Source organism: Reyranella massiliensis 521, from assembly GCF_000312425.1.
In the GTDB taxonomy this organism is placed as follows: Bacteria; Pseudomonadota; Alphaproteobacteria; order Reyranellales; family Reyranellaceae; genus Reyranella; species Reyranella massiliensis.
The window spans coordinates 5663152-5719738 of the sequence record NZ_HE997181.1 but is presented as its reverse complement, the minus strand read 5'-3'; the positions used below and the strand labels follow the sequence as shown (position 1 = coordinate 5719738).

The window sequence follows — 56587 nt, the reverse complement described above, 5'->3', positions numbered from 1 at the left end:
CCTGATCGACGGCTCGGGCTACCTGTTCCGCGCCTATCATGCGCTTCCTCCGATGACGCGGCCGGACGGCACGCCGATCAATGCCGTGTTCGGCTTCTGCCGCATGCTGGTGGCCGACCTGCTGGACAATCCCGAGATCGACCATATCGCCATGATCCTCGACGCCGGCAGCGTCACCTTCCGCAACAAGATCTACGACAAGTATAAGGCCAACCGACCGGAGCCGCCGGAAGACCTGATCCCGCAATTCCCGCTGATCCGTGAAGCGGCGCGCGCCTTCAACGTCACGGTGTGCGAGCTCGACGGCTATGAGGCCGACGACCTGATCGCCACCTACGCCCGCATGGCGCTCGAGGCTGGCGGCACCTGCACGATCGTGTCCTCCGACAAGGACCTGATGCAGCTCGTGCGGCCGGGCGTCGAGCTGATGGACCCGATCAAGAAGATCAAGCTGGGGCCTGAGGCAGTGTTCGAGAAGTTCGGTGTCACACCGGACAAGGTCGTCGACGTGCAGGCGCTGGCGGGCGACTCGACAGACAATGTGCCGGGCGCGCCGGGCATCGGCATCAAGACCGCAGCCCAGCTCATCAACGAGTATGGCACCCTCGAAGCGCTGCTGGAGCGCACCAAGGAGATCAAGCAGCCCAAGAGGCGCGAATCGCTGGAGAACAACGCCGAACTGATTCGCATCTCCAAGCAGCTGGTGACCTTGCGCGACGACGTGCCGGCGCCGGCGGATCCCGACTCGTTCGACAAGAGGACGCCTAACCCCAACGTGCTGCTGCCCTGGCTTGAGCAGCAAGGCTTCCGTACCCTTCTGCAGCGCTTCACCAGCGAGCTGGGCGAGGCGACGGCGCCGGTCGCACCGATCTCAACACCGACAATCGCGAAAAGGGCCGACCCCGCCCCGTCCAAGACGGCAGCCCCGCGCGCCAAGTCGAACCAGCCCTTCACGGCCGCCGACTACGAACTGATCCGCGACGAGAAGCTGCTCGACGAGTGGATAACCGAGGCGACCAAGGCCGGTACCGTTGCTTTCGATTGCGAGACTGATGGACTGGACTCCAACAATGCCGCGCTGGTCGGTGTCTCGCTCGCCCTGCTCGAAGGGCCATGGGGCGACGTCAATTCGACCAAGCGGCGCGCGGCCTACCTGCCGCTCGCCCATCGCGCGCCGGGCGGCGAAGCTCAAGGCGCGCTGGACCTCGGCGGCGCAGGCGATAGTGCAGGCGACGGCAAGCTCCTGCCAGACCAGATCCCACTCAAGACCGCACTCGCCAAGCTGAAGCCCCTGCTGGAAGACCCGGCAGTCCTGAAGGTCGGCCAGAACATCAAGTACGACATGGCTGTTTTTCGCCGCCATGGCATCGAGATCGGCCCGGTCGACGATACGATGCTGATTTCCTTCGCCCTCGATGCCGGAAAGAACAATCACGGCATGGACGAACTGGCCGAGCTGCATCTCGGCCAGAAGACCATCAAATTCTCAGACGTGGCGGGCAGCGGCGCCAAGCAGGTGACGTTCGACAAGGTGCCGCTCGACAAGGCCCGCGACTATGCCGCCGAGGATGCGGACGTCACCATGCAGCTTTGGGCGCGCTTGAAGCCGCGTCTGATACCCGAGCGCGTCACGACCCTGTACGAGACGATCGAGCGGCCACTGATTCCGGTGCTGCTTGGCATGGAGACAGCCGGCATCAAGGTCGATGCGCTGAAGCTCAAGAGATTGAGCGCGGACTTCGAGAAGCGCCTGGCCGAACTCGAAACCGAGATTCACAAGATTGCCGGCCGCGAGTTCAATGTCGGATCGCCCAAGCAGCTGGGCGAGATTTTGTTCGACGAGCAGAAGCTGCCGGGCGGCAAGCGCAACAAGAGCGGCACCTGGGCGACCGACGCTTCGGTACTCGACGATCTCGCGGCGCAAGGCCATGCGCTGCCGGTGAAGATCCTGGAGCATCGCCAGCTCGCCAAGCTCAAGAGCACCTACACCGATGCGCTGATGCGCGAAGTCGATGCCAAGACAGGCCGCGTCCACACCTCCTATCACATGACCGGCGCCGCGACGGGACGGCTCGCTTCGACCGATCCCAATCTGCAGAACATCCCCGTGCGTACCGAGGAAGGCCGCAAGATCCGCCAGGCCTTCATCGCCGAGACGGGATACAAGCTGTTGAGCGCCGACTATTCGCAGATCGAGCTGCGATTGCTCGCCCATGTCGCCGACATCGCCTCGCTGAAGCAGGCCTTCGAACGCGGCGACGACATCCACGCCATCACCGCTTCCGAGATGTTCGGCGTGCCGGTGAAGGGCATGGACCCTCTGATGCGCCGCCGCGCCAAGGCCATCAACTTCGGCATCATCTACGGCATCTCGGCCTTCGGCCTCGCCAACCAGCTCGGTATCGGCCAATCCGAGGCGCGCGACTACATCGCCAAGTACTTCCAGCGCTATCCCGGCATCCGCGACTACATGGAGAACACCAAGGACTACGCGCGCAAGCACGGCTATGTGCTGACGCCGTTCGGCCGCAAGATCCATCTGCGCTTCATTCATGACAAGAGCCAGGGCATGCGGGCCTTCGCCGAACGCGCGGCGATCAATGCCCCGCTGCAGGGAGGTGCCGCCGACATCATCAAGCGCGCGATGATCCGTCTGCCGAGCGCCCTGACTGGCGCCAAGCTCAAGGCCAGGATGCTCCTGCAGGTGCACGACGAATTGCTGTTCGAGGTTCCCGAGAAGGAGCTCGACAAGACCAAGGACGTGACGCGCAAGATCATGGAAGGTGCCGCCTCGCTCACCGTGCCGCTGATCGTCGAGACCGGCGTCGGCGACAACTGGGCGGCGGCGCACTGATACGCACGCGTAGAGAAACGGGAGTATGTCGAAATGAAAATCTGGGGCCGCGCCAATTCGATCAACGTGCAGAAGGTCTTGTGGGCCGCCGACGAATGCGGCGTTAAGTACGAGCGCGAGGATGTTGGCGGCCCCTTCGGCGGCAACGATCAGGCCTGGTACCTGAAGATGAACCCCAACGGGGTCGTGCCGACTATCGACGATGGTGGCCACATCATCTGGGAGAGCAATTCGGTCGTCCGCTACCTCTCGGCCAGGTATGCCGCCGGCACCCTGTGGCCGAGCGACCCTGGCCAGCGCAGCGACGCCGATCGCTGGATGGACTGGCAGCTCAGCACGATTTCGGAGCCTATGCGCATTGCGTTCTGGGGCCTGATCCGCACTCCGCCAGAGAAGCGCGACACCGCAGCGATCAAGAAGGCCGCCGAGGACGCCGGCAAGCTGTTCGGCCGCCTCGACCGCTGGCTAGACGGTCGCCGTTACGTGGTTGGCGATCACTTCACCATGGGCGACATTCCCGTCGGCTGCTTCGTCTATCGCTGGTATGCGCTCGACATCGAACGGCCCGACCTCAAGAACGTCCGCGCCTGGTACGACCGCCTCACGACGCGGCCCGCCTACGCCAAGAACGTCATGATCAAGATGACCTGAAGCCTCGCACTTCGTCCGCCAGGAGTCTCTGTGGCAGCAGCACCAGAGCCGGCGGTCATAACAAAAGGCCGGGGCGTGCCCCGGCCTTCTTCCCGCATCGTCGTGATGCCGGACTTACTTCCGCTTTGCCAGCCTCGGCAGTTCGGCCACGATCGCGCGGTCGATCACTGTGAAGAGGTAGGCGTCGGGTGCCAGGGTGCAACCGCCACGCACCAGATGGCCGAGCTGGGCGCCCATCTCGCCATCGGGGACGACGACACCGCGGTAGCGCGCGGCGTGCTCGGCCAGGAAGACTGCCAGCTGCTTGCGCGCCTCGGGCCGCATCGCATGGGCTTCCTTGCAAGTAACATAGGCCGCCTGGTCGAAGTTGAGCGGCGGCGATTGAGCCTGGGCGCTCGCTGCGACGAGGACGGTGGCAACAGCGGCAGCAATCGAAAGCTTGCGGATCATGGCTCGACCTCCCCGTTACTTGTCGCCGATTGCAGAGCCGGTGATGTAGCCGGCCGCGCCACCAATCAGGCCGGCGCCGACCACCGTGCCGAAGCTCCCGCCGGCGACCATGCCGATGCCCGTGCCCAGCGCTGCGCCGGTCACGGCGCCCTTCTGGCCGGTCGTCATGTTCTCACAGCCGCCAAGCATGCCGATGGCCGCCAGCAGCGCGAGGGCCTTCACTTTCATCATGGTTCTCTCCCTAACCACATGCCCCCTCACGGAGGCGTCATATCCGCCTTCACCCAGCCCTTGTCTGGATTGAAGGCCACCAGTGAACCAGCTCGCTGCGCCGTATCAGGACCGAGATCCTGCTGATAGACAACCCCTTCGTAGCTCACGATGAAGGTCATCACACCAGTTACGCCGTAGCGCACGGGCCATGCGACTGCCGCGAAGCCGCCGACCATGCGATTGTTCACGATGTAATCATGCGCTCCGCCCGGCGCCGCTGCACCTTGAGAATAGAGCAGTCGAAAGTAGTAGCCATAATGGCCATCCGGCGAGGCTCCATCGACCTGGGCCTTGGCGACGGCCGGGCCCAGGGGGCTCGGCGGCTCGCCGGGTTTGGTTTCCCAGAAAAGCCCGTCCTTCCGCCCCGGCAGGCTGAGCAGCCGGCGGGCATAGACGGGCGAGCCCGTTTTCATCGGATCGAGGTTCGCATAGTCCCGTTGGGCATCGACGATGGCCAGCAGGGTCTGCACGACGGCGCTTTCGTCATGGCCGATCTGGCGCAGCCGCATCTCACGCCAGCCCGCGACGGCATCGAAACGCCACTCCGCACCGTCCTTTACGATCGGGATCGGCAGGGTCCAGCCGGACTTGCCGGCCACAACGGTGGCCTTGTCGCCGGAGACCTTGATCTCGTGCGCCTCGTCCCACGCCTTGAGATAGTTGGCGCGACGGGCCTGCACTTGCGCTGCCGTAGTCGGCACGAACTCGCGCCACTCCGGCCCCAAGATGGAGGTGAGCGCCTTGTCGTTCATGCCGCGCACGGCATCCGTGAAAGCAGCAGCCGCGGCATCGGGCGTCGGGAAGCCCTGCGCCTTCGTCGGCTGCTGCGCCACCGCGCCGCCCGCCATACCGAGAGAAACAGCGAGCGCCAGAAGCCCCCGTCGGAACATCGACATGCTCATCGCCGGCCTCCCCCGCCGTGGAATCCACCGCCACCGAAGCGGTCGCCACCGCCGCCCCAGCCGCGATCCCCCCAGGAGGACCGACCGCGATCGTAATCGCGATCGACGGCCCCGCCGCGGTTGATGCCATCGAAAGCGTCGCTGCGACCGGCGCCGCCACGGTTTTCGAAGCTGCGATCCTGCGCCGCACGCTGTTCTGCACCGCGCGCGCCGGTGCCTTCGGGTCGCGTCGTGTAGTTGCCACGGCCCTCGAGCTGCCCGCGAAACTGCTGGCGCTGCGCCGTATCCGGCCGATGCTGGCCGTAGCGCTGCTGCTCGGCGGGTGTGCGATAGGGCACGCCGCCGCGATGCGCCGGATCGAAACTCCAACGGCCATCGTTGTAGTGATTGCGGTTGAAATTGTTGACGCTGATGTTCGTGGCCTTGTTGACGTTCACCGTCGTGTAGCTGTTGCCCCAGGCGCCGCCGCTCCAGCCCCAGTGCCAGCCGCCGAACATCGCCGAGCCGGCCGCCACGCCGAGGCCGAACATCATGCCGGTCATCAACGCCTGCCCGTAGTTGGGCGGCGGCGGATAATATGGCGGTGGATAGGCCGGATACGGCCACGGACCGTAGGCCCAGGCCGGATTATAGTAGGGCACGTAGACGACTTCGGGATTGGTCGGCTCGATGACGATGGCGCTGGCGCCTTCGCTGGTCTGCTTGGTCACCTTCTGCTGCGGAGTCGACTTCAGGTTGCCGGCTGCCTCGGCCTTGGCCCGCAGACGCTGAATCGATGCCGCAACTTCCTTCTGCTGACCGATCATCGCGTCGCCGACCTTCTGGGTCCAGTCGAGCTGGCTGTTCATCATCTGAAGCGTCTGCGGGAAGGCCGTCAGCGACTTCACGCTGACATCCCAGTCCTTGTCCTTCACCGCCGCGACCGCCGCATCACCTTTGAGGTTGGGATTGGTCTGCGACCAGCGCGCCGCCTCGACGACTTCCAACGGATAGGTTGCCGCCATCAGGACCTGCGCCAGGAGGGCGTCGGGGTAGAGAGCGACCGGCGCCAGAAGCTGGTCGAGCTGCTCGTTGGAGAAGGGTTTGTTGGAGTCCTGCGCAAGCAAGGGACGAAGCGGAACGAGAGCCAACATGGCCGTCGACAGTGCAAAAAGTTTGCGTCGTTCCATGAATTATTGATTCCTTCGAGGGCATCACAGGATGGTGCACCCTAGCGGCGAATGCCGCGCCGCGTCCAGCGCGTGGGCATTACAACCGTGTCATGCCCGCGTCAGCCCGATGTTAGATGAGGCGATAGACCTGCTCCGGCTCGTCGCGTCCCTTCACATGGCGCAGTTCCGGCGTCGGCAACGTCCCCAGTACCTCCGGGTGCTTCATGGCGGCAATGGTGTCGCCGCTGACCAGAACGATGACGTCATCGGCCTCGGTCATGAACTCCTTGCCGAGCTGTTCGAAGCGTTGCGCGACATTCACGGTGTCGCCGACGACCGTGTAGTTGACCCTGCCCGGCGCCCCGATATTGCCCACGACCACCGGGCCAGAATGAACGCCGACGCGCAGGCGGACAGGCAACTGGCCGGCGGCGATGCGCAGGGCATTGTCCTCGCGGATCACGCGGGCCATATCGAGCGCGGCTTTGACGGCGTGATCGGCGTGATCCTCCATCTTGAACAGGCCGCCCCACACCGCCATCACGCAGTCGCCGATATACTTGTCGATCACGCCATGCTCGCTCTCAATGCAGGCGCCGAGCAGCGCAAAATGGTGGTTGAGCATGTCGGCTGTTTCCTGCTCGGGCAGGTCTTCGGCTTGCGGCGTGAAGCCGACGATATCGGTGAACATCACCGTGACGTCGCGGCGGCGCGAAGCCACGGCGCTCTCGCCCAGCTCCATCAACCGGAAAACCAGTCGATGCGGCACGTAGGCGCCGAACCACTTCAACGCGCCGCGCGCCTTGTCGAGACTGTGACCGGCGTCGTCGATCTCGCGCAGCCGCGAGCGGCGATGGAAAGGCTCGTCGAACTTGAGGTGTTCGATCGATTCCGCCGCCGAGGTGATGGTGCGGATCGAGCGCGCCATGCTGAGCCCCATCACCAGCGCCAGCAGCGCGGCAACGGCCAGCGTGGCGGCACCGACGATGGCGCCGTTGGTCAGCCGGTCGAGGTCGCTCGTGGCATCCTCGATCGGAAAGTACTGTCCGACCAACCAGGGATCGGGGCCAAACCGGCGCAGTTCGCGATAGACGAAGACCCAGCGCCGCCCGTTCACTTCCACCACATGACCGAGATTACCGAGAGCACGGTCGATCTGCTGCGAACGCACCGGCGTGTCCCAGATCTTCGCCAGCACGGGATCGTCGACCTCCTTGATGGTCGGCAGCGAGCGTTCCTCGGAGAGACCCAGACCACGCGAATTGATCAGGCGACGATGCGCCAGCACCTTGTCGCGGCCGACCAGGATGAAATAGCGGCCGTCGCCGCCATGCGTCGGATCGCCGATCAGGTAGGAAAGATCACCGACGGCAACCGTGGCGATCAGCCCACCGATGAACGCATTGTCGATTCGCCGGACCGGCGTCCGCACATTGACGACGGGCTGCTGGGCGCTTTCGCTCCAGAATAGCGCCCCCCAGAACGTATGTTGCGAGGTCTGTAGTTCGCGGAAACGTTCCAGGCCGCGCGGCGTGTCGATCAGCGAGACGGTGTCGCGATGAATCTGCCCGTCGGGCTCTCGTACGGCGCGATGCAACTTGAGGTCCAGGGTCGCAAAGCCCGCGGCCGAAACCGCCGGCACCCGCGCCATCATCACGGCAAGCGCCTCGCGCATGTCGACAGGCGATTCGATGTCGATGCGCCCGGCGGCCGCAAGCGAGGCGATCAGCTCGAGCTGTTCGCTGACCGGGTCGAGGCGGCTGCGGACGAGGTCGACCTGGGCATCGACCACGCGCGCCGCACGATCGACCAGAAGCCGTTCGGCGGTCCCCGTCGCACCGGCCAGGACGACGATGTAGGCGGCACCGGAAATCAGGGCGAGCGATACGAAGGCAAGCGCCATCGCCGCGACAAGCGGTATGCGCCACGGCATTCGCGCGGTCTTCTCGCTCGGTATGTCGGAAAGCGGGCTCAAGCGGGGACATCATAAGATGTCCCCGGCAGAGATGCGATGCCTCGCGCTATCAGGCCGCGGCGCGGATTGCGGCCTTCTTCACCTTGCCGTCGACATGGCTTTCGAACTGCTGGAAGTTCGCCTCGAAGCGCTGGGCGACGTCGCGCGCGGCGCTGTCGTAGGCCTTCTTGTCCTTCCAGGTATTTTTCGGGTTGAGCACGTCGCCCGGCACGTCCGGGCAGGCGCTCGGAACCTGCATGCCGAAGTGCGGATCGGTCGCCGATCCGACCGACGCCAGCGTGCCGTCGAGCGCGGCCCGCACCATCGCACGGGTATGGCGGATCGACATGCGCTGTCCGACGCCGAAGCCGCCGCCCGACCAGCCGGTGTTGACCAGCCAGCACTTTACGTTCTGGCGGGCCATCTTTTCGCCCAGCATCTTGGCGTAGACGGTCGGATGGCGCGGCATGAACGGCGCGCCAAAGCAGGTCGAGAAGGTCGCCTGCGGCTCGGTCACGCCCTTTTCGGTGCCCGCCACGCGCGCGGTATAGCCCGAGAGGAAGTGATACATCGCCTGCTCCGGCGACAGCCGCGAGATCGGCGGCAGGACGCCGAACGCATCGGCCGTCAGCATCACGATGTTCTCGGGCGTGCCGGCGATGCCGGTCGGCGAAGTGTTCGGGATGAAGTCGAGCGGATAGCAGGCGCGGGTGTTCTCGGTGTACTGGCCATCGTCCAGATTGAGCCGGCCGGTCGCCGGATCGATCACGACATTCTCCAGGACCGTGCCAAAACGCCCCGTGGTGGCGTGGATTTCGGGCTCGGCTTCGCGACTGAGCTTGATCACCTTGGCGTAGCAGCCGCCCTCGAAGTTGAAGAGGCTGTTCTCGGCCCAGCCGTGCTCGTCGTCGCCGATCAGGGTGCGGGTCGGATCGGCCGACAGCGTCGTCTTTCCGGTGCCGGAAAGGCCGAAGAAGACGGCCACGTCGTTCTTGGGGCCGACATTGGCCGAAGCGTGCATGGGCAGCACGTTCTTGTCGGGCAGCAGGTAGTTCAGGATGGTGAACACCGACTTCTTGATCTCGCCGGCATACCAGGTGCCGCAGATCGCCACGACGCGATCGGTGAAGTTCACCAGGATGGCGCAGTCGGACGCCGTGCCATCGAGCTTCGGATCGGCCTGGAAGCCCGGCAGGTTCAGGATGGTGAATTCCGGCTTGAAGCCCTCGAGTTCCTCGGGCCTGGGGCGCAGGAACATGTTACGCGCAAAGAGATTGTGCCAGGCGGTCTCGTTGATCACGCGCACGCCGATGCGATGGGCGGGATCGGCGCCGGCCCAGCAATCACGCACGAACAGGTCTCGGCGCTGTGCGTAGGCGATCATGCGATTGTAGAGCGCACGATAGCGATCGGGCGTGATGGCCTTGTTGGTCTTGCCCCAGTCGATCCGGCCCTTGCTCTCGGCATCCTCGACGATGAACTTGTCGTTGGGCGAACGGCCGGTATGGATGCCGGTGCGCACCACCAGCGCGCCTCCCTCGGCTACGACGCCTTCGCGGCGGCGAACTGCCTCTTCGTAAAGAGCCGGAACCTGCAGGTTCCAGTAGACGTTGCTCAGGTTCTTCAATCCGAGCGTCTCAAGTCCTGATTTGGGTACGACGAAGCCCGCCTGATGCACGGCGTTTCTCCTGCTTTTGGGCTGATCCGATGATTGAACGTATACGGGGATTACCAACCCCCGAAAAACGTCGCGGTGACCTTTTCGTTGCCTTTCTCAGCGCTAAAGGGGTGGCCGTTCAGTGGCAAGAGGCTGCGACAGTTAGTGTCGAGGATGATGTGGATCGGCCTTCGCACCCGCGAAGAATATCCCGCGGCGCGGAATCGCATTCCGACAGCAGGCTGTCATGTACACTGGCCGCCGTCAGACGACGGCGCGAGCTTTCGCGACAAGTGCAACCAGGACCTTTCGGGCTTCCCCGCCCGTTGCCAGCGGTTGGTCGAAGGAAAGCCGGGCCACCTGCCCACGTTGGCGCAGATCGATACCTTCCGGATCAATCCCGGTCATGCGCCACCCCTGCCCGTCCAGGCCAAGGAGCTTGCCGGCATAGAGCTGAACGGCGTCCGAATGGTCCTCGTTCATGTGCATCACGATGCCCGTCTCGGCTTCGGCCAGGCCGGGCGCTTCAGGAGAGGCCAATTCGGCGCGGGCGATCCAGCGAATCTTGCCGAACCCACCTACCAGATGGGTCCGCTCCACGGTAACGCGATAGAAATGGAAATCCTTGAAGCCCGCATAAATCGCAGCGTCCGGATGCCGCGACAGGAAGCGCGCCTTCGATCGCTCGTCGGTCGTGCGTTCGGCGCGCCCCAGCACCGTGACGCGGGGCCCGGTCAGTGGCTGCTCAAGGCCGGCCGTTCCGTCAAACAGCAGAGAGACCCGGCCATCGGCCTGAATCGCCTTGGTATGCTCGGCAAGATCGCTCAACAGCAAGATGGGCGACAGGTCGTGATCGACCGCCACCAGGACCAGTGAAGCGTAAGGCCAGGTCCCGGTTTCGCCCGGCAGGGCGCTGGCCAGGGCGGCGCGGTCGAGACCGCGAAGCAGATCGCGCACGGAGCGCGGCAAGTCGTCTTGGGTCATTTTCGGTTCAAAAAAGCCGCAATTGTTCGCTTGAGGATTACGGGCCGGGGAAGCGGCGGCGGCGGCCCGGTCTGTGATAGCATGGTCTACTGTCCGTTGTCCGCTGTGCCCCTGCAGGAGAAGCCAAGCCGTGCGCAAGAACATCGCCCTCGTCGACGACGACCGCAACATCCTTACCTCCGTGTCGATGCTGCTCGAAGCCGAAGGGTTCCAGATCAAGACCTACAACGATGGCGCTTCGGCGCTGGAGGGGCTGAACCAGTCGCCACCCGACCTCGCGATCTTCGACATCAAGATGCCGAGGATGGACGGAATGGAGCTCCTGAACCGCATCCGCAAGACGCAGCAGTTTCCGGTCATCTTCCTCACCTCCAAGGACGAAGAGATCGACGAAGTGCTGGGTCTGCGCATGGGCGCTGACGATTTCATCCGCAAGCCCTTCTCGCAGCGGCTGCTGCTGGAACGCATCCGGGCCGTGCTGCGCCGCGGCGACGCCGGCGGTGGCAAGGGCGAAGCGGCGGCAGAGCGCATCGTCCGTGGCGACCTCGTGCTCGACCCCAGCCGTCACCAGTGCACCTGGAAGGGCAAGGAAGTGCATCTCACGGTCACCGAATTCCTGTTGCTCAAGTCGCTCGCCGAGCGGCCCGGCCACGTGAAGAACCGCGACCAGCTGATGGACGCGGCCTATGGCGAAACGATCTACGTCGACGACCGCACGATCGACAGCCATATCAAGCGCGTCCGCCGCAAGTTCCGCGAAGTCGATGGCGAGTTCGAGCAGATCGAAACGCTTTATGGCATCGGATATCGATACCGCGACGCCTGAGCCGGAGGCGCGTCCGCTGGGACGCCAGGGCTTCGGCGCGAAGGTCGTGGCAGCGCTGCGCCGGCTGCTCCCCGGCGCGCGCCGCCATGCGCACGCGCCTGCGGCGACAGCCGACTCTCCGTCGCTGCTGCGGCGCCGGCGCAGCACCGATCGCAGCCACTCGCCGCTCACCCGCCGCATTCTGCTGCTGAACCTGATTCCGGTCGCGCTGCTGACGCTGGGCGCCGTCTATCTCAGCGACTATGAAGAAGAATTGATCGATGCCGAGCTCGCTTCGCTGCTGGTCCAGGGCGAAATGGTCGCCGCCGGCATCGGCGAGGTGGCGGTGGTCGGTGGCGAGACCACGGTCAATCGCATGGATGCCGATGCCGCGCGCCAGTTGCTTACGCGCCTGGTCCGACCGACCGGCGTTCGGGCGCGCCTGTTCAGCGAGACCGGCGAGCTGCTGGGCGATTCCGCCGTGCTGAGCGAGGTCGGTCGCATCCACGTCGTGCCCCTGCCGCCGCCCGAGACCCCCGATACCGCCAAGCCCGAGGTAGAGCTGCAGTGGAGCGACAGGCTGGGAGACTGGGTCGGCCGGCAGCTTTCGCGCGTCGACCGCTTTCCAGAGTATGTCGACCGGCCGGCACCGACCCTGCGTGACTTTCCCGAGGCGGCCAGCGCCCTGCGCGGCTTCAACGCGTCGGCCGTGCGCAGTGCCGGCAACGGCCGGCTGATCCTGAGCGCGGCCGTGCCGGTGCAGCGCTACAAGCAGGTGCTGGGCGCCCTCTTGCTGACGCGCGACAACCGGGCCATTGCCGCCTCGTTGCGCGAAGTGCGTTACGACATGCTGACCATCGCTGCTGCAGCCCTCGGCATCACGGTCATGTTGTCCCTCTATCTTGCCGGCACCATCACCCAGCCGATCGTGCGGCTGGCGCGCGCGGCCGACGAGGTGCGCTTGGCGCGTGAAAGCCGGCCCGCGATTCCCGACCTCGGCAAGCGCGGCGACGAGATCGGCGACCTGAACGACGCCTTGCGCTCGATGACCGAAGCGCTATGGCTGCGCATCAACACCATCGAGAGCTTCGCCGCCGACGTGGCGCACGAGCTCAAGAATCCTCTGACCTCGCTGCGATCGGCCATCGAAATGGCAGCCCGACCCGATCTCGACCACGAGCGTCGCGCCAAGCTGATGGCCATCGTGATGGACGACATCAATCGGTTGAACCGGCTGATCTCCGACATTTCCGACGCTTCGCGCCTCGATGCCGAACTGATGCGCGGCGAAGTGAAGCCCGTGGATCTCGAAGCGCTGCTGCGCGACATGGTCCGCCATCAGGCGGCGACGGCCAGCCAGAAGTCCGACGTCGAGATCGAATTTCGTGTCGCCACCAATCCCCCCTTTGCGGCACACGGCCACGATGGCCGGTACGGTCAGGTGTTCCGCAACGTCATCGACAACGCCCTGTCGTTCAGTCCGCCGGGCACGCGCATCCTGGTCGAGCTCGGCCGCGAACCGCGCAACGGGCCGTTTGTCGTCACCATCGACGATGAAGGCCAGGGCATCCCCGAGGACAACCTCGAATCGATCTTCCAGCGGTTCTATTCGGAACGTCCGACCGAACATTTCGGCCAGCACTCCGGTCTCGGCCTCTCGATCTGCCGCCAGATCATGGAAACCTATGGCGGCTCGATCACGGCTTCCAACCGGCATGCGCCCGACGGCAAGGTGCTGGGTGCGCGCTTCACCATTCGCGTGCCGGCCGCGACCGGCCGCAAATGACGACCCTCGTCCACGCGACCTGCGTTGCGCTGAAGACAAGCGGACGGACCTGGAAGGCCGTGCTGCTGCGAGGGCCCTCCGGTGCCGGCAAGTCCGATCTCGCGGCACGCCTGATCGAGACCGGAGCGCGTCTGGTGGCGGACGACCAGACCAGACTCGCACGGCAGGGACGCCGGCTGATCGCGACCTGTCCCGGGACCTTGGCAGGCCTCCTCGAAGTGCGCGGCGTCGGCATCGTGAAACTCGGCCGCACCCAGCTCCTTCCCCGCGCCACGGTCGCCCTGCTCGTCGACCTCGTGCCGCAGCAGCACATAGAGCGCCTGCCCGAACCGGCGCGCGAAGAGACGCTGGGCATCGACCTGCCTGTGCTGGCGCTGACGCCTTTCGAGGCGTCGGCCAGCGCCAAGTTGCGCCTTGCCCTGGCGCGAATCGCGACGGCATGATCGCCGCCGCGTGCCATGCCCGATACCAGCCCCTCGCCAGCATCGCCTACGACGCAAACCATGCGCCGACCGTTCGTCGTCGTCTCCGGCCTGTCCGGCGCCGGACGCGTGACGGCGCTGAGCGCACTAGCCGACATGGGCTATGTCGCCATCGACAATATTCCGCTTACGCTGCTCGACGATCTCGTGCAGTCGACGACAGGAAAGCCGGGCGAGCAGGCGCCTCCGCTGGCCTTCGGTATCGACACGCGCACCTTCGGTTTCGATCCGCGCGCCCTGCTTCGCCGAGTGCGCGAATTCAAGGGGCATCAGGGCCTCGCCGTTCAGCTTCTCTTCCTCGAAGCCGATACCGAGACCCTGCAGCGCCGCTATACCGAGTCGCGCAGGCCACATCCTCTCGCGCCGGACCGCCCGGTGGTCGACGGCATTGTCGAGGAGCGGCGACAGATCGGCTTCCTGCGCGACCATGCCGATGTCAGGATCGACACGTCGGGCCTCTCGCCGCATCGCCTCAAGCAGATTCTCGCCGGCCATTTCGCACTGGGCGTTGCCGCCGGCGTGCGCATATCTGTGATGTCGTTTTCGTACCGCCGCGGATTGCCGCGCGAGGCCGACCTGGTGTTCGACGCACGTTTCCTGAAGAATCCACATTACGAGCCGACGCTCAAGCCGCTGACCGGCCGCGATCCAGCGGTCGCCGCGTTCGTGGCCACCGATCCCGACTACCGGCCGTTCGTGGATCGGCTCCAGGGATTGATCGGGCCGCTGCTGCCCCGTTTCGACGCCGAGGGCAAGAGCTATTTGACCATCGCGGTAGGGTGCACAGGGGGGAGGCATCGCTCTGTTGCGCTCGCCGAGGAGCTTGCAGAGTGGTTGCGAAGGTCAGGCCGCTCGGTCACTCTCTTACACCGGGATGCCGAAAGAGCCGAAGAGGCCGGCGGCGCAGGGTGAGCGGATAGAATGATCGGTATCGTACTGGTGACCCACGGCAATCTGGCGCAGGAATTTCTTGCCGCGCTGGAACATGTCGTTGGTCCGCAGCAATGCGTCGCCACCGTTTGCATCGGTGCCGACGACGACATGGAAAAACGCCGCAGCGAGATTCTCGAACGGGCGAAGGCCTGCGACACCGGCGATGGCGTGATCGTGCTCACCGACATGTTCGGCGGTACGCCCTCGAACCTCGCCATCTCGATCATGGAGCAGGCGCACATCGAGGTGCTGGCCGGCGTCAATCTGCCGATGCTGGTCAAGCTCGCCAGCGTGCGCACCCGGCCGATTGCCGAAGCCGTGCGTATGGCGCAGGAAGCTGGCCGCAAGTACATCACTGTAGCTTCTCGCATTTTGGCCAAGGAAGCTTCGTGAGCGATATTTCGGATTCGAGTACGGGCGCCGCCGTCGGTGCCCTGAGACGACACCTGGCAATTGCCAACAAGCGTGGTCTGCACGCCCGCGCCGCGGCCAAGTTCGTGCGCACGGCTGGCCAGTTCGATGCCGTCGTGCGCGTTTCCTTCAAAGGCCAGGAAGTTTCCGGCCTTTCGATCATGGGGCTGATGATGCTGGCCGCCGGCATCGGCAGCCAGATCGAGCTGGCCTGTTCCGGCCGTCAGGCCAGCGACGCCATGGCCGCCCTGTCCACGCTCGTCGAAAGCAAGTTCGGCGAAGAGTAGACAGATTGCCGGCCCCCTGCATAAAGGGCCGGGTATATCGACATAAATTCTTGCTTATATGTTGATGGCGCGCGTTGAGGGGCTGTCGGGCCGCTGATATGACACGCTCGCTTTTCGCATCGCCCCCCTCCCCATTTCCCTACCAGGAGCGCCAAATGGCCCAGGATTACATCGTCAAGGATATCGGGCTCGCCGATTGGGGCCGCAAGGAACTCGACATGGCCGAGACCGAAATGCCGGGCCTCATGGCCATCCGCAAGGAATTCGGCCCCAAGAAGCCGCTGAAGGGCGCGCGCATCGCCGGCTCGCTGCACATGACCATCCAGACGGGCGTGCTGATCGAGACGCTGAAGGCGCTGGGCGCCGACGTGCGCTGGGCCTCGTGCAACATCTACTCGACGCAGGACCATGCCGCGGCTGCCATCGCCAAGGCCGGCACGCCGGTCTTCGCGATCAAGGGCGAGAGCCTCGAGGAGTATTGGGATTACACCCACAAGATCTTCGAGTGGGGCGACGGCGGCGAGCCGAACATGATTCTGGACGATGGCGGCGACGCCACCCTGCTGGTCCATCTCGGCGCCCGCGCGGAGAAGGACCCGTCCCTGATCGCCAAGCCGACCAACGAGGAAGAGGAAGTCCTCTACAAGGCGATCGCCAAGACCAACAAGGAAAAGCCCGGCTGGTACGCCAAGCTCGGCGCCTCGATCAAAGGCGTCACCGAGGAGACGACCACGGGTGTGCACCGCCTCTACCAGATGGCGAAGGAAGGCAAGCTCCTGTGGCCGGCCATCAACGTCAACGACTCGGTCACCAAGTCGAAGTTCGACAACCTCTACGGCTGCCGTGAGTCGCTGGTCGACGGCATCCGCCGTGGCACCGACGTCATGATGTCGGGCAAGGTGGCGATGGTCGCGGGCTTCGGCGACGTCGGCAAGGGCTCGGCCGCTTCGCTGCGCCAGGCCGGCTGCCGCGTCATGGTCTCCGAAGTCGATCCGATCTGCGCGCTGCAGGCGGCGATGGAAGGCTACGAGGTCGTCACGATGGAAGAGGCGGCCCCGAAGGCCGACATCTTCGTCACCGCGACCGGTAATGTCGACGTGCTGACGCTCGAGCACATGAAGGCGATGAAGCACCGCGCCATCATCTGCAACATCGGTCACTTCGACAGCGAAATCCAGATCGCAGCCTTGCGTAACTTCAAGTGGCACAACGTGAAGCCGCAGGTCGACGAGGTCGAGTTCCCCGACGGCAAGCGCATCATCGTCCTGTCGGAAGGCCGCCTGGTGAACCTGGGCAACGCCACGGGTCATCCGAGCTTCGTGATGTCGGCCTCGTTCTCCAACCAGACGCTGGCCCAGATCGAGATCTGGACCAATCCGGGCAAGTACGAGAAGAAGGTCTACACCCTGCCGAAGGTGCTGGACGAGAAGGTCGCGGCTCTCCACCTCGAGAAGGTCGGCGCCAAGCTCACCAAGCTCCGTCCGGACCAGGCCAAGTACATCGGCGTGCCCGAGGCCGGCCCGTTCAAGGGCGACCTCTACCGCTACTAGGAACGCCTTCAGGCGCCTAGCTGCCCACAGGGGCGTACATGCTAAAAGTCGGCATCGAAAGATGCCGACTTTCTCTTTGCCCCTTGCCGATGAAGCCGCGACCGAGCGGCTGGGCGCCGCCCTGGCCGCCCGCCTCAGGCCCCGCGACGTCGTGGCCCTCGAGGGCGGCCTCGGCGCCGGCAAGACGACCCTGGCCCGCGCCATCCTGCGCGCCGCCGCCGGTGATCCCGAATTGATCGTGCCCAGCCCGACTTTCACGCTAGTCGAGATCTACGAGACGCCCGGCGTCTCGTGGTGGCATTTCGACCTCTATCGCCTGGAGCAACCCGAGCAGGTGTTCGAGCTGGGCTGGGAGGAAGCGCGCGCCGAGGGCGTGGCGCTGGTCGAATGGCCGGAGCGGCTGGGCCCGCTGCTGCCGCGCGATCGGCTTACCGTCCGGCTCGCCATCGAGGGCGAGGGACGGCGCGCCACACTTGAGGGAGAGGCCCGTTTTGGCGACATCTGAACGCACTCGACTGCGTGCCGAGTTCGTGCGCGCTGCCGGTTGGGGCAATGCCGGCGAACGCCTGCTGGCCGGCGACGCCTCGTTCCGCAAATACTACCGGCTGATCCGGCCGCGCGAATCCGCGGTCGTCATGGATGCCCCGCCGCCGCAAGAGGATGTCCGGCCCTTCGTGCGCGTCGCCCGACACCTGATCCGCCTCGGCCTCAGCGCACCGCAGATCCTGGCCGAGGATCCCGAACACGGCTTCCTGCTGCTGGAGGATTTCGGCGACGATACCTACGCCCGCGTGCTGGCCGCCGGTGGCGACGAGAGCGAACTCTATCGGCGCGCCACGGATGTGCTGGTCGAACTCTACCGGGCCGGCGCCCCTGCGGCCCTCTCGGACATCGGCGCCTATGCCGGCGAGGCCCTGATCGAAGCGGCAATGCTGCTGCCGGAATGGTACCTGCCGGCCGCAACCGGCAAGCCGACGCCGCCGGAAGAGACGGCACGCTACATCGCGGCCTGGCGGGAATGCCTGGCGGCCGTGCCCCCTGCCGACGATGCACTGCTGCTGCGCGACTACCACAAGGACAATCTGCTCTGGCTGCCGTCACGGCCTGGTGTGAAGGCCTGCGGCCTGCTCGACTTCCAGGATGCCCAGCGCGGCCATCCCTCCTACGACCTCGTCTCGCTGATCGAGGATGCCCGCCGCGACGTGACGCCCGCGGTCCAGGCGGCCTGCCTCGACCGCTACATCGGCGGCGCGGGCATCGCCGACGCCGTGGGCTTTCGCACCGGCTTCGCCGTCATGGCGGCGCAGCGTCATGCCCGCATCATCGGCGTGTTCGTGCGGTTGCTGAAACGCGACGGCAAATCGGACTATCTGCAATATCTGCCGCGCGTGTGGCGCATGTTCGAGCACGCGCTGCAACACGAGGCCCTGACACCCCTGCGAAGCTGGGTCGACAGGATGCTGCCTCCTCCCCTGCGCCATTTCGGTGCGCCATGATCCGGACGGCGATGATCCTGGCAGCGGGCCGCGGCGAACGCATGCGACCGCTGACCGACTCGACGCCCAAGCCGCTGATCCCGGTGGCGGGTCGCTCGATGCTCGAACGATCGATGGATCGTCTGCAGCGCCACGGCGTTCAGAACATCGTGATCAACGTCCATCATCTCGGCGGCCAGATCGCCGACCGCCTGCGCGGCCGCGCCCGCATCCTCCATGAGGATCGGCTGCTGGACACCGGCGGCAGCGTTCGCAATGCGCTGCCGTTGCTGGGCAACGCACCGTTTTTCGTGCTGAACGGCGACGGGCTATGGCGCGACGGCGAAAGCTCGATGTTGGGCCGCCTCGAAGCTGCGTGGGATCCGCGCCGTATGGACGCCCTGCTGCTGCTCCATCCGCTGGCGACCGCCATCGGTCACGAAGAGAGCGGCCGCGGCGACTACTATCTCGAACCTGATGGCCGCGCCCGGCATCGCGGTACGGCCGAGACCGCGCCGTATCTTTTCGCCAGCGTCTCGATTTGCGATTCGCGGCTGTTCCAGGGCTCACCGGAGGGCCCCTTTTCGCTGGTGAAACTGTGGACGCGGGCCGAGCAGGCCGGCCGGCTTCACGCACTGGTGCATGACGGCCAATGGTTCCATATCGGCACGCCGCAGGCGCTGGCCGAGGCGGAACGCGTGCTGGGATGAAAGGCGTCTTCTCGATCGGCATAGATCGGCGCTTTGCCGACGAGCTGGCGCGCGGCGTGCTGGCCGAACAAGGCGGCGATCCCTTGGCTCTGGCCGACATGCTGATCCTCGTACCGACCCGCCGTTCGGTGCGGGCCCTGCGCGAGGCCTTCCTGCGCGCCGCCAATGGCAAGCCCACGCTCCTGCCACGCATGGCGCCGCTGGGCGACGTCGACGATGGCGAGTGGGAAATCGCCTCCGGCGACAGCACGGCGCTCGCCCTGCCACCTGCCATCACGCCAGCGGAACGCGAAGCGCTGCTTGCCCGGCTCGTCGCCCGCTTCAAGGACGAGCTGGATCAGCCCATTGCCCCGTCGGCCGCACAAGCGCTCAAGCTTGCCCGCGAACTCGCCAGCCTGCTCGACGAGCTGGCCATCGATGGCGTGCCGTTTGAGAAACTGGAAACCCTGGTCGAGGGCAACTTCGCCAGCCACTGGCAGCGCACGCTGCGCTTCCTGGCCATCGTCGGCGAGCATTGGCCGGCCATCCTGGCCGACCGTGGACAGATCGACGCCCTCGACCGCCGCACACGCTCGATCCGACTGCAAGCGGAGCGGTGGCGCGAAAAGCCGCCCACGATGCAAGTGATCGCCGCGGGCTCGACCGGCTCGCAGCCCGCGACCCGCGAACTTCTGTCGGTCATCGCCGGCCTGCCACATGGTGCCGTCGTGCTGCCGGGTCTCGATCGAGAGATGGACGACGGGAGTTGGGCCAAGCTCGAACCCAGCCATCCCCAATTCGGCCTCCGCGAGCTGCTGGCTGCCCTGAAGCTCGAACGGCGTGCGGTCCCCGATTGGCCAGGCGGGCCGGGCGATGCCGCACGTCGCCAATTGATCAGCGAACTGATGCGGCCGGCGGAGACCAGCGAGGTCTGGACCCGTCCAAGCGCCGCCGCCCTCGACCATGTGACGCGCGCCGATTGCGCGACGCCCCATCACGAAGCCGTCGTGATCGCCCTGGCGATGCGCGAGACGCTCGAAACCAAGGCCCGCACGGCGGCCCTCGTGACCCCCGACCGCGACCTCGCCCGCCGCGTCGCCGCCGAGCTGCGGCGCTGGAACATCGAAGTCGACGACTCCGCCGGCCAGTCTCTTGCCGACACGCCGCCCGCGACCCTGCTGCGCGCGCTGGTGACTTCCGTCGATTCAGGCTTCGCGCCGGTCGATCTGCTGGCGCTGCTGAAGCATCCGCTCTGTTCGCTCGGTCTGCCGCGTCCTGCCTTGCTCGATGCCGCGCGCCGCCTCGACCGCAAGGTCCTGCGCGGGCTGAAGCCGGCGCCGGGATTGAAAGAGCTGCAGGAGCTGATCGCGGCGAAGAAATTCGGCGACGATGCGGACCGACGGCAGGTCATGGACCTGATCGACCGCCTCGATGCCGCCGTGGCCGACCTGGTTGCGGCCATGGCCAACGAGGCCACACCACATGCGCTGATCGAGGCGACTCTTGCCACGGCCGAAAAGCTCGCGTCTGCCGAAACGCTTTGGGCCGGCGACGCCGGGGAAGCGCTGGCCGATGCACTCGCCCGCCTGCGCGACGCCTGGATCGACCAGCCGCCGATCTCCGGTGGCGAATGGCCGGCCTTGCTCGCGACCATGCTGGCCACGGAAACCATCCGCCCGCGCTTCGGCCGGCATCCGCGGCTTGCGATCTGGGGGCCACTGGAAGCGCGTTTGCAGCGCGCCGACCTGCTGATCCTGGGCGGACTGAACGAAGGCACCTGGCCGCCCTCGGTCGAAACCGGCCCCTGGATCAACCGGCCGATGCGCGCCGCACTCGGCCTGCCTCAGCCCGAGCGCCGCATCGGCCTGTCGGCACACGATTTTGCCTCGGCCCTCGCAGCCGAAGCGGTCCTGCTGACGCGCGCCGAGCGCGAAGGCGGCGCGCCCACCGTACCGTCGCGCTGGCTGGCGCGGCTCGATGCCTTGTTCGGCTACGATCCCGAGAGCGGCGGGCCGGCACCGGAATATATCCAGCGTGGCCGCCACGAGCTTCTCGCCTGGGCCGAGAAACTCGATTCGTCGGACTACTACGAGCCGCGGTCGCGACCGCGACCGACACCACCAATCGACTCGCGGCCGACACGGCTCACCGTATCGGACATCGAACAATGGCGGCGCGACCCCTACGGGCTCTATGCGCGGCGCATCCTCAACCTCGAAGCGCTCGACCCGCTGGAACAGGAGTTGGGCGCAGCCGAGCGTGGCTCCAGCCTGCATGCGGCGCTCGACGAGTTCCTCAAGACCTATCCGTCGGGCCTGCTGCCATCCGATGCGTTGCGGCTCTTCGAGCAGATGGGCGAAAGGCATCTCGAAGCCGTTCTCACCGCACCGGCGGAAAGGGCGTTCTGGTGGCCGCGCTTCCAGCGATTGGCTCGCTGGTTCATCGCCACCGAGAATGCGCGCCGTGCTGCCGGCACCAGGTTGCTGGAGGGCGAGACCGATGGCGCCATCGGGGTCGGCGGACTCACGATCAGGGGACGCGCCGACCGCATCGACGAGATCGAGCCCGGCGGCTGGGAGATCATCGACTACAAGACCGGCCGCGTGCCTTCGCCCAAGGAACTGGAGGGCTTGTTCGCGCCACAGCTCCTGCTCGAAGCGGCAATGGCCACAGATGGCGGCTTCGAGAAGATCAAGGGCAAGGCCCGCACCGTGCATCTCTCCTACTGGCAGGCCAACGGTCTCGGCGACGGCGGTGCGGTGAAGGAGATCAAGGCGAGCGACGAGCTGGTGCCGAAGATGATGGCTCTCGTCGCCAAGATGGTGGCCCACTTCGGCAATCCCGCGACGCCTTACGAAGCCCTGCCCTGGCCCGAGTTCATCCCGCATTTCAACGACTACGCCCATCTCGAGCGCGCCGCCGAATGGTCGTCGTCGGGCGGAGGCGAGGAATGAGCGACGCGTTCGATCCCATCGCCTTTGCCAGCGGCGAGCAGCGCAAGGCGACGACACCCGGCCATTCCGCCTGGGTCGAGGCCAATGCCGGCACCGGCAAGACCAAGGTGCTGACGGATCGCGTGACGCGGCTGCTGCTGGCAGGCGTCCGGCCCGAGCGCATCCTCTGCCTCACCTTTACCAAGGCGGCCGCCGCCGAGATGCGCAATCGCCTCGCCAGCCAGCTCGGCCGCTGGGCGATGGCCGACGACGCGGTACTGGCGGAACAGGTCACCAAACTGATCAATGAGCCGCCACAAGCAGAGCAGAAGGTATTGGCGCGTCGGCTGTTCGCACGCGTGCTCGATGCGCCGGGCGGCATCAACATCCTGACCATCCATGCGTTCTGTCAGGCGCTGCTGAAGCGCTTTCCGCTGGAAGCCGGCGTGGCGCCGGGCTTCGAGGTGATGGACGAGGCCGAAGCGGCCAGCCTGCTGCGTCAGGCGCAGGACGACCAGATCGAGGCTCTCGCCCAGCCGGACGCGCCAGAGGAACTGAGTGCGGCGCTGACAACGGTCGCCGGGCGAATCTCGATCGCCGAGTATGCCGAGCTGATGGGCAAGCTCCTGACCGAGCGGGCCTGGCTGCTGGCGCGCCTTGCCGGCAACGATGGGCTGGACCGGCTGCGCCGGCGTCTGGCGAAGCAACTGGGATGCGATCAGCCGTTTGAAACGACGCCGGACGAAGGATCCCTGCGGGCGGCTGTGACGGCGCTCGCCGGCGGCGGCAAGCAGGACGCGGAACGGGCCCGTCGGATTGCCGCCTGGCTCGATGCGCCGGATCGGAATGCGGCCCTCGACGATTACGCGCCGGCCTACTTCACTGAAAAGGGAGACGTGCGCAAGACGCTGGCCACCAAGGCGGCAGTCAAGCTGATGTCGGATATCGACGCCGTGTTGCGCGATGAAGCGGAGCGGCTCGGCCTCGCCATGAACCATGCTCGCGGCTCGACTCTGGTCGAGCTCACGGTAGCCCTGCTGCGGCTCGGCCTCGACATCACGCAGCGCTACGGCAAAGCCAAGCAACGGCGGGCCGTCCTCGACTATGACGATCTGATCGTCGCCACCCGCCGGCTGCTCGACGGCGCCGGCCGCGCCTCCTGGGTGCTCTACAAGCTCGACGGTGGCATCGATCATGTACTGGTCGACGAGGCGCAAGATACCAACCCGGACCAGTGGGAGGTGATCCGCCAGCTCACCGAGGAGTTCTTCGTCGGCGAAGGCGCCGTCGACCGGCAACGCACCATCTTCGCCGTCGGCGACACCAAGCAGTCGATCTTCGGCTTCCAGCGCGCCGACCCGCGCAAGCTCGCCGAGATGCGGCACCAGTTCGCCGACAAGAGCGACGTCGCACAGAAGCCTTTCGTGCCGATCCAGCTCACCGTTTCGTTCCGCTCGACCCCGGCCGTGCTCGACGCCGTCGATTGGGTGTTCAGCCTCGACGAGGCAGCCGAGGGTGTCGCCCAGCCCGACCTCGACGTGCAGCATTTCTCCAGCCGCAAGACCGAACCCGGAAGGGTCGAACTCTGGCCGCTGGTTGCCGCCGAAAAAGTGGAAGCCGATACGACCGACTTGGAGGCTCCGCGCGATTCGATGCTGGCACCGCACGACAGGCTCGCCCGCCTCATCGCCGCCCACGCCGGCAGCCTGATCGGCAAGGAGCGGCGAGCGCGTGGCGGCGAGCTGCTGCATGCCGGGCATTTCATGGTGCTGGTCCGCCGCCGCAATGCCTTCGTCAACGCCCTGGTACGTGCGCTGAAGCAGGCCAATATCGCCGTTGCAGGCGTCGACCGGCTGAACCTCGGCGAAGAACTCGCCATCCAGGACCTGCTGGCGATGGCCCGCTTCGTGCTGCTGCCGCAGGACGATCTCAACCTCGCCTGCCTCCTCAAATCGCCGCTGGTTGGGTTGGACGAAGAACAGCTCTTCACCTTGGCCTACAAACGTCCGGGCCATCTCTGGCGGTCGTTGCGCGCGCACGCGATGGAGCCTGCCTTTGCATCAGCCTATGAACTTCTGTCGAAATGGCTGGCACGCGCCGATCTCACGACGCCCTTCGACTTCTTTGCCCAGGCGCTCGGCCCCGAGGGCGGTCGACGGCGCCTGCTCGAACGGCTGGGCCACGAGGCCTCCGATCCGATCGACGAATTGCTGGCACGCGCGCTCCAGTACCAGCGCATAGAGGCGAGCTCGCTGCAGGGCTTCCTGCGCTGGTTCGAGGCGGGTGGCGGCGAGATCAAGCGCGACCTCGACGCCAACCGCCGGCGCGAGGTGCGCATCCTCACCGTGCATGCCTCGAAGGGCCTGCAGGCGCCAATCGTCTATCTACCCGACACGACGAGGGTGCCGCGCGATTCGGAGAGGCTGCTGGCCGCCGAGGACGGCAACACGCGGCTCTGGCTGCCGCGTACCGACGACGCCAACGAGGCCGCGCGCGAATGGCGTGCCGAGGTGCGCAAGCGCTCGCTGCAGGAGCAGAACCGTCTGCTTTACGTCGCCATGACCCGGGCCGAGGATCGCCTCTACGTCGGCGGCTGGATCGGCACGCGCCGGCAGGATCCCGGTTGCTGGTACGATCGCATTGCCGCCGGCCTGCAGGCGAGCAGCGCCTCCTCAGATGGCGGGCGCTTGCGCGCTACACCACGCGACTTCGACTTCACGGCTCTGCTGCCAGAGATCGGTTGGACCGGCGACGGCTACGAGCTTGCCAACGAGGGGCGCATCGCCGAGCCCGCTCAGCGCGAGTTGCCGCTCCCGCAAGTCGCCGCGCTGCAGGACTGGATCCACCGCCCCGCGCCGGCCGAACCCGATCCGCCGACACCGCTAGCCCCGTCGCAGCCGCTGCCCGACGAGGCGGTGTCCGAGCCGCGCGCCTTCAGCCCGCTGGCGACCGACGATCCGCGGCGCTGGCAGCGCGGCCTGTTGCTCCATGAGCTGCTGCGCCACCTGCCCGCGCTGCCGCCTGCGGAACGTGCTGCGGCTGCGCGTCATTTCCTGGCACAACCCGCGCACGGCCTCGCGACAGAAGATGTCGAGCGCTGGGCCGCAGAGGTGTTGGCGGTCACCGAGGCACCGGAACATGCGGCCCTGTTTGCCGAAGGATCGCGTGCCGAGGTGCCGTTGATCGGCACCGTTAAGACGCCGCGCGGCACCTTCACGGTCAGCGGCCAGGTCGACCGGCTTGCGGTTTCAGCGCGCGACGTGCTGATCGTCGATTTCAAGACCAACCGGCCGCCGCCTCAGTCGGCCGACGACGTGACTCTGGCCTATCGACGCCAGCTCGCGCTTTATCGCGCCCTGCTGCAGCAGATCTATCCCGGCCGCACGGTGCGTGCATTCCTGCTCTGGACAGCGACGCCGCGGCTCATGGAAATTTCTGCAGAAACTCTAAGCAATTCAATGCCTTACGCCTCGGCATCTTGACTTGAAGCCCCCCGGTTCCTAGCTTGGGAACCAAGGGCGGCGCCGGTCCATCGATCGGCCGGCAGTGTTTTCGGGAGAAACCTACATGAGTGTCAAAGCAACCGATGCTTCCTTCGAACAGGAAGTGCTGAAATCCGACACGCCCGTCCTCGTCGACTTCTGGGCGGAGTGGTGCGGCCCCTGCCGCATGATCGGCCCCTCTCTGGAAGACATCGCCAAGGAGATGGACGGCAAGCTCAAGGTCGTGAAGGTCAACATCGACGAGAACCCGATGGCGCCGACGCGCTACGGCGTGCGCTCGATCCCGACCCTGCTGCTGTTCAAGAACGGCCAGGTCGCCGCGACCAAGATCGGCGCCGAGCCGAAGCAGAAGCTGGTGAGCTGGATCAACACCGTCGTCTGATCGGCAGGTTCTAGCCGTTGCGGACCAGGACTTCGCCCGCAAGGTAGAGCGAACCACAGATGAGAATGCGCATCGGCGCGGGCTGGGTGGCCAATAGGTCTTCCAGTGCCGCGCCGATGTCGTTTGCGGGGACGCAATCGAGACCGACATCGGCGGCCTTCGCGCAGGCTTCCTGGGGCGTGTAGGCAGCGTGGCCTTCCGGGAACGGCACGGCGCGCGCCGCCGTGGCGTAGCGCGCGAGCGGCCGCAGGAAGCCCGAGGCGTCCTTGGTCGTCTGCATGGCGAAGATGAGATAGAGCGGCAGCGCCGCCGGCTCCTTTGCCCACTCCGCAGCCATGCGGCCAAGCACGATGCCGCAATCCTCATTGTGGCCACCATCGAGCCAGAGTTCGCTGCCGGGCGGCAGCGCGCCCGGCAGCGGCCCCTTGGTGAGACGTTGCAGGCGTGCAGGCCATTCGACGGACGCGAGTCCCTTGCGGATTGCAGCGTCGCCAATGTCGAAGCGCGCGGCCCGCAGACGCTCGATGCAGGCGACAGCGGTCGCAGCGTTGTCGATCTGATGCACGCCCACCAATGCAGGCGCAGGCAGATCGAGCGTGAGAAGGTCGCTTTCGTAGCGGAAACCCGACTCCTGCGGCGTCACCTGCCACTCGCGGCCCATGCGAAACAGGGGCGCCGCGAGCTTGTCCGCCTCGGCCTCGATGACCTGTGCACTCACCTCGCGCTGACGACCGATCACGGCGGGGGTCGCGCGCTTGATGATGCCGGCCTTCTCCCAGGCGATACCTTCGAGCTTGTCGCCCAGAAAGCCGGTGTGGTCATAGCCGACCGGCGTGATGGCGGACAAAGCGGGCTCGATCACGTTGGTGCTGTCGAAACGGCCGCCCATGCCGACCTCGATGATGCCGAGTTCGGCCGGCACGCGCGAGAACGCCAGCAACGCGAGCGCCGTCGTGATGTCGAAGAAGGAAATCGGCGTGTCGCCGTTGGCCTCTTCGCATTCCGTCAGCAGCTCGTCGAGGTCGTCGTCCTCGATCAGCTGGCCGGCAATCCTGATCCGCTCGTTGAAACGAACCAGATGGGGCGAGGTGTAGACATGCACGCGATAGCCGGCGGCCTCGGCCATCGCCCGCAGATAGGCGACGAGAGAACCCTTCCCATTGGTGCCGGCGACATGGACAAGCGGCGGCAGCTTCTTTTCGGGTGAACCCAGTGCGTTCAGCAGACGCTCGATGCGCTCCAGCCCGAGGGTGATCACCCTCGGATGATGGCTCATCAGACGCTGGACAATGGCGTCGCTCACAGCCGGCTCAGCGGCCGGCGACGGCCAGCCCGCGGCCTTCGGCGATCAGGGGATCCATGAACAGCGAGACCATACGGATCAAGGTCTCGCGCAGCTTGTGGCGGTGGACGACGGCATCGACCATGCCGTGCTCGTACAGATACTCGGACCGCTGGAAACCTTCCGGCAGTTCCTGACGGATCGTGTCCTGAATGACACGCGGGCCGGCGAAGCCGATCAGCGCGCCGGGCTCGGCAAGATGGACGTCGCCCAGCATGGCGAACGAGGCCGAGACGCCGCCGGTCGTCGGATCGGTCAGCACCACGATGTAAGGAAGCCCCGCGCCCTTGACCTTGCGCACGGCGATGGTGGTGCGCGTGAGCTGCATCAGCGAGAGGATGCCCTCCTGCATGCGCGCGCCGCCCGACGAGGAGAAGACGATCAGCGGCGCCTTGCGGGCGACAGCGAGTTCGGCGGCCATGACCAGCCCCTCGCCCACGGCCGTGCCCATCGAGCCGCCCATGAAGCCGAAATCGAGCAGCGCCACGATGGTGAGCCGGCTGCCCATCAGGCCGCTCGACACGACCAGCGCATCGGTCGAGCCCTCGGCAGTGGCCTGCGCTTCCTTGAGCTTGGCGTCGTAGCGCTTGGTGTCGCGAAACTTGAGCGGATCGACCGGCACCCGCGGCAGCGGATGCAGCTCGTACTTGCCGTCGTCGAACAGATGCGGCAGGCGCTTCAGCGGCCGCAGCCGCATGTGATGGCCGCAATGATTGCAGACTTCCTGGTTGGCTTCCCAGTCGCGCGTGAACAGCATCTGCTCGCACTTGGGGCACTTTACCCAGAGATTATCCGGCGTCTCCTTGCGGGCGACCAGCGCGCGCAGCTTCGGACGGACGAAATTGGTCAGCCAATTCATGCCGGCGGTATCGCACGAATGCCCATTGCGGCCAAGCTCAGCGCCAGAAGCCCGAGAAGGGCGCCACGAAGTCCCGAGGTTTCTTCACTTCGCAGAAAGATTTCCGCGCATGGTAGTCGGCACAGAGCTTCTGGGCCGCGGCGGGCTCCAAATCGGCGATGATGGCGGCCTGTCGGGTCACCTTGTTCGACGTGACCGGCAGAATGTACTCCTTGCCGAGCGTGGTGGTGCCCATCGTGCCCAGTCGCGCTTGAGCGGCATCGAACACATTCTTTGCGGCCCTCCAGTCTCCGTAGGTGCCGAGCCACACCGCATCGCCCGGCATGTCGTAGCGGATGGTGCCGCATTCGCCATACGGCAACACCATCGCCGGTCCGTTGCCGCCATTGCGCAACTGCCAGACCTTCGGGCGGTTGCCGCCGGTCTTGAGCGCGAAGGCTTCGTCGAACAGGCGCACCAGGAATTCGTCACGCAGGTCGGCGCGCCGGAAGCCGAAAGCCACGGCGACGAGCCGGCGGCCGTCGCGCACGGCACTACCCACGATGTTGAAGCCGGAGGCGCATACGAAGCCGGTCTTCAGGCCGTCGGCGTAGGGCGCATAGAGATCGAGGAATTTGACGCCGGGGCCGACCTTGGTCTTGCCGAGGAAGAATTCCTGCGTCCGAAAGTAGCTGTAGTACTGCGGAAAGTCCTTGAGCAGGGCGAACGCCAGGATCGCCATGTCGCGTGCCGTCGTCTGCTGCGCATCGTCCGGCAAGCCGTTGGCATTGCGGAACTGCGTCGCCGTCATGCCGAGCCGCACGGCGGTTTCCGTCATGCGCTGCGCGAAGACGGGCTCAGATCCCGACAGGCGTTCGGCGAAGGCCGTGGCGACATCGTTGGCCGAACGCGCGACCAGCGCCTGCACCCCCTGCTCGACCGTGATCGACTGGCCGGCCGCCAGCACCAGCTTGGAAGCAGGCTTGGCGCGGGCATTCTCCGTGAAGGCAAGCGTCGACCCGAGTTGCAGGCGACCTGCCTTCAACTCCTCGAAGACGAGGTAGATCGTCATCATTTTGGTGAGCGAAGCGGGCTGCCAGGAGATCCCGGCATTGCGTTCCACCAGGACCTCTCCGGTCGCGACATCGACGGCGAGGTAGGGACCAGCCGGCACGGGCCCCGACGGCGAGGCCACCGTCGCGATCTGGGCTCGCGCGGGCGCTGCAAGGAAACCGATTAACCCCAAAAGGCACAGGAGAAGACGCGCGCTCATTGTCACCGATACTCGAGGGGATGGCAGCATACGCCCTTCCACGCGCCGGCGGGAGGCATTAGATCGAAGGCATGCTCAAGGTCATGATCGCCCCCGTCACCCCGTTTCAGCAGAACTGCTCCATCGTCTGGTGCGATGAAACCATGGAAGGCACCGCCGTCGATCCCGGCGGCGACTTCGACATGCTGCAACAAGCCATTGCCGAACAGGGCATCAAGATCACCAAGGTGCTGCTGACCCACGGCCATGTCGACCATGCCTCGGCTGCCGGCACCATGGCCGAGCATTACGGGGTCAAGATCGAGGGGCCGCACGAGGACGACCTGTTCCTGATCGAGGGCCTGCCGGACTCCGGCCGCAAGTACAACTTCCCGGCCTACAAGCCGTTCGTGCCCGACCGCTGGCTGACCAACGGCGAGACCGTGCAGCTCGGCAAGATGACGCTGGATGTCGTCCATTGCCCCGGCCACACACCGGGCCATGTCGTCTTCGTGCACAAGCCCTCGAAGGTGGCCTTCGTCGGCGACGTGCTGTTCCGCGGCTCGATCGGTCGCACGGATTTCCCGCGCGGCAACCACGACCAGCTTCTGACCTCGATCCGCAAGCGCCTGTGGCCGCTCGGCGACGACATCACCTTCGTGCCCGGCCACGGCCAGACCTCGACCTTCGGCTGGGAACGCAAGACCAACCCGTTCGTCGCCGATCTCAACTTCGACGACGAGTGAACGTCAGATGCTGGCCGCTCAGGCCTTCCGCACGCCGCGCACACCGTCCGCCAGGGCCTTGATGTAGGCGAAAACACCCGGCACCAGGTCGGGCTTGGCCTTGCCATTGTCGTCGAGGCCCGCCTTCACACGGTCGACGATGGCGGAGCCCACCACCGCGGCATCGGCATGGCGGGCAATGGCAGCGGCCTGATCCGGCGTCTTGATGCCGAAGCCCACGCCCACCGGCAGCTTGGTGTGGCGCTTGATGCGCTCGACATGCGTGCGCACGGCCTCTTCGGACGCCGACTTGGTGCCGGTGATGCCGAGCACCGAGACGAAATAGACGAAGCCGGAAGAATATTTCAGCACGGCCGGCAGGCGCTTGTCGTCGGTCGTCGGTGCCGTCAGCAGTACGGTGTCGAGGCCGTTGGCGACCGCATGGGGCTTCAGCTCGTCGGCTTCCTCCGGCGGCAGATCGACCAGGATGAAGCCGTCGATGCCGGCGGCAGCGGCCTCCTTGCAGAAGCGTTCGGCACCGCGCTGGTAGACCAGGTTGTAGTAGCCCATCAGCAGGATCGGCGTGTCGTTGTCGCCGGTCTCCTTGCGGAAGCGGCGCACCATATCGAAGGTCGCATCGACCGTGATGCCGGCCTTCAGCGCCCGCTGACCGGCAAGCTGGATCGACGGGCCATCGGCCATCGGATCGGTGAACGGCATGCCGAGTTCGATCAGGTCGGCACCTGCCGCCGGCAGGCCCTTCAGGATCTGGTAGCCGACGTCGATATTGGGGTCGCCGGCGGTGACATAGGTCACGAGGCCGGCGCGCTTGTCGGCCTTGAGCTGGGCGAAGCGCTTCTCGATGCGGCTCATCAGATCTTCACTCCCAGACGCTCGGCGATCTGCGGCACGTCCTTGTCGCCGCGCCCCGAGAGGTTCATCACCAGGAGATTGTCCTTGGGCAGGCTCGGCGCGAGTTTGAGCGTGTGCGCCAGCGCGTGCGACGATTCGAGGGCAGGGATGATGCCTTCGAGCTTGCAGAGAAGCTGGAACGCCTCGACCGCCTCGTCGTCGGTCGCCGAGACGTACTCGACGCGCCCCTGCTCCTTGAGCCACGAATGCTCGGGTCCGATTCCCGGATAGTCGAGACCGGCCGAGATCGAATGCGCCTCGGTGATCTGGCCTTCCTTGTCCTGCAAAAGATAGGTGCGATTGCCGTGCAGCACGCCGGGACGTCCGCCGGTCAGCGACGCGGCATGCTCGCCACTGTCGATGCCGCGCCCGGCCGCTTCGACGCCGATGATACGCACGCCCGAATCGTCGAGGAAGGGATGGAACAGGCCCATCGCATTCGAGCCGCCGCCGATGCAGGCTACCAGCGTGTCGGGCAACCGGCCCTCGGCTTCCATCATCTGCTTGCGCACTTCGTCGCCGATCACGCACTGGAAGTCGCGGACCATCGCCGGATAAGGATGCGGCCCGGCCACCGTGCCGATGCAGTAGAAAGTCGTCTCGCAGGTCGCGACCCAGTCGCGCAGCGCCTCGTTCATCGCATCCTTGAGCGTGGCGGCGCCCGCCTTCACCGGACGCACTTCCGCGCCCAGCATCTTCATACGGAACACGTTGGGCGCCTGACGGTCGACGTCAACGGAGCCCATGAACACGACACAGGGGATGTCGAACAGCGCGCAGGCGGTCGCCGTGGCGACACCGTGCTGGCCCGCGCCCGTCTCGGCGATCACGCGGGTCTTGCCCATGCGCTTGGCCAGCAGCACCTGGCCCAGCACGTTGTTGATCTTGTGGCTGCCCGTGTGGTTCAGCTCGTCGCGCTTCAGGTAGATCTTGGCGCCGCCCAGCTTCTTGGTCAGCCGCTCGGCGTAGTAGAGCGGGCTCGGCCGGCCGGCATACTGCGTCAGGAGATACTTCAGCTCGCCCTGGAACTGCGGGTCGACCTTGGCCTCATTGTAGGCCTTCTCCAGCTCGAGAATCAGCGGCATCAGCGTTTCGGCGACGTAGCGGCCGCCAAAAAGGCCGAAATGCCCGCGTTCATCAGGGCCGGTGCGGAAACTGTTAGGCGAAGGGGACATGGCTCTTCCTGTCGGGGACCGGCGGACTTAGCAGCCCCGACAGGGGTGGTCAAAAGCCCTAGTTCTTCTTTTTCTTGGCAGCTTTCTTCTTGGCCTTGGGCGCAGCCTTGCGCTTGGCCGCCGGCTTGGTGGCGGCGCGGCGGGCGGGGACATCCTCGACCTCGAGGATCACCTCGATCTCCACCGGAATACCGCGCGGTAGCGAGGCCATACCGACCGCCGACCGCGCGTGGCGGCCGCGCTCGCCGAACACCGAGACGAAGAGATCGGAACAGCCGTTGATCACCTCGGGCTGATGACCGAAATCCGGGACGGCGTTGACCATACCCAACACCTTGACGATGCGCTTCACGCGGTCGAGGTCGCCCAGCTCGGCCTTCATGGCCGCGATGAGGCTGAGACCGACGGAGCGGGCATGCTCATAGGCCTCCTCGACAGTGAAATCGCTGCCGACCTTGCCGACCGGCAGCGGGTGGCCCGGCTGGCCCGGCCCCTTGCCCGCCATGTAGAGCAGGTTGCCGGTACGCACGGCGTTCACGTAGCTGCCCATCGGCGTCGTGGGCTTGGCGAGCTCGATGCCGAGCTCCTTCAATCGCTTCTCGACCTTCATGTCTCTCCCCTCAGAGCGCCTTGACCCTGTCGAGGAAGGCGCGAATCAACTCGATTGATTTCACACCTCGACTGGCTTCGACGCCAGAAGAAACGTCGACGGCCGGCGCTCCCGTAACGCGCGCCGCGTCGGCGACATTGTCGGGCGTGAGACCACCGGCGAGAAGCCACGGCAGAGGCACCTTGCGGCCCGACAGGATCGTCCAGTCGAAGGATTTGGCATTGCCGCCGGGCAAGGTGCCGTCGGCGGCATCGAACATCAGCCGATCGGCCACGCCGGCATAGGCCGCAATGCCCCGCTCGACATCCTCGGGGCGTGCGACCTTGATGGCCTTCATCACCTGCTTGCCGGTGCGTGCCCTGAGCGCCGCCACGCGCTCCGGCGTCTCCGATCCGTGGAGCTGGAGCATGTCGATGGCGCCGGTCGCCAGGCGCTCGTCGATCAGCACATCGTCGGGATCGACGAACAGGCCGACGCGCCCGACGCTCGCGGGCACCCTCGCCCCCAACGCCTTCAGGAGATCGAGCGAGCCAATGTGGCGGGGCGACTTGGGGAACGTGACGAAGCCCACCCAGCGGGCACCGGCCTGGACCGCGGCATCGAGCGTTTCCGGCGTCGAGAGCCCGCAGATCTTGGCCTCGACGGTCATAGGTCGTTGACGCCGGCTTCGCGCGCGATGGCTTCCGCCGCGGCGCGCGGATCGGCCGCCTGATAGATCGGCCGGCCTACCACGAGATGGCTGGCGCCGAGATCGACCGCCTGACGCGGCGTCATCGCCCGCTTCTGGTCGTCGGCGGCACTCCCGACAGGCCGAATGCCGGGCACCATCAGCACGAACGCCGGGCCGCATTTCTTGCGCAGGGCCACGATCTCGTGCGGCGAGCAGATCGCGCCGTCGAGTCCGCTCTCCTGTGCCAAGGCCGCGAGCCGCAGCACCTGATCCGACGGATCGGCGTCGATGCCGGTCGCTTCGAGGTCGGATCGGTCGAGCGAGGTCAGCACCGTGACCCCCAGCAGCTTCGGCCGCGGCACATTGAGCCTGGCCGCCTGCGCACCGGCCTCTTCGACGGCGGCCTTCATCATCTCCCGGCCGCCGCTGGCGTGGATGGTGATGTAGGTCGGCGCCAGCTCGACGACGGCACGGATACCGCCGGCCACGGTGTTGGGAATATCGTGCAGCTTGAGGTCGAGGAAGAAGCCGACTCCGGTCGCGCGTACCGGCACAGGAAAGGCATAGCGAACGCCCGGCGCACCATGGGCGAGGAAAAACTCAAGCCCCAGCTTGATGCCGCCAACGGCCGGCTTGGGCCCGCCGGCAATGCTCTGAATGAGCTTGGCGGCCTGGGCAAGGTCGGTGGTATCGATACTGCTGTAGACGGGATTCGAAGGGGCTTTCATGGCGCCGGCAACCTAATGGCCGGGCCACCGGGCAGCAATCAGGAACTACGCACCCGGCGCACGGCATCCTTCCAGCCGGCATAGCGGCGGTCGCGCGAAATCGTGTCTTCGGCGGGCTTGAAAGCCCGGTCGAGCACCCAGGTCTTGGATAGCGCCTCCAGCGAGGGCCAGAGCCCTGTCGCCAGCCCCGCCAGGAACGCCGCGCCCAGGGCGGTGGTCTCCGTCACCTGCGGCCGCTCCACCGGCGCACCGACTGTATCCGCCAGCCGCTGCATCAGCGGGTCGTTCACGACCATGCCGCCATCGACCCTCAGGTCGTCGATCTGCGCCCCGTCGGCGCGCATCGCCTCCACCAGATCGCGGGTCTGGTAGCACACCGAATCGAGGGTGGCGGCGGCGATCTCGCCGGGACCCGAATCGCGCGTCAGGCCCAGGATCGCGCCACGCGCTTCGGCATCCCAGTAGGGCGCACCGAGGCCCACGAAGGCTGGTACCATGTAGACGCCATGGGCATCCTTGGCGCCGCGCGCCAGCGCCTCGACATCCGCCGACTTGCTGATGAGGCGAAGCCCGTCGCGCAGCCATTGCACGGCGGCACCCGCGATGAAGATGCTGCCTTCCAGCGCATAGGTCCGCCGCCCGCCGATCTGATAGGCGATGGTCGTGAGCAGCCGCGACCGCGAATGCATGGCCAGGCTGCCGGTGTTCAGGAGCGCGAAGCAGCCCGTACCGTAGGTCGCCTTGACCATGCCGGGGCGGATGCAGGCCTGGCCCACGGTGGCCGCCTGCTGATCGCCAGCCATGCCCAGGATCGGCACCGGCGCGCCGATGATGTCGGCTGTGGTAACGCCCAGCTCACCCGAACAATCGACGACCTGCGGCAGCAGCGACGCCGGCACATGCAGGAGCTGCATCAGCTCCGGGTCCCAGGCGCCCTTGCGGATATCGAGGAGCAAAGAGCGGCTGGCGTTGGTGGCGTCGCTCGCATGGACCTTGCCGCCGGTCAGGCGCCACAGCAGGAAGCACTCGATGGTGCCTGCCGCGAGTGCGCCCTTCTCCGCCGCCGCGCGAGCCCCTGCGACATGATCCAGGATCCACTCGATCTTGGTGCCGGCGAAATACGGATCGAGCAGCAGGCCGGTGCGGTCGGAGAAGATCTTCTCGTGCCCCGCCTGCTTCAGCGCCTGGCAGCGCTCGGCGGTGCGGCGGTCCTGCCAGACGATGGCATTGTGGACCGGCTTGCCGGTCGCGCGATCCCACACGACCGTGGTCTCGCGCTGATTGGTGATGCCGATGCCGGCCAGCGCCGACGCGTCGAGCTTCGCCTTGGCGAGGGCGCCGCGGCAGACCTCGACCGTGGCCGACCAGATCTCCTCCGGATCGTGCTCGACCCAGCCGGGCCGCGGAAAAATCTGCGGCAGTTCCTTCTGCGCCGAGGCAACCGGATGGCCAGTAGCATCGAAGACGATGGCGCGGGTGCTGGTCGTGCCCTGGTCGATGGCAAGGATATGACGGCCGGCCATCGCGTGCCCTGGTGCTAGTGGGCGCGATCGATAGCGAAATCGACCGCTTCGAGCAGAGCGGCCTTGAGCGGCGACGCGGGAAAGAGGCCGAGCCCGTCGCGCGCCATGGCGCCGTAGTGGCGCGCCCGCTCCAGCGTGTCGGCCAATGCGCCGTGACGCTCGATCAAGGTCTGGGCCTGTTCGAGGTCACCGTCGCGCTGATCCAGCTTCTCGATAGTGCGCTTCCAGAATTCGCGATCGACCGCGCCACCGCGCAGGAAGGCCAGGATCACCGGCAGGGTGATCTTGCCTTCGCGGAAATCGTCCCCGACCGACTTGCCGAGCTTGGCTTCGCGGCCGGAATAGTCGAGCGCATCGTCGACGAGCTGGAAGGCAATGCCGAGATTCATGCCGAAGCTCTCGAGCGCCACCCGCTCCGGCCCGTTGCGGCCGGCCACCATCGCGCCGACCTCGGCCGCCGCGGCGAACAGCTTGGCCGTCTTGGCCTTGATCACTTCGAGATAGGTCGACTCGGGCGTACTGATGTCGCGCTGGCTGACAAGCTGCAGCACCTCGCCCTCGGCGATGGTCGAAGAGGCGCGCGACAGCACGCCCAGGATGTCGAGCGAGCCGACATCGACCATCAGCTCGAAGGAGCGCGTGAACAGGAAATCGCCCACCAGTACCGACGCCTTGTCGCCCCACACGGTATTAGCCGACGGCTTGCCGCGCCGAAGCGCGCTCACATCGACAACGTCGTCATGCAGAAGCGTCGCCGAATGGATGAACTCGACGCAGGTCGCGAGCTTGATGTGGCGGTCGCTGCCGTCCTGAAAGCCGCAGAGCCGTGCGGCCGCCACCGTGAGCAGCGGACGCATGCGCTTGCCGCCGGCACCGACCAGGTGATTGGCAAGCTCGGGAATCAGCGCAACCGGCGAACGCATGCGTGCCAGGATCTCGCGATCGACCTGAACCATGTCATCGGCGCAGAGCGACAGCAGCGGTTCGAGACTCGGCGCCTTGCGCTTGCCTTCGAGAGAGACGACGGTTGCCATGACGCGAGATTAACTCTCCGGTAGAGCCTGATTGTTGCGACACGATGTCGTGAGATGATCCCTAGCATGGAAATGCAGTCGACAGAAAACGCTCTCCTGGGCGGCCGGGTACGCTTGTTGCAGCCGAGTCGGGGGTATCGGATTGCCGTCGACGCGGTTCTGCTGGCTGCTGCGGTCGAGGCTCGGGCCGGCGAGCGCGTTCTCGATCTCGGCGCCGGCGTTGCCGCCGTGGGGCTTTGCCTGGCTGCGCGCGTGCCCGATTGCACGATTGTGGGCATCGAACTGCAACCTGCCCTGGCCGCGCTGGCCAGTCGGAATGCCGCCCTGAACGACGCCGGCGAGCGCGTGCAGACACTGGTGCACGACCTCGCCGACCCGCTGCCGGGCGATCTCGGCCTCTTCGACCATGTTGCGACCAACCCGCCCTATCTGGCGGCTGCCGTCGCGGATCCATCGCCCGACCCCAGCAAGGCACTGGCGACCGTCGAATCGAGCGCCGATCTTGCACGCTGGCTCGAGGTAGCGACCGGCGCGCTGAAACCCGCAGGGACCCTGATCGCAATCCACCGCAGCGACCGCCTGGAGGAGATCGTCGGTCACCTCGCGGCATTGGGCTGGGGCGACGTTACGGTGAAGCGTCTGCCGCCTGCGGCGCGCGTGCTGGTCCGCGCCCGACGCGCCGACCGATTGCTTCGGACCGAGGCGCCGCCGCTCCTCCTGCATCGCGCATCGGGCGGCTACACCGACGAGGCTGAGGCCGTGCTGCGTCACGCGCAACCGCTCCCGTTCTAGGGCGCTTGCCTTCCCGTCCGGCCGCCGCGACAGTGCCGCCATGCTGAATTGGATCAGGGATCGCTTTCGCCGCGGGCCGGTCGTGCCTGTCGTTCGTCTTTCAGGCGTGATCGCATCGGGAGGGATGCTCGGTGGCCGCAGCCTGTCGATCGAATCGGTCGCGCCGCTGCTCAAGCGCGCCTTCGACATGCGCGGCGCCAAGGCGGTCGCGATCGCGCTGAACTCGCCCGGCGGCTCGCCGGTCCAGTCGTCCCTGATCGCCCAGCGCATTCGCCTGCATGCCGCCGAGAAGGGCCTGCCGGTGGTGGCCTTCGTCGAGGATGTCGCCGCATCGGGCGGCTACTGGATCGCCTGCGCCGCCGACGAGATCGTCGTCGACCCCAGTTCGATCGTGGGTTCCATCGGCGTGATCAGCGCCGGCTTCGGCTTCCAGGACCTGCTGGCCCGCATCGGCGTCGAGCGCCGCCTGCACACATCCGGCGAGCGCAAGTCGATGCTCGATCCGTTCCGGCCCGAGCAGGAAGAGGATGTCGACCGGCTGAAGCGCCTGCAGGCCGAGATCCACGACGGCTTCAAGGGCTGGGTGCGCGAGCGTCGCGGCAAGCTACTGCGTGGCGACGAGAGTCTCCTGTTCTCGGGCGAGTTCTGGACCGGCAAGCGCGGCCTTGAACTCGGTCTGGCCGACGGCATGGGCGAGCTGCGTGCCACGCTGCAGGCGCGCTACGGCGACAAGGTGCGGCTGCCGGTAATTGGCCCGCGACGCCGCCTCCTGTCTCGCTTCGGCCTGCGGGCCGGACTGGAAGACATCGGTCCCTCGACCCTTGCTGCGGTCGAGGAGCGCTGGCACTGGCAGAGGTACGGACTTTAGGAGGCCTGAGATGAATCTTCGTTCGCCCGTGCATCCCGACGATCTCGCCGCCGTGCGCGCCTGGTTCGACACGCTGTCGAAGCACTGCCGTGCCGTCGACTACGAGGGTGCACGTCCGATCTTTGCCGAGGACATGATCGCCTTCGGCACCTTTACCGATTTCATGATCGGCCGCGACCTTGCCGAGCAGAAGCAGTGGCGCAACGTGTGGGGCACGATCCGCGAGTTCCGCTACGACCTCGACAAGATCGAAGCGATCGTCTCCGCCGACCGGCTCACTGCCGTCGGCATGGGCGTGTGGCAATCCGACGGCTACCATCCCAACGGCGACAGGTTCGACCGTCCAGGCCGCACGACGACCGTCATGGGTCGCAAGGCGGTGGGCGATCCGTTTGTGGCCACCCACACGCACATGTCGTTGTTCCGCGGCACGCCCGACCGGAGCTACGGCAAGTTTGCCCGCAGCGCCGTGGTCTAGACCGCGCTCGTGAACTTCAGGCCGATGATGCCGGCGACGATCAGCCCGATCGACGCCAACCGAGCAATGTCGGTCGACTCGCCGAACAGGAAGATGCCGAGGATCGCCGTACCGACGGCCCCGATCCCCGTCCACACCGCATAGCCTGTACCGACCGGCAGCGTCTTCAGCGCAATGCCCAGCAGGACGATGCTCACGAGCATCGCCACGCCTGTCAAAACAGACGGCACGAGGCGGGAAAAGCCATCGGTATATTTCAGGCCGATCGCCCAGCCGATCTCGCAGAGACCGGCAATGAAAAGAATCAACCAAGCCATCGGACGCACCCTTTGCAAGAAGTCGGGCCGTCCCGACACTTGCCCAATGATGGCGAGGTCGTCCCCGCCGGGCGCGCACTCAGGTAATCAATAGATCGAGCGATAGCAAGGCGTTACACCGCGGTAACCTCAGCTGGTCCCGGCCAGGCAATCGATTGCACGGCTCGGCGTCTTAGGCGGGATCGATGGCGCCCTTGCGGTCGACGATCAGGCGGTACTGATCGGGCTGGCGATGGACGGCGAAGTTGAAGGTGGTCGTCTTGTAGCTCCTGCCGGCATCGAGGTCGCAGCGATGCACCACCAGCTCGTCGCCGTCTCCGGCAGCCCGCGCGACCACCTTGCCGGATGGCGCCACGATCATGCTGTCGGCCAGCGACGGCACGCCCTCCTCGGCGCCACCCTTGGCGACACCGACGACCCAGGTGCCGTTCTGATAGGCCCCGGCCTGCATGGAGAGCTGGTTGTGGAACCAGGAATGCTCGTCGTGGTCGGGTGCTGGCGCGTTGTGCAGCGGCGTGTTGTAGCCCAGCAGCACCATCTCGACATTCTGCAGGCCCATCACGCGATAGGTCTCCGGCCAGCGGCGGTCGTTGCAGATGCACATGCCCATGTTGCCGCCGAACGCCTTCACGACCGGGAAGCCGAGATTGCCGACCTCGAAGTAGCGTTTCTCCAGATGCTGGAACGGCCGTTCGGGTTCGTGCTCGACATGGCCCGGCAGATGGATCTTGCGGTACTTGCCGACGATGCCTCCGTCGCGCTCGACCAGGATCGAGGTGTTGAAGCGGCGCACCTTGCCATCTTCGTTCGCGAGTTCGGCATAGCCCAGGCAGAAGCCCATCGCGAGACGCCTCGCCTCGTTGAAAAGCGGCGCCGTCTCGTTCGAGGGCATCTCCTGCTCGAAGAAGGAATCGATCTCCGTCTGATCCGCCATCCACCAGCGCGGAAAGAACGTCGTCAGGGTGAGCTCGGGAAAGACCACGAGTTCGCAGCCCATGCGCTTGGCCTCGCGCAGATGGGCGACCAGCCGCTCCACCACGTCGCGGCGCGTATGGTTGCGCTGAATGGGACCCATCTGCGCGGCGCCGACAGTCAGAAAACGCGTCATCGTTACCGTCATCCTCGTATGGCGGCTCCCGCCGCCGATAACGGGCACTCTACGGCTAACGGAGCGGCGCGGGCCACCTCTTCCCGCAGTCGAGGCGAGCGGCCTCTTCGGCTTCGGCACTGCTCATGGGGCGCGTCCGGCTTTGTGTGGCCGGATCGAGGACGCCGACCGCCTTCGTGAGGTACAGGCACAGCCTGAAGAACTCCGAGGCATTCGAGCACTGATCCTTGTCGATGGCCTCCAGTGTCGCCTTGTCGACCGCCGCGTTTCCGGCAGGTGCGCGTTGGGGGTCGCGCTCGCCGCGCAAGCCCGTCATGATCCGCAGCACATCCCAGGACGAGCCGGAGTCGTGCCAGCTCATGGTCGGGCCTTTGCGGCCCTGTATGCGACATTGCCGGAAGTGGAAGAACGGCACCTGGTAGCGCTCGCCGATCTGTGCGCGCAGCGCCTCCTCGCCTAATCTCGGATGCAGGTTGTCGTAGGTGGAATAGAAGAGGTCCCGAGTGCGGTCGAACAGCGTCGCCACGGCAGACTCGCCGCGCGCGACGCGACCGCCATAGAGCGCACGCAAGGGATCGATGACGACGGACGAACTCTCGAGCGTCGGCGTCGGGCATTCGTCGCGGCGATTGCCCGGCGAGAGAGCGACGGTAGCACCCTGATCGCAGTCCGGGATCACCGTCTTGCGGCTCGTCCGCACGATCGATTCCGAAGCAAGGATCGGATCGAGAGACGGATCGCTGCTGATCACGATGACGAAGGGCAGGATCGGCCTCTTCACGAAGCCCGCCGCCGTAGACTGCGACTCCGAGATGCGCGAGCCGAGATAGCGAAGGGTCTCGTCCGCGGTGGCGGCGCCGAAATTTTCGAACAGTCCGCCGTCCGTGACTCGCGCCACCAGCATTTCCTGGCCATTCACCTTTCGGCGCATCCCTCCCGTCGGCGAGATGCCGGGAAAACGCGCACTCATCGTCACGGCCGTACTGATCGGAATATCCTCGTTGAGGAACCGGAAGGTCTCGTAGCGGGTATCGGGCTGGGAGACGGTCCGCGCGACGTCGAGATTGCCGGCAGGGTCGGAGACCTGAAACTCCGCATTCGACGTGATGATGCGCTTGCCCTTTGCGACAGATGTCCCGTTCAGCGCCAAGATCGGCCAGTTGCGATCGTTGGCGCGGAATGTCTTCGTGAACCCGTCGCTCCAGTCGAATCTGCGCGGCTTCTCCGCTTCCGCCGACTCCCGCCAGGCCTGTTCCCAGGCCATCTCCAGCGCTGTCGCCCGGTCAAGCGGCCGGCCGGACTGGCCAAGAAACGACACCGCGCTCATCGGCAAATCGACGTACATGCCGACGCCGAGCGCCGGGCCGAGAAAATCGCTTTCGAGGAAGTTCGCCGACTGCCTGGGAGCGTCGAGAAGAAACGACGAGCCGCGGCCTCCGACAGCGAGCCGGTCTTCCTCGACGAGCGAACGGAACACCGTGGCGCCCAGTGACCCGCCGGAGACGCCGCTGATCAGAAACACGCGCTCGGCGAAGTGCCGTTCGCGTGCCGCCAGCTCGCCCAGCACCAGCGACGTCCAGAACGCCGCCCGGCTGGCACCGCCGGCCGCGGCGACCATGATCAAAGGCGGGACGCGCACGTCATCCGGGTCGCGCACCTCGCCGTCGGCCACCGCCGGTTCATGCAGGGACGCAACCATGTCGGGTTCGGTGTTCGCATCCCACCATCTCAGAAACACTTCCTTGAGGGCGAACTTCGATCGAGTCCCCGCAGAGTCCGCCGGCCGGCCGGGCGCCTCGAACTTGGCGCATTTCTCGCCATCGCACAGCCGGACATCGTGATAGTCGCCGGCAATCTCCGGCACAAAGGCGAGCAACAGCAGAACCGTGGCGAACAGCGGCAGTTTGGTATAGGCCGACAGGAGAACGATGAAGCTGAGAGCTGGCGTGATGAGCGCCAGTCCAACGAGCACGACGTTGACGCTGTTGCCGAACAGCCTGGATGTGCCGACCGGATCGGTGGCGAACAGGTAGAAGAAGACGGGCGACGCGGCCAACGAAACTGCCAGCACGAACCAGCCCAATCCGAGCGAAAGGCCCGACGCGATCCGCGCCAGCTTCGTGCCGGTGCCCATGCGCTGGCGCACCTTGCTGTTCAGGCCACGGCGTATCCACACCAGCAGCAGAAAGACGACCGCCACCAGCGCAATACCCCAGGCATAGCGCTCGTAGACGGCGGCCTCCTTGAGCGCATGGGCATCGCGATAGGCTGCATGGCCGGACTCGAAGGTGAGTGCCACGCAGCCGATGCTGGCAAAGCCGATCAGGCGTGGCGTCCATTCGCAAACCCAAGCATGCCAGGTCTTGCGCCATTCGGGATCGTCCGGGCCGGGCCGCAGGTAGACGGCGAAGTCGGCATCCAGGATGATTCGCGACCAGTACCAACTGGTGATGGCCCACGACAGGACGACCATCAGCAGGGCAAGCTTGGTTCCCAGGGAACTGCCGGGATCGACGCTGGCCAGCACCATGTCCCGGGCCTGGTCGGTGAACACCAGCAACGCGCCGCCGACGACGAGGGCCAGCAGCGCGGCGCGGCAGGCGTAGAGCGTGGCGGCAACCACGCGCACCGCCCACCATCCCGAAGCGGCAACGCCGAGCACCTTGTCCCAGAATTGACCGCCCGGCATGCCACGCCCCGCTTCGGCAAGCGCCAATCAATCGCGAGTTGAACTGGGGCTTATTTCATCGCGGTCGTCGCAGGGCCGTCAAGGCCCTGCGCGCTTCACGTCGTTGGTGAATTCGGCGGAGCAGAAAGTACCGCCCTGGAAAAGATCGCCCACGGGGTCGGGGCCGATCTTCGCCTGTTCCGCTTCGGCGTGCGCCCGGTGATCCTCCGACTTGGCCGTCGGGCGATAGCCGAGTTCGGTGGCGCGGGAATTGTCCCACCAGCCCGCAGCATTGTCGGAGGCGCCGTAGAGGATCTCGAACCGGATGTCGGGATGCTCCAGCCCAATGCGGATGAGCTGCACGATGTCCTCGGGCGAGATCCAGATCGAAAGCCGGCGCACGTCGAGCGGCTTGGGACCGACATTGCCGATCCGGAGGCAGGTCACGGCCATGCCGTGCTTGTCGGAATAGAGCGCCCCCAGCGCCTCGCCGAAGGCCTTGCTGACGCCGTAACGGCTGTCGGGCCGCACCGTGACGTTCGGCCCGATCCGGCGCTTGCGCGGATAGAAGCCGATCGCATGGTTGGACGAGGCGAAGATCAGCCGTTTCACGCCGGCCGCGCGCGCGGCCTCGAATATGTTGTAGCAGCCGATGATGTTGGATTGCAGGATCGTGTCCCACGGCCCTTCGACCGAGAAACCGCCGAGATGGATGACGCTGTCGACGCCCTTCACCGCGGCCGCGACTTCGTCCGGCTTCGTGAGGTCGGCGGCAATGAAAGTCTCCGTCGGCAGCAGGTCCTTGGGCTCGACCCTGTCGCTCAGCACCAGCCCGGGATAGAGCTTGGCCAGCATCGGCCGGATCATGGTGCCGATGCCGCCGGCCGCTCCGGTGAACAGGATCTTCCTAGCGTCGGCCATTCTTCATTCCTCCGGCAAGGGTGCGATAGCGCTCCAGCGAGCGCGTCAGGTGCTCGCGCATAGCGCGGCGGGCCTCGGCGGGATCGCCCTCCGAGATGGTAGAAACAATGCGCGCGTGCTCATGCTGGATGCGTTCCAGATAGGTACGTCGCTCGGCCGGCGTGTCGACGCTGAGCCGCACACTCTGGCGCGGGATCACATGGCTGCCGAGATAGGCCAGAAAACGGGGGAACTGGTCGTTGCCGGTCGCCTCGGCGATGGCACGATGGAAGGCGAAATCCTCGGCGACGGCGCCCTCGCCACGCTTCAATGCCGCGTCGATCGACCGCCAGGCCGTACGGATGATGGCGATCTGCCGGCGGGACGCCCGCTCGGTCGCCAGCGCCGCGGCCTCGACTTCGACCGCGAGCCGCAGCTCCATCACCGTAATGATGTCGCCGAGAGCGGCGGCGCCCGAAGCGGCGATACGGAACGGCCCGGCGGCAGGATCGGCGACATAGGCGCCGGAGCCGCGGCGCGTCACCACGAGGCCGTCGGCACGCAGTGCAGCGACCGCCTCGCGCACCACGGTACGGCTCACGCCCAGTTCGGTCGTCAGTGCCTGCTCGGTCGGCAGGCGCGCACCCGGCGCCAGCCGCCCCCCCCGGATGTCTGAGCTCAACCGCGCCATTACCTGCTCGGCCAGATTGTTGGGAGGCCGTTGCCGCTGCTTGTCGGTCATCGGGCGATGCTAGCGCCTGCCAAGTTGTCAGACAATTTCAGCCGGCAAGTTCCAGAATCAGGTTCAGGAGTACCTGGGCCCCGGCCACGAGGTCGGCGGCTTCGGTGTGCTCCTTGACGTTGTGGCTGAGGCCCGCGACCGAGGGCACGAAGATCATCGCCGTGGGGCATATGCGCTGCATCATCTGCGCATCGTGACCCGCGCCCGAGGGCATGCGACGCGTGCTGAGCGACAATGCCTTGGCATGATGCTCGACCCTCCCGACAAGGGCCGTATCGAAGATCACCGGCTCGAAGCGCGCCAGCACCTTGGCCTCGACCTCGACCCGCTCGGCTTTCGCCACCTCGGCGATATGCGCGGCGACCCTTGCTTCGGCTTCCTGCAGCTTCGCCTCGTCGGTGTTGCGCAGGTCGACCGCAAAGATCGCGCGGTTGGGCACGACGTTGATCAGGTTGGGCCGCAGCGCCAGCGATCCCACCGTTGCGACCTGATTGCCGCCCATCTCCCAGGCGAGCTTACGGGCAAAGAGGTTCACCGACGCTGCGAGGTAGCCCGCATCGCGTCGCAACCGCATCGGCGTCGTGCCGGCATGGTTGGAGACGCCGGTGACCGTGTACTCGGTCCACGAAATGCCCTGTACGCTTTCCACGACGCCGATCTGCACCTTCTCCTCGTCGAGGATCGGGCCCTGCTCGATATGCAGCTCGACGAAGGCATGCGGCCTGATCGCACCCGGCTTGGCGGCGCCGAGATAGCCGATACGGCGCAGCTCGTCGCCAACCGACGCCCCCTCCTTGTCGACAGCGGCATAGGCTTCGTTGAGGCCGATGCCGCCGACATAGGTCAGGCTGCCCATCATGTCGGGCTGGAAGCGCGCGCCCTCTTCGTTGGTGAAGAAGGCGACGGCAATCGGCCGGCGTGTTGTTATGTTGGCCTCGTTCAGGACGCGCACGACTTCGAGGCCGGCCAGGACACCGTAGTTGCCGTCGTAGCGACCGCCAGTGCGGACCGTGTCGATATGGCTGCCGGTCATGATCGGGGCCAGGTTCTCGCGGCCGGCACGCAATCCTATCACATTACCGATGGCGTCGACCCGCACATCGAGGCCGAGTTCCTTCATCCAGCCGACGACGAGATCGCGGCCTGCCCTGTCCTCGTCCGTCAGAGCCAGACGGGCACAGCCGCCGCCGTCGATGGCGCCGATCGCCGCCAGTTCGTCCAGCGCGCCCAGAAGACGCCGTTCATAAAGCTGCAACATGATTTCCTCAATGGAACCAAGACCTTAGACTGTAGATTCCACGAGGGCAAAATATCACGCCGCGTTGATCGGGATTGCCTTGCCAGCGCCATGGGCCGAGGTCACTTAATCAACCATCATGTCGCGTTTTCCCGCTTTTTTGCTCGGTATCCTGGTCGCCATCGCCACGGCGATGCCGGCCTTCGCGCAATCCGTCGTGCAGACGGACAATGTGCGGACCGAGTTGCTGGCCGACGTCTCGACGGTGAAGCCCGGCGAGCCCTTCTGGGTGGGGCTGCGCCAGACGATCCGTCCGAAGTGGCACACCTATTGGAAGAACCCCGGCGAGTCGGGACTGCCGACCGAAATCACCTGGACCTTGCCGCCGGGCGCCAAGGCCGATCCCATCGTTTGGCCCACGCCGATCCTGTTCGAGGTTGGTGGCATCATCAATTACGGCTTCAAGGACGAGTCGACGCTGCTGGTGCGCATCACGCCGCCGGCCGACCTCGCGGGTCCGCTGAAGCTCGAAGCTGCCGCCAACTGGCTGGTCTGCGAAGACGTCTGCATTCCGGAAGAAGGCAAGTTCGAGCTGACCCTGCCGTCAGGCACGGCGGCGACTCCGGCGCCGCCGGCAATACGCACCTTGTTCGAGCAGGCCCGTCGCAGCATCCCGACCGAGAGCCCGTGGCCGGCGCGCTATGGCATCGCCAAGTCCGGCGATCCGACGCTGGTGATCGACGCCAAGGGCCTGAAGGCCGACACGATCAGCAACGTCTACTTCTTCCCTGCCGAGTGGGGCCCGGTCGCAACCATGGCCAAGCAGAATGCCATGGTCGACACGAACGGCATCCGCATCCCGCTAAAGCGCGGCGATGCCAAGACCGCCCTGCCGCCGCTGCTTGCCGGTACGCTGGTGCTGACCGAGAAGACAGCCGACGGCACGGTGAAGCAGGCCTTCGATGTTTCGGCGAAGCTCGATACTGCCTTCACGCCGAGTTCCGCCTCGCTGGCCGGCGCCATCGGCAGCGAAGAGCTGTCGTTGGTCCAGGCCCTGCTCTTTGCCCTGCTGGGTGGCCTGATTCTCAACCTGATGCCCTGCGTTTTCCCGGTGCTCGCCATGAAGGCCGCCGCCTTCGCACGACTGGCCGGCCATGACCGTGCCGAGATGCGTCGCGACGGGCTCGCCTACACGGCCGGCGTGCTGGTTTCCTTCGCCGCCATGGCCGCGCTCGTGCTCGCGATCCGCGCCGGTGCCGGCGAGGTAAGCTGGGGCTTCCAATTCCAGTCGCCGATCTTCTCGTTGCTGATCGCCTATCTCTTCTTCGTGGTCGGCCTGAACCTCTCCGGCGTGTTCGAGGTCGGCAACCGGCTGGCCGGAATGGGCCAAGGCCTGGTCGCGCGCGGCGGGACGACGGGCGCCTTCTTCACCGGCGTGCTGGCCGTGATCGTGGCGACGCCCTGCACCGCGCCGTTCATGGCGGCGGCCCTGGGCTTTGCCCTCGCGCAACCCGCCCCCGCGACCGTAGCCGTACTGCTGGCGATGGGGCTTGGCCTCGCACTGCCCTATCTCGCCCTGTCGATGACGCCGGCGCTGCAGCGGCTGATGCCGCGGCCCGGTCCGTGGATGGACCGGCTGCGCCAGTTCCTCGCCTTCCCGATGTACGCCTCCGCCGTCTGGATGATCTGGGTGCTGACCCAGCAGACGGGGGCCGACGGCGTGCTCTACGCTCTGGGTGGCATGGTCCTGATTGCTTTTGCAATCTGGCTGCTGCGCGCCGGCTCGACCGCGTCGGCGGGCACGTGGCTGCGCCGTGGTGTGGCCGCAGTGGCCGTCCTGCTGGCCTTCGGCGTCGTCCTGAAGCTCGAAGACAGGCCGGCGACGGCTGCGTCTGCTTCGGGCAATGCCACGGGCGGCGTCAACTTCGACGGCTGGGAGCGCTTTTCCCGCGAGCGCATGGCCGAGGCCGTAGCCGCCGGCAAACCTGTGTTCGTCGACTTTACTGCCGCCTGGTGCATTACGTGTCTGGTGAACGAGCGCGTCGCGCTCGAGACGGCAGCCAGCCGCAAGGCCTTCGAGCAGGCGGGGGTCGTCAAGCTTAAGGGCGACTGGACCAACCGCGACCCCGAAATCACCGGCGTGCTGAAGGAACTCGGGCGGGCGGGCGTACCGCTCTATCTCTTCTGGGCGCCCGGCGCCGAGAAGCCGAAGATCCTGCCACAGGTTCTCACCGAAGCGCTGGTTCTCTCCGAGCTGTCGTCGATCGAGCAAACCAAACGTTAGGAGGCGAAGATGTCGAACCTTGTCGTTCCCCGTCGTTCGTTGATGCTGGGCACTGCTGCCGCCGCCCTCCTTCCCGCCACTGCCTTTGCGGCGACCGGCCCCGATGTCGGCAAGCCCGCGCCGGCTTTCACGGCGGTCGACAGCAACGGCAAGACCTGGTCGCTCGCCGACCTGAAGGGCAAGGTCGTCGTCCTCGAAACGACGAACCACGACTGCCCCTATGTGCGTAAGCACTACAACGCCAAGAACATGCAGACGCAACAGCGCGAGGCCGCAGGCAAGGGCGTGGTGTGGCTGACCGTCGCTTCGTCGGCGACCGGCGAGCAGGGCTACGTCACCGCCCAGCAGGCCAACGATCTCACCAAGAGCCGCGATGCCGCTCCGGCCGCCGTGCTGCTCGATCCCAAGAGCCAGGTCGCCCGCGCTTACGGCGCCACCGTGACGCCGCACATGTACATCATCAATGCCAATGGCGTGCTGGTCTACAAGGGCGGCATCGACTCGATCCCGTCGGCCGATGTCGCCGACATCCCCAAGGCCAAGCAGTATGTGCGCATCGGCATGGACGAAGTGCTGGCCGGCAAGCCGGTCACCGATTCCTCGACACGGCCGTATGGCTGCACGCTGAAGTATCCCAAGACCTCGACCTGACGGACCCGCCATGCCGCACGACGGCTGGCATCCGCACGACGAGGAACATCACCACCACCATCATCATGGTGGGCATGGTCCGCCGACACGGCGGGCCGTACTGGCGGCAGCGAGCCTGTTGCCCTTCGGCGCTGCCAGCGCCCAGACCGTGGACGCCGCACAGCGCATTGCCGAAGCGGCGACCCAGTTTCTCACAAGCCTCGACGATGGCCAGCGCCAGAAGGTGTTGATCGCCTTCGAGTCGGACAACCGTCTGGACTGGCACTACATCCCGCGCACCCGCCCGGGGTTGAGCCTGGGCGAGATGCGCCCCAATCAGGCCGAAGCCGCCCACACGCTCTTTGCGTCGGTGTTGAATCCGCGCGGACTGGAACTGCTCGACGGCGTGCGCCTGCTCGAAGGCGTGCTGCGGGAGCAACAGGGCAGCTTCCGCGATCCCGGCCGCTACTATGTTTCGATCTTCGGCACGCCTGGCCGCTTTCCCTGGGGCTGGCGTTTCGAGGGCCATCATCTTTCGTTGAACGTGGCTCTGCCCGTCGCAGGTCGTATTTCGGTGACGCCGTTCTTCGTCGGCGCCCATCCGGCAACGGTGCGCGACGGGCCCAATCGCGGTTTTCGTTTGCTGGGCACGTCGGAAGATCTGGCGCGCCAGATCATGGCTGGCCTCACCGACCAGCAGCGTCAAGCGGCCCTCATCGCCAATCGTTCCTTCGGCGAGATCGTGGCGAGCCCGCAGCGCGAGCGGGATTTGGGCGACCCGCGTGGTCTGCTGTTGGCCGACCTCGACGGCGCGCAGCGCAATCTCGTCGAAGCGTTGATGGATCGCTTTCTCGGCGCCCTGGCGCCCGATCTGGTGGCAGCACAGAAGCGACGCGCCCTGGAACAGGGAATTACGGCATTCCGCTTCGCCTGGGCAGGCTCACTCACGCCTGGCGAGGCGCATTACTTCCGAGTTCATGGCCCGGTCACCGTGATCGAACACGACAATACGCAGAACGGCGCCAACCATATCCATGCCGTGTGGCGCGACCTGACGGCGGACTTCGGCCGCGATGCGCTGGCCGACCATTATCGTCACCAGCCGCATCGCTGAGCCTCAAGCCTGCGTTCGTCAGTCCATCTGATAGCCGGGCGTGGACTTGGAGATCTTCGTCTCCTCCTCGTCCATGCCGTCGACGATGCCCTCGAAGAGCGGCGTCGAGAGATAGCGCTCGCCGGTATCGGGCAGCACGCAGAGCACGACCGAGCCCTGCGGCGCCTTCTCAGCGATCTGCATAGCGACGGCGAAGGTCGAACCGCCGGAGATGCCGGTGAAGATGCCTTCCTTCTGCGCCAGCGCCTTCGCCCACTTCACGCCCTCGGGGCCGGCAATCGGCAGCCGCTCGTCGTAGTACTTCTTGTCGATCGCCTCCTGCAGCACCAACGGAATGAAGTCCGGCGTCCAGCCCTGGATCAGGTGCGGCTCGAAGGCGGGGTGGCTGACGGCCGGCGCGCCGTCGGCGGTGCGCTCTTGCGCCTTGCCGCTGCCGATGAGCTGCGCATTGGCCGGCTCGGCGAGGATGATCTTGGTTTCGGGCCGCTCCTTGCGCAGCACGCGCGCCACGCCGGTGACAGTGCCGCCCGTGCCGTAGCCGCTCACGAAATAGTCCAGGCGCTCGCCCTTGAAGTCGGCCAGGATTTCGCGCGCCGTCGTCGATTCGTGGATCTCGGCATTGGCCGCCGTCTCGAACTGGCGCGCCAGGAACCAGCCGTTCGCCTTCGCCAGCTCAACCGCCTTCTGGTACATGCCGAAGCCCTTCTGCGCGCGCGGCGTCAGGACGACCTTGGCACCCAGCATGCGCATCAGCTTGCGGCGCTCGATCGAGAAGCTTTCCGCCATGGTGACGACCAGCGGATAGCCCTTCTGCGCGCAGACCATGGCCAGCCCGATGCCGGTATTGCCGCTGGTCGCCTCGACCACCGTCTGGCCGGGCTTCAGCGTGCCGTTACGCTCTGCCGCTTCGATGATGTTGACGGCCAGCCTGTCCTTCACCGAGGCGGCCGGGTTGTAGGCCTCGGCCTTGACGTAGATCCGCACGCCTTTGGGTCCGAGATTGTTGATCCGGATGCAGGGTGTATCGCCGATCGTATCCAAAACGCTGTCGAACAGGCGACCGCGCCCCTCGGTCGTGCGAAGCTTGGTGCTCGTGGCCATTCTCGTCTCCATTGCGGGATGAAAGACCACCCTAGCACGGGCGGCCGGTTGGGCTAGGATCGGATGATGAAACGCCGCCTTTTCCTCGCCGGTACGGTGGCCGGCATCGGCCTCCCGGCTCTCATCTCTCCGGCCCGGGCCCAGGCCGATGCCCTGCCCTCGTGGAACGACGGACCCGCGAAGCAGTCGATCCTGGACTTCCTCCGGCGCACCACGACAGGCGGCAGCCGCGACTGGATCCCTGTCCCCGAACGTATCGCCACATTCGACAATGACGGCACGCTGTGGACCGAGCAGCCGATGTATGTCCAGGTGATGTTCGCAATGGACCGCGTGCGTGCCCTGGCCGGCCGCAATCCACAATGGCGAACGCAGGAACCGTTCAAGGCAGTGCTGACGAACGACCGCGATGCGCTGGCGACAATGGGCGAGAAGGGCCTGCTCGAGATCATGGCGGCGACACATGCCGGCCTGACGACCGAGGAGTTTCGCCAGGCTGTGCTCGACTGGCTGGCCACCGCCCGCCATCCGCGCTTCAAGCGGCCCTATACCGATCTCGTCTACCAGCCGATGCTTGAGCTGTTGGCCCTGCTGCGCGCCAACCAGTTCAAGACCTACATCGTCTCGGGCGGCGGCATCGAGTTCATGCGGCCCTGGACGGAACGGGTCTATGGCATCCCGCCGGAGCAGGTCGTGGGGTCCTCGGGCGTCACGCGCTATGAACTGCGCGCCAACAGACCCGTGCTCCTCAAGGAACCCAAGGTACAGTTCATCGACGACGGTCCCGGCAAGGCGGAGGGCATCAACCAGTATATCGGCCGCCGGCCGGTCCTGGCGTTCGGCAACTCCGACGGCGACCAGCAGATGCTGGAATGGACGGCCGCGGGTTCGGGCGCCCGCTTCATGGGCCTGGTGCACCATACCGATGCCATGCGCGAATATGCCTACGACCGCCAGTCGCCGGTCGGCCGGCTCGACACGGCCTGGAACGAGGCCGTCCGGCGCAAGTGGACCGTCGTCGACATGAAGAACGACTGGAAAGTGATCTATCCGTTCGAGATGAGATAGGTCACTTCGTAGAGCGCGCTTGGGCCCGCATCTGTTTGCGGATGAGTCCTATGAACGTACGTGCGGAGGGCGGCAGAGTGAGCTCCCGCTTATAGGCGATGCCCATCTCGGCCATCGGGAGCGTCTTCCGCCAAGGCAAGTCGAGGATCGCAAAACGCCCCGTAGCCAGACCTTCAATCAGTTGGCTCATATGGCTGATCCCGATGGCGTCCGTCTCGGAGACGATCTCGCGACTGACCCGGACAGAGGACACCGCGATCGACGGCAAGATATTGCCCGTCACTGGATCGACCGTGAAACCCGGATCTATATCCTCGATCAATCCGACCTGGAGATGCGACATGCTCGAGAGGACAAAGGGATACTTGCGAACGTCGTCGGGCCGCAGCGGGGACTTCTTCAAAAGCGCGTGGCCTGCCCGGCAAAAATAGACCCCCTGCAGCGAGCCGAGAGGCTCGACGCGCAGCGCCGGCATGCCGCGTAACGATGCGATATCGAACACGGCAAAGTCGACCCGATCGGTCATCAACATGCCGGCCGCGGCGGCCCACTCCCGCTCCAGAAGCTCGAGGCGAATGGACGGATGCGCATTGATGAGGTCGATGGCGGCCGGCAGGACCGCAATGTCGTGGATGTATGTCCCGGCGGCGACACGCAGGCGGCCGCCGCGGCCATCGCGCACGAGCTGCAGCCGATTGGAGATCGCCTCTGCGCGGGTCACGAGTTCGTCGGCCATCCTGAGCACGTCGTCGCCAGCCGGCGTCGCCACGACATCCCGGCGTGATCTTTCGAAGACGCGCAGGCCCAACTGCTTCTCGAGAGCTGCAATATTGCGGCTAAGTGTAGGCTGGCTGATGCGCAGTGCCGCGGCTGCCCGCCCGAAATGCCTGTGCTTGGCGAGGACGACGGCGTATTGCAGCAACTTGAGGTCGATTTCCATTCGCGAACCGTATCGTCTGTGGCGTTGTCTTGCATCGATGTTCAGAAGAATTTGCACGCATACTTCGATCTGGAGGCAAACCGATGACCAAGGGCAAATTCGGCCGCATGCTGTCCGCAGCGGCGCTATGCGTCGGCATATCGGGCGGCGTCCCGCCAGCCAACGCGCAGACGCCGGCCAGACCCAACATTCTCGTCATCATGGGTGATGACATTGGTCTCTGGAATATCAGCGCCTACAACCGTGGGATGATGGGCTACCGGACGCCCAATATCGACCGAATCGCGCGCGAAGGCGCGATCTTCACCGACTATTACGGCCAGCAATCCTGTACGGCAGGACGTGCCGCTTTCATCACGGGCCAATCGCCCATTCGTACCGGCCTGTTGAAGGTCGGCCTGCCCGGCGCTCCGGAAGGCCTGTCAGACAAGGATCCGACCATCGCCGACCTCCTGAAACCGATGAGCTACGTAACCGGCCAGTTCGGCAAGAACCATCTCGGCGACCGTAACGAGTTCCTTCCGACAGTGCATGGTTTCGACGAATTCTTCGGCAACCTCTACCACCTCAATGCCGAGGAAGAGCCTGAGAACATCGACTATCCGAAGGATCCGACCTTCAAGCCCAAGTATGGGCCGCGCGGCGTGCTGAAGTGCGTCGCTACCCCTACCGAAACACCGGGCGAGGACCCGCGCTTCGGCAAGTGGGGCAAGCAGAAGTGTGAAGATACCGGGCCGCTCACGAAGAAGCGCATGGAGACGGTGGACGAAGAGTTCCTCGCCGCATCTCTCGACTTCATCGACCGGGCCAATCGCGACAAGAAGCCGTTCTTCGTTTGGTCGAACTCGAGCCGCATGCACATCTGGACGCACTTGAAAAAGGAGTCCGAAGGCAAGACCGGTCTCGGCGTCTACGCCGACGGCATGGTCGAACATGACGGCCATGTCGGCCAGCTCCTGAAGAAGCTCGACGAGCTCGGGATCGCCGACAACACCATCGTGATCTACACGACCGACAACGGCGCCGAAGTCATGAGCTGGCCGGACGGTGGCACCACGCCGTTCCGCGGCGAGAAGAACACCAACTGGGAAGGTGGCTACCGCGTGCCTGCAATGGTGCGCTGGCCCGGCCTGGTCAAGCCGGGTACCGAGATCAACGAAGTGTTTTCCGCCGAAGACTGGATGCAGACTTTGCTGGCTGGCGCGGGCGAGACCGACCTGGCAGCCAAGCTCAAGCAGGGCGCTACCTTCGGCGCCAAGACCTTCAAGGTCCATCTCGACGGTTACGACCAGCGCGAGCTGCTGAAGAATGGCGCAGGCAGCGCACGCAAGGAGTTCTTCTACTGGACCGACGATGGCGGGCTGGCCGGCCTGCGCTACGACAAGTGGAAGCTGGCGTTCATGGAGCAACGCAGCCATGGCTTCGATGTCTGGCAGGACCCGATGGTGACATTGCGTGTGCCGAAGCTCTTCGACCTCAAGGCCGATCCGTTCGAGCGCGCCGACCATGACGGCATGGGCTACGCCCGCTGGCGCATCGACCGTATCTTCCTGCTGGTGCCGGCGCAGACGTATGTCGGGCGCTATCTCCAGACGCTGGCCGAGTTCCCGCCGCGTCAGAAGCCGGGCTCGTTCAACATGCAGGGCGTTCTCGACAAGCTGATGTCCCCGCCGCAGGGCGTGAACTGACCAGCCGCGAGACTCAGAGCGGCTGTCGCGGACGGGCGTGGCATCATAGAGCGGCCTCAACGGTCGCAAGTCTGCAGCCTGCACGAGTTGGCAACGTGCAGGGAAGCAGGATATGGAGCTTGGCATGGCAGACATGCACCCGGCCGGTGCGGCCCTGCATTCCCACATGATCCGCATTCCCGGCGGCACGTTCCGCATGGGCTCGGACAATCACTACCCAGAAGAAAAGCCCGTGCACACCGTGACGGTCGACGGCTTCTGGATCGATCCGACGCCGGTCACCAACGCCCAGTTCCGCGCCTTTGTCCAGGCGACGGGCCACGTGACCTGGGCCGAGATCGCTCCCGACCCGAAAGACTATCCCGGCGCCCGGCCCGAGATGCTGAAAGCGGGTGGCCTCGTCTTCACGCCACCGAGCAAGCCCGTCGATCTCGTCGACTGGAGCCAGTGGTGGCGCTTCACCTTCGGCGCGACCTGGCGGCGGCCCTACGGCAAGGGCAGCCATATCGGCGGGCTCGACGACCATCCCGTCGTCCAGATCGCCTTCAGGGACGCCGAGGCCTATGCCAAGTGGGTGGGCAAGGAGCTGCCAACCGAAGCCGAGTGGGAGTTCGCCGCGCGCGGCGGCCTGGAGGGCGCGGAATTCGCCTGGGGGGATGAGCTCACGCCGGGGGGCCGACACATGGCCAACACCTGGCAGGGGGCTTTCCCGCACGAGAACAGCCGCGAAGACGGCTATGCGCGGACGTCACCCGTCAGGACCTACCCTGCGAACGGCTACGGCGTCTACGACATGATCGGCAATGTCTGGGAATGGACGACCGACTGGTACTCCTCGAAGCACCCCACCGATGCCGCCAAGGCCTGCTGCGTGCCTGAGAATCCGCGCGGCGGTCCGGTAGAAGCGAGCTACGATCCGCGCCAGCCGCAGATCCAGATCCCGCGCAAGGTGCTGAAGGGCGGATCGCATCTTTGCGCACCGAGTTACTGTCGGCGATACCGGCCAGCGGCACGCCACGCCGAGGCTGTCGACACCACGACCAGCCATGTCGGTTTCCGCTGCATCGTACGCCATGCGGCGGGCGGCTAGAACGCTCACTTCGCTGTTCCTGGCCGCTACCGCGGCATCCGCATCGAGCGCGCGCGCCGAGGAATCCAACGAATTCTGGCCGGAAGCGCAGATCCACTATTGGTTCGACGATCGCAAGTCACGCGCGATCCTCATGGGCTCGCTCAGCCGCAATCGCGCCAGCGACACGACCTACCAGGCCGAACAGGGGCTCACCTTCGAGCACCAGTTCGCCGACTACTTTCTCGGCCGGATCGGCTACCGACATGGCGCCTCGACCGAAGGCGGCGCCTACAACGAGAACCGCCTGCTCCTGGAGCAGACGTTCCGGCTCTATCTCCCCGACAAGGTGATCGTCGCCCGCACGCGCGAGGACTTCCGCTGGCTGGACAGTGGCTTCGCGGTGCGCCTGCGCGAGCGGCTGCAGGTCCAGCGTGATTTCACGATCGATAACTATACCTTCACGCCCTACACCTCGGCCGAGGTGTTCTTCGATACGCGCTATGGTCAATTCGCTCGCTACAGGCTGACCCTCGGTGTGACCCTTCCGATCGACAAGCACATCAGCGTCGAGCCCTACCTCGTGCGCCAGGTCGACTGGGCACCTTCGGGCGTCATCACCAACGCCCTGGGCTTCATCCTGATCATGGCCTTCTAGGGAC

General features: G+C 65.9%; 52 protein-coding genes and 1 pseudogene (2 of these 53 running past the window's edge). 26 read left to right on the top strand and 27 right to left on the bottom strand.

Annotation, left to right across the window (positions count from 1 at the left end; translation table 11 throughout):
• A protein-coding gene (polA, locus tag BN60_RS27935) for a DNA polymerase I (RefSeq protein ID WP_020699501.1) crosses the window boundary here: on the top strand, positions 1–2854 show its 3' portion. 77 nt of this gene lie to the left of the window's left edge; only the last 2854 of its 2931 coding nucleotides appear in the window; its start codon lies beyond the left edge, outside the window; its stop codon occupies positions 2852–2854.
• A gap of 33 nt (positions 2855–2887) precedes the next feature.
• A complete protein-coding gene (locus BN60_RS27930) occupies positions 2888–3505 on the top strand; it encodes a glutathione S-transferase family protein (RefSeq protein WP_020699500.1) in 618 nt (205 codons plus the stop codon).
• A gap of 114 nt (positions 3506–3619) precedes the next feature.
• Here BN60_RS27930 and BN60_RS27925 read toward each other — a convergent pair whose 3' ends face one another.
• The 7 genes from BN60_RS27925 to BN60_RS27895 all read right to left on the bottom strand — a co-directional run bounded on the left by BN60_RS27925 (position 3620) and on the right by BN60_RS27895 (position 11020).
• Positions 3620–3955, bottom strand: a complete 336-nt coding sequence (locus BN60_RS27925; protein ID WP_020699499.1) for a hypothetical protein — start codon at positions 3953–3955, stop codon at positions 3620–3622.
• A gap of 15 nt (positions 3956–3970) precedes the next feature.
• On the bottom strand, positions 3971–4186 hold the full coding sequence (locus BN60_RS27920) for a hypothetical protein (protein ID WP_020699498.1): 216 nt from the start codon (positions 4184–4186) through the stop codon (positions 3971–3973).
• 26 nt (positions 4187–4212) lie between these two features.
• Entirely contained in the window at positions 4213–5130 is a 918-nt protein-coding gene (locus BN60_RS27915; protein WP_020699497.1) for a DUF2950 domain-containing protein, read from the bottom strand.
• Positions 5127–6299 carry a DUF3300 domain-containing protein gene (locus BN60_RS27910; RefSeq protein WP_020699496.1) on the bottom strand — a complete coding sequence of 391 codons (1173 nt, stop codon included), beginning with the start codon at positions 6297–6299 and terminating at the stop codon, positions 5127–5129. Before BN60_RS27910 ends, BN60_RS27915 begins: the two co-directional genes overlap by 4 nt.
• 112 nt (positions 6300–6411) lie before the next feature.
• Positions 6412–8214 (bottom strand): adenylate/guanylate cyclase domain-containing protein, encoded by a 1803-nt coding sequence (locus BN60_RS27905; RefSeq protein WP_020699495.1) that lies wholly within the window; start codon positions 8212–8214, stop codon positions 6412–6414.
• A gap of 91 nt (positions 8215–8305) precedes the next feature.
• A complete protein-coding gene (locus tag BN60_RS27900; RefSeq protein WP_020699494.1) occupies positions 8306–9913 on the bottom strand; it encodes a phosphoenolpyruvate carboxykinase in 1608 nt (535 codons plus the stop codon).
• Between the two features lie 243 nt (positions 9914–10156).
• Complete coding sequence (locus BN60_RS27895) at positions 10157–11020, bottom strand: HugZ family pyridoxamine 5'-phosphate oxidase (protein ID WP_245539850.1); 864 nt, start codon at positions 11018–11020, stop codon at positions 10157–10159.
• A gap of 43 nt (positions 11021–11063) precedes the next feature.
• On the opposite strand from BN60_RS27895, the gene BN60_RS27890 reads away from it, so the two are divergent.
• The 13 genes from BN60_RS27890 (at position 11064) to trxA (ending at position 26112) form a co-directional block, all read left to right on the top strand.
• Complete coding sequence (locus tag BN60_RS27890; RefSeq protein ID WP_051150343.1) at positions 11064–11702, top strand: response regulator transcription factor; 639 nt, start codon at positions 11064–11066, stop codon at positions 11700–11702.
• Positions 11671–13467: a sensor histidine kinase gene (locus BN60_RS27885; RefSeq protein ID WP_020699491.1), complete on the top strand. Its 1797-nt coding sequence runs from the start codon at positions 11671–11673 to the stop codon at positions 13465–13467. The genes BN60_RS27890 and BN60_RS27885 overlap by 32 nt, the downstream gene beginning before the upstream one ends.
• Entirely contained in the window at positions 13464–13910 is a 447-nt protein-coding gene (locus tag BN60_RS27880; protein WP_020699490.1) for an HPr kinase/phosphorylase, read from the top strand. The genes BN60_RS27885 and BN60_RS27880 overlap by 4 nt, the downstream gene beginning before the upstream one ends.
• A 60-nt stretch (positions 13911–13970) precedes the next feature.
• On the top strand, positions 13971–14861 hold the full coding sequence (gene rapZ / locus BN60_RS27875) for an RNase adapter RapZ (RefSeq protein WP_020699489.1): 891 nt from the start codon (positions 13971–13973) through the stop codon (positions 14859–14861).
• Positions 14862–14870: 9 nt separating this feature from the next.
• Entirely contained in the window at positions 14871–15275 is a 405-nt protein-coding gene (locus BN60_RS30200) for a PTS sugar transporter subunit IIA (protein WP_020699488.1), read from the top strand.
• A 5-nt stretch (positions 15276–15280) separates the two neighbouring features.
• Positions 15281–15580 carry an HPr family phosphocarrier protein gene (locus BN60_RS30195; protein ID WP_043287068.1) on the top strand — a complete coding sequence of 100 codons (300 nt, stop codon included), beginning with the start codon at positions 15281–15283 and terminating at the stop codon, positions 15578–15580.
• A 155-nt stretch (positions 15581–15735) separates the two neighbouring features.
• On the top strand, positions 15736–17130 hold the full coding sequence (ahcY, locus tag BN60_RS27860; RefSeq protein WP_020699486.1) for an adenosylhomocysteinase: 1395 nt from the start codon (positions 15736–15738) through the stop codon (positions 17128–17130).
• A gap of 61 nt (positions 17131–17191) precedes the next feature.
• Positions 17192–17635 (top strand): tRNA (adenosine(37)-N6)-threonylcarbamoyltransferase complex ATPase subunit type 1 TsaE, encoded by a 444-nt coding sequence (tsaE, locus tag BN60_RS27855; RefSeq protein WP_020699485.1) that lies wholly within the window; start codon positions 17192–17194, stop codon positions 17633–17635.
• Positions 17622–18626, top strand: coding sequence for an aminoglycoside phosphotransferase family protein (locus tag BN60_RS27850; RefSeq protein ID WP_051150199.1), 1005 nt, complete (start codon positions 17622–17624; stop codon positions 18624–18626). The genes tsaE and BN60_RS27850 overlap by 14 nt, the downstream gene beginning before the upstream one ends.
• Positions 18623–19315 (top strand): nucleotidyltransferase family protein, encoded by a 693-nt coding sequence (locus tag BN60_RS27845; RefSeq protein WP_020699483.1) that lies wholly within the window; start codon positions 18623–18625, stop codon positions 19313–19315. The genes BN60_RS27850 and BN60_RS27845 overlap by 4 nt, the downstream gene beginning before the upstream one ends.
• Positions 19312–22248, top strand: coding sequence for a double-strand break repair protein AddB (gene addB / locus BN60_RS27840; RefSeq protein WP_020699482.1), 2937 nt, complete (start codon positions 19312–19314; stop codon positions 22246–22248). The genes BN60_RS27845 and addB overlap by 4 nt, the downstream gene beginning before the upstream one ends.
• Entirely contained in the window at positions 22245–25709 is a 3465-nt protein-coding gene (gene addA / locus BN60_RS27835; protein ID WP_020699481.1) for a double-strand break repair helicase AddA, read from the top strand. Before addB ends, addA begins: the two co-directional genes overlap by 4 nt.
• An 85-nt stretch (positions 25710–25794) precedes the next feature.
• Positions 25795–26112 (top strand): thioredoxin, encoded by a 318-nt coding sequence (gene trxA / locus BN60_RS27830; RefSeq protein ID WP_020699480.1) that lies wholly within the window; start codon positions 25795–25797, stop codon positions 26110–26112.
• Positions 26113–26122: 10 nt separating this feature from the next.
• Here the strand turns inward: trxA and BN60_RS27825 are convergent, their stop codons facing one another.
• Genes BN60_RS27825 through BN60_RS27815 form a run of 3 tightly spaced genes read right to left on the bottom strand, consistent with a single transcriptional unit; the run spans position 26123 to position 29565 of the window.
• Positions 26123–27415: a bifunctional folylpolyglutamate synthase/dihydrofolate synthase gene (locus BN60_RS27825; RefSeq protein ID WP_020699479.1), complete on the bottom strand. Its 1293-nt coding sequence runs from the start codon at positions 27413–27415 to the stop codon at positions 26123–26125.
• A 7-nt stretch (positions 27416–27422) separates the two neighbouring features.
• A complete protein-coding gene (gene accD, locus BN60_RS27820; protein ID WP_020699478.1) occupies positions 27423–28313 on the bottom strand; it encodes an acetyl-CoA carboxylase, carboxyltransferase subunit beta in 891 nt (296 codons plus the stop codon).
• 37 nt (positions 28314–28350) lie between these two features.
• Positions 28351–29565, bottom strand: coding sequence for a D-alanyl-D-alanine carboxypeptidase family protein (locus BN60_RS27815; protein ID WP_051150198.1), 1215 nt, complete (start codon positions 29563–29565; stop codon positions 28351–28353).
• Between the two features lie 71 nt (positions 29566–29636).
• Here BN60_RS27815 and BN60_RS27810 point away from each other — a divergent pair, with 71 nt between their 5' ends.
• Positions 29637–30290 (top strand): MBL fold metallo-hydrolase, encoded by a 654-nt coding sequence (locus BN60_RS27810; protein ID WP_020699476.1) that lies wholly within the window; start codon positions 29637–29639, stop codon positions 30288–30290.
• Positions 30291–30308: 18 nt separating this feature from the next.
• Here BN60_RS27810 and trpA read toward each other — a convergent pair whose 3' ends face one another.
• The 7 genes from trpA to BN60_RS27775 are packed head-to-tail and all read right to left on the bottom strand — an operon-like array spanning position 30309 to position 36921.
• Positions 30309–31145, bottom strand: a complete 837-nt coding sequence (gene trpA / locus BN60_RS27805) for a tryptophan synthase subunit alpha (protein ID WP_043287060.1) — start codon at positions 31143–31145, stop codon at positions 30309–30311.
• On the bottom strand, positions 31142–32356 hold the full coding sequence (gene trpB, locus BN60_RS27800; protein WP_020699474.1) for a tryptophan synthase subunit beta: 1215 nt from the start codon (positions 32354–32356) through the stop codon (positions 31142–31144). The genes trpA and trpB overlap by 4 nt, the downstream gene beginning before the upstream one ends.
• Positions 32357–32414: 58 nt before the next feature.
• Positions 32415–32966 (bottom strand): Atu1372/SO_1960 family protein, encoded by a 552-nt coding sequence (locus tag BN60_RS27795; protein WP_020699473.1) that lies wholly within the window; start codon positions 32964–32966, stop codon positions 32415–32417.
• A gap of 10 nt (positions 32967–32976) precedes the next feature.
• On the bottom strand, positions 32977–33615 hold the full coding sequence (locus BN60_RS27790; protein WP_020699472.1) for a phosphoribosylanthranilate isomerase: 639 nt from the start codon (positions 33613–33615) through the stop codon (positions 32977–32979).
• Positions 33612–34364, bottom strand: a complete 753-nt coding sequence (gene pyrF, locus BN60_RS27785; protein WP_020699471.1) for an orotidine-5'-phosphate decarboxylase — start codon at positions 34362–34364, stop codon at positions 33612–33614. Before pyrF ends, BN60_RS27790 begins: the two co-directional genes overlap by 4 nt.
• Before the next feature lie 38 nt (positions 34365–34402).
• Positions 34403–35887, bottom strand: a complete 1485-nt coding sequence (gene glpK, locus BN60_RS27780; RefSeq protein ID WP_020699470.1) for a glycerol kinase GlpK — start codon at positions 35885–35887, stop codon at positions 34403–34405.
• A 14-nt stretch (positions 35888–35901) separates the two neighbouring features.
• Positions 35902–36921: a polyprenyl synthetase family protein gene (locus BN60_RS27775; protein WP_020699469.1), complete on the bottom strand. Its 1020-nt coding sequence runs from the start codon at positions 36919–36921 to the stop codon at positions 35902–35904.
• 54 nt (positions 36922–36975) lie between these two features.
• Here BN60_RS27775 and BN60_RS27770 point away from each other — a divergent pair, with 54 nt between their 5' ends.
• Genes BN60_RS27770 through BN60_RS27760 form a run of 3 tightly spaced genes read left to right on the top strand, consistent with a single transcriptional unit; the run spans position 36976 to position 39059 of the window.
• A complete protein-coding gene (locus BN60_RS27770; protein WP_043284412.1) occupies positions 36976–37713 on the top strand; it encodes a tRNA1(Val) (adenine(37)-N6)-methyltransferase in 738 nt (245 codons plus the stop codon).
• 40 nt (positions 37714–37753) lie between these two features.
• The gene (locus BN60_RS27765; protein ID WP_043284410.1) at positions 37754–38581 is read left to right on the top strand and encodes a S49 family peptidase; all 828 of its coding nucleotides are present in this window, start codon (positions 37754–37756) and stop codon (positions 38579–38581) included.
• Between the two features lie 10 nt (positions 38582–38591).
• Positions 38592–39059 carry a YybH family protein gene (locus BN60_RS27760; RefSeq protein ID WP_020699466.1) on the top strand — a complete coding sequence of 156 codons (468 nt, stop codon included), beginning with the start codon at positions 38592–38594 and terminating at the stop codon, positions 39057–39059.
• Here the strand turns inward: BN60_RS27760 and sugE are convergent.
• The 6 genes from sugE to BN60_RS27730 all read right to left on the bottom strand — a co-directional run bounded on the left by sugE (position 39056) and on the right by BN60_RS27730 (position 46052).
• Complete coding sequence (gene sugE, locus BN60_RS27755) at positions 39056–39376, bottom strand: quaternary ammonium compound efflux SMR transporter SugE (protein ID WP_020699465.1); 321 nt, start codon at positions 39374–39376, stop codon at positions 39056–39058. The two genes, BN60_RS27760 and sugE, sit on opposite strands and share 4 nt — an antisense overlap.
• 172 nt (positions 39377–39548) lie before the next feature.
• Positions 39549–40484: an N-carbamoyl-D-amino-acid hydrolase gene (locus tag BN60_RS27750; RefSeq protein WP_020699464.1), complete on the bottom strand. Its 936-nt coding sequence runs from the start codon at positions 40482–40484 to the stop codon at positions 39549–39551.
• 55 nt (positions 40485–40539) lie between these two features.
• A complete protein-coding gene (locus BN60_RS27745; protein WP_148283541.1) occupies positions 40540–43173 on the bottom strand; it encodes a hypothetical protein in 2634 nt (877 codons plus the stop codon).
• A gap of 78 nt (positions 43174–43251) precedes the next feature.
• Positions 43252–44073, bottom strand: coding sequence for an NAD-dependent epimerase/dehydratase family protein (locus BN60_RS27740; RefSeq protein WP_020699462.1), 822 nt, complete (start codon positions 44071–44073; stop codon positions 43252–43254).
• On the bottom strand, positions 44060–44794 hold the full coding sequence (locus BN60_RS27735; RefSeq protein WP_020699461.1) for a FadR/GntR family transcriptional regulator: 735 nt from the start codon (positions 44792–44794) through the stop codon (positions 44060–44062). Before BN60_RS27735 ends, BN60_RS27740 begins: the two co-directional genes overlap by 14 nt.
• 37 nt (positions 44795–44831) lie before the next feature.
• The gene (locus BN60_RS27730) at positions 44832–46052 is read right to left on the bottom strand and encodes a Zn-dependent hydrolase (protein ID WP_020699460.1); all 1221 of its coding nucleotides are present in this window, start codon (positions 46050–46052) and stop codon (positions 44832–44834) included.
• Positions 46053–46170: 118 nt separating this feature from the next.
• Between BN60_RS27730 and BN60_RS27725 the strand changes: the two genes are divergently transcribed.
• Genes BN60_RS27725 through BN60_RS27715 form a run of 3 tightly spaced genes read left to right on the top strand, consistent with a single transcriptional unit; the run spans position 46171 to position 50059 of the window.
• On the top strand, positions 46171–48315 hold the full coding sequence (locus BN60_RS27725) for a protein-disulfide reductase DsbD family protein (RefSeq protein ID WP_020699459.1): 2145 nt from the start codon (positions 46171–46173) through the stop codon (positions 48313–48315).
• A gap of 9 nt (positions 48316–48324) precedes the next feature.
• Complete coding sequence (locus BN60_RS27720; protein ID WP_020699458.1) at positions 48325–48966, top strand: thioredoxin family protein; 642 nt, start codon at positions 48325–48327, stop codon at positions 48964–48966.
• Between the two features lie 10 nt (positions 48967–48976).
• A complete protein-coding gene (locus BN60_RS27715; protein WP_020699457.1) occupies positions 48977–50059 on the top strand; it encodes a DUF3500 domain-containing protein in 1083 nt (360 codons plus the stop codon).
• Positions 50060–50077: 18 nt separating this feature from the next.
• Here the strand turns inward: BN60_RS27715 and BN60_RS27710 are convergent, their stop codons facing one another.
• A complete protein-coding gene (locus BN60_RS27710; RefSeq protein WP_020699456.1) occupies positions 50078–51160 on the bottom strand; it encodes a PLP-dependent cysteine synthase family protein in 1083 nt (360 codons plus the stop codon).
• Between the two features lie 66 nt (positions 51161–51226).
• On the opposite strand from BN60_RS27710, the gene BN60_RS27705 reads away from it, so the two are divergent.
• Positions 51227–52228, top strand: coding sequence for an HAD family hydrolase (locus BN60_RS27705; protein WP_020699455.1), 1002 nt, complete (start codon positions 51227–51229; stop codon positions 52226–52228).
• A 1-nt stretch (position 52229) separates the two neighbouring features.
• Here BN60_RS27705 and BN60_RS27700 read toward each other — a convergent pair whose 3' ends face one another.
• On the bottom strand, positions 52230–52964 hold the full coding sequence (locus tag BN60_RS27700) for a substrate-binding domain-containing protein (RefSeq protein WP_245539849.1): 735 nt from the start codon (positions 52962–52964) through the stop codon (positions 52230–52232).
• 27 nt (positions 52965–52991) lie between these two features.
• A pseudogene (locus tag BN60_RS31880) lies at positions 52992–53168 on the bottom strand (LysR family transcriptional regulator); the annotation flags it as partial.
• 83 nt (positions 53169–53251) lie between these two features.
• Here BN60_RS31880 and BN60_RS27695 point away from each other — a divergent pair.
• The 3 genes from BN60_RS27695 to BN60_RS27685 all read left to right on the top strand — a co-directional run bounded on the left by BN60_RS27695 (position 53252) and on the right by BN60_RS27685 (position 56583).
• On the top strand, positions 53252–54856 hold the full coding sequence (locus BN60_RS27695; protein ID WP_020699453.1) for an arylsulfatase: 1605 nt from the start codon (positions 53252–53254) through the stop codon (positions 54854–54856).
• A 124-nt stretch (positions 54857–54980) separates the two neighbouring features.
• Complete coding sequence (locus tag BN60_RS27690) at positions 54981–55946, top strand: formylglycine-generating enzyme family protein (RefSeq protein ID WP_202949846.1); 966 nt, start codon at positions 54981–54983, stop codon at positions 55944–55946.
• Positions 55903–56583 carry a DUF2490 domain-containing protein gene (locus tag BN60_RS27685; protein WP_083856318.1) on the top strand — a complete coding sequence of 227 codons (681 nt, stop codon included), beginning with the start codon at positions 55903–55905 and terminating at the stop codon, positions 56581–56583. Before BN60_RS27690 ends, BN60_RS27685 begins: the two co-directional genes overlap by 44 nt.
• A gap of 3 nt (positions 56584–56586) precedes the next feature.
• On the opposite strand, the gene BN60_RS27680 is transcribed toward BN60_RS27685, so the two are convergent.
• A protein-coding gene (locus BN60_RS27680) for an endonuclease/exonuclease/phosphatase family protein (RefSeq protein ID WP_020699450.1) crosses the window boundary here: on the bottom strand, position 56587 shows a 1-nt sliver of it. It continues 851 nt past the right edge of the window; just 1 of its 852 coding nucleotides falls inside the window; its start codon lies beyond the right edge, outside the window; its stop codon straddles the right edge of the window (only 1 of its three bases is visible, at position 56587).

Bases quoted from the DNA above. Each gene is read 5' to 3' on its own strand.
- BN60_RS27930 (WP_020699500.1), top strand. From the start codon at position 2,888: ATGAAAATCTGGGGCCGCGCCAATTCGATCAACGTGCAGAAGGTCTTG.
- BN60_RS27925 (WP_020699499.1), bottom strand. From the start codon at position 3,955: ATGATCCGCAAGCTTTCGATTGCTGCCGCTGTTGCCACCGTCCTCGTC.
- BN60_RS27920 (WP_020699498.1), bottom strand. From the start codon at position 4,186: ATGATGAAAGTGAAGGCCCTCGCGCTGCTGGCGGCCATCGGCATGCTT.
- BN60_RS27915 (WP_020699497.1), bottom strand. From the start codon at position 5,130: ATGAGCATGTCGATGTTCCGACGGGGGCTTCTGGCGCTCGCTGTTTCT.
- BN60_RS27910 (WP_020699496.1), bottom strand. From the start codon at position 6,299: ATGGAACGACGCAAACTTTTTGCACTGTCGACGGCCATGTTGGCTCTC.
- BN60_RS27905 (WP_020699495.1), bottom strand. From the start codon at position 8,214: ATGCCGTGGCGCATACCGCTTGTCGCGGCGATGGCGCTTGCCTTCGTA.
- BN60_RS27895 (WP_245539850.1), bottom strand. From the start codon at position 11,020: ATGTTCTTGCGCACGGCTTGGCTTCTCCTGCAGGGGCACAGCGGACAA.
- BN60_RS27890 (WP_051150343.1), top strand. From the start codon at position 11,064: ATGCTGCTCGAAGCCGAAGGGTTCCAGATCAAGACCTACAACGATGGC.
- BN60_RS27885 (WP_020699491.1), top strand. From the start codon at position 11,671: ATGGCATCGGATATCGATACCGCGACGCCTGAGCCGGAGGCGCGTCCG.
- BN60_RS27880 (WP_020699490.1), top strand. From the start codon at position 13,464: ATGACGACCCTCGTCCACGCGACCTGCGTTGCGCTGAAGACAAGCGGA.
- rapZ (WP_020699489.1), top strand. From the start codon at position 13,971: ATGCGCCGACCGTTCGTCGTCGTCTCCGGCCTGTCCGGCGCCGGACGC.
- BN60_RS30200 (WP_020699488.1), top strand. From the start codon at position 14,871: ATGATCGGTATCGTACTGGTGACCCACGGCAATCTGGCGCAGGAATTT.
- ahcY (WP_020699486.1), top strand. From the start codon at position 15,736: ATGGCCCAGGATTACATCGTCAAGGATATCGGGCTCGCCGATTGGGGC.
- tsaE (WP_020699485.1), top strand. From the start codon at position 17,192: ATGCCGACTTTCTCTTTGCCCCTTGCCGATGAAGCCGCGACCGAGCGG.
- BN60_RS27845 (WP_020699483.1), top strand. From the start codon at position 18,623: ATGATCCGGACGGCGATGATCCTGGCAGCGGGCCGCGGCGAACGCATG.
- addB (WP_020699482.1), top strand. From the start codon at position 19,312: ATGAAAGGCGTCTTCTCGATCGGCATAGATCGGCGCTTTGCCGACGAG.
- addA (WP_020699481.1), top strand. From the start codon at position 22,245: ATGAGCGACGCGTTCGATCCCATCGCCTTTGCCAGCGGCGAGCAGCGC.
- trxA (WP_020699480.1), top strand. From the start codon at position 25,795: ATGAGTGTCAAAGCAACCGATGCTTCCTTCGAACAGGAAGTGCTGAAA.
- accD (WP_020699478.1), bottom strand. From the start codon at position 28,313: ATGAATTGGCTGACCAATTTCGTCCGTCCGAAGCTGCGCGCGCTGGTC.
- BN60_RS27815 (WP_051150198.1), bottom strand. From the start codon at position 29,565: ATGAGCGCGCGTCTTCTCCTGTGCCTTTTGGGGTTAATCGGTTTCCTT.
- BN60_RS27810 (WP_020699476.1), top strand. From the start codon at position 29,637: ATGCTCAAGGTCATGATCGCCCCCGTCACCCCGTTTCAGCAGAACTGC.
- trpB (WP_020699474.1), bottom strand. From the start codon at position 32,356: ATGTCCCCTTCGCCTAACAGTTTCCGCACCGGCCCTGATGAACGCGGG.
- BN60_RS27795 (WP_020699473.1), bottom strand. From the start codon at position 32,966: ATGAAGGTCGAGAAGCGATTGAAGGAGCTCGGCATCGAGCTCGCCAAG.
- BN60_RS27790 (WP_020699472.1), bottom strand. From the start codon at position 33,615: ATGACCGTCGAGGCCAAGATCTGCGGGCTCTCGACGCCGGAAACGCTC.
- pyrF (WP_020699471.1), bottom strand. From the start codon at position 34,364: ATGAAAGCCCCTTCGAATCCCGTCTACAGCAGTATCGATACCACCGAC.
- glpK (WP_020699470.1), bottom strand. From the start codon at position 35,887: ATGGCCGGCCGTCATATCCTTGCCATCGACCAGGGCACGACCAGCACC.
- BN60_RS27775 (WP_020699469.1), bottom strand. From the start codon at position 36,921: ATGGCAACCGTCGTCTCTCTCGAAGGCAAGCGCAAGGCGCCGAGTCTC.
- BN60_RS27770 (WP_043284412.1), top strand. From the start codon at position 36,976: ATGATCCCTAGCATGGAAATGCAGTCGACAGAAAACGCTCTCCTGGGC.
- BN60_RS27765 (WP_043284410.1), top strand. From the start codon at position 37,754: ATGCTGAATTGGATCAGGGATCGCTTTCGCCGCGGGCCGGTCGTGCCT.
- BN60_RS27760 (WP_020699466.1), top strand. From the start codon at position 38,592: ATGAATCTTCGTTCGCCCGTGCATCCCGACGATCTCGCCGCCGTGCGC.
- sugE (WP_020699465.1), bottom strand. From the start codon at position 39,376: ATGGCTTGGTTGATTCTTTTCATTGCCGGTCTCTGCGAGATCGGCTGG.
- BN60_RS27750 (WP_020699464.1), bottom strand. From the start codon at position 40,484: ATGACGCGTTTTCTGACTGTCGGCGCCGCGCAGATGGGTCCCATTCAG.
- BN60_RS27745 (WP_148283541.1), bottom strand. From the start codon at position 43,173: ATGCCGGGCGGTCAATTCTGGGACAAGGTGCTCGGCGTTGCCGCTTCG.
- BN60_RS27740 (WP_020699462.1), bottom strand. From the start codon at position 44,073: ATGGCCGACGCTAGGAAGATCCTGTTCACCGGAGCGGCCGGCGGCATC.
- BN60_RS27735 (WP_020699461.1), bottom strand. From the start codon at position 44,794: ATGACCGACAAGCAGCGGCAACGGCCTCCCAACAATCTGGCCGAGCAG.
- BN60_RS27730 (WP_020699460.1), bottom strand. From the start codon at position 46,052: ATGTTGCAGCTTTATGAACGGCGTCTTCTGGGCGCGCTGGACGAACTG.
- BN60_RS27725 (WP_020699459.1), top strand. From the start codon at position 46,171: ATGTCGCGTTTTCCCGCTTTTTTGCTCGGTATCCTGGTCGCCATCGCC.
- BN60_RS27720 (WP_020699458.1), top strand. From the start codon at position 48,325: ATGTCGAACCTTGTCGTTCCCCGTCGTTCGTTGATGCTGGGCACTGCT.
- BN60_RS27715 (WP_020699457.1), top strand. From the start codon at position 48,977: ATGCCGCACGACGGCTGGCATCCGCACGACGAGGAACATCACCACCAC.
- BN60_RS27710 (WP_020699456.1), bottom strand. From the start codon at position 51,160: ATGGCCACGAGCACCAAGCTTCGCACGACCGAGGGGCGCGGTCGCCTG.
- BN60_RS27705 (WP_020699455.1), top strand. From the start codon at position 51,227: ATGAAACGCCGCCTTTTCCTCGCCGGTACGGTGGCCGGCATCGGCCTC.
- BN60_RS27700 (WP_245539849.1), bottom strand. From the start codon at position 52,964: ATGGCCGACGAACTCGTGACCCGCGCAGAGGCGATCTCCAATCGGCTG.
- BN60_RS27695 (WP_020699453.1), top strand. From the start codon at position 53,252: ATGACCAAGGGCAAATTCGGCCGCATGCTGTCCGCAGCGGCGCTATGC.
- BN60_RS27690 (WP_202949846.1), top strand. From the start codon at position 54,981: ATGGCAGACATGCACCCGGCCGGTGCGGCCCTGCATTCCCACATGATC.
- BN60_RS27685 (WP_083856318.1), top strand. From the start codon at position 55,903: ATGTCGGTTTCCGCTGCATCGTACGCCATGCGGCGGGCGGCTAGAACG.